Raw genomic sequence first — 56,943 nt, 5'->3', positions numbered from 1 at the left:
GAAGCCGGCGATGTCGGGGCGGTCGGCGTGCGGCACGTGAGGGATGACCAGGGAGTACGTGCCCAGACCGGTCCAGGACCCCAGTCCGGTGAAGATCAGTGCGCCCACCCCGGCCGCGAGCAGCCCGGGCACCAGGACGACCCCCATCATCACGCCGCCGATGCCGGCGGCCTCCATCAGCAGGAACGCGCCGAGCAAGGGGGAGCCCAGCAGCGTGCTCACAGCCGCGAAACTCCCTGCCGCGCCCAGTACGGCGATCGCGTTCGGCTGCACGTCTCGTTTCAGGGACCGGATCGAGAACACGGCCAGGCCACCGCCGAGCGCGATGAGCGGCGCCTCGGGTCCGAGGACCACTCCGGCGCCCAGGGACGCCACCGCGGCGAGTGCGATTCCGGGGAGTTCGGCCGCCGAAGGCGCTCCCTTGGCCACAAGACCCTCGGCCGGCTTGTGTCCCCCCTCCCCCGGCAGGTAGCGGATGCTCAGCGCCACCAGCAGTCCCGCCAGGGCGAGCAGCGGGATCGGCCACCACGAGGGCGTTGTGTCGAAACCCAGGCCGCGAGGCAGGTCGGTGTAGGTGAGGGACTGAAGCTCGGAGACGAGTGCGAGGAACCCGAAGGCGACCGCCGAGATCGGGATGCCGAGAAGGGCCGCGAAGACGAGCAGGACCGCGTACTTGCGGCTGCGGACGAGGGCGAACGGATCCGGTGGTGTCGCTGCGGACGGCCCGACGGGGGTGGCCGACATACTCATGGTCTCCTCAGCGTCGGAAGCCGCCCGCGCACGTCGATCGACAGGCCTCAGCCCGTCCTACCACCGCACCACGGCGTGCCGGCCGCACCGGGTCCGTGACTGTCCGGCGATTCACCGAATGTCGTTCCGACAGCCCAGCCCGTCGGAGCGGATCAGCGCTTCTCCAGAGCAGGGGCAGGCCTCCTCGACCCCGCCGAGGGTGCCGGTCACCGGCCTCAGTAGCCGGTGCCGCGCTTGACCTGGTCCCGCTCCACCGCCGTGGTCGCACCCTTGTGGTCCAACGTGGCGCACGCGTCGGCGATGTCCTGGGTCAGACGGTCGATCTGTTCGCGGCTCAGAGTCTCCTTGGCCAGGGCCCGCAGGATCTTCACGCGCTCCGCGTTGGGCGGGAGCGTGTACGCCGGCACCATCCACCCACGCTCGGCCGAGAGCTGCCAGGCGATGTCGGACTCGTCGTAGGCATGCTCGCCGGCGAGGCGGAACGCGACCAGCGGCAGCTGTTCGAGGTCGCTGCCGATCACTTCGAAACGGCCACTGCTCAGCAGGTTGGCCGCCAACGCGCGGGCGTTCTTCTGCATCGTCTCCATGACGTAGGTGTAGCCCTGGCGCCCCAGCCGCACGAAGTTGTAGTACTGCGCGAGCACCATCGCCGAGCCGGTCGAGAAGTTCAGCGTGAACGTCGCGTCGGTCTTGCCCAGGTAGTTCTCGTAGAACACGAGGTCCTGGGCCAGGTCGGTCTCCTCGCGGAAGATCAGCCAGCCGACGCCCGGGTAGACCAGCCCGTACTTGTGTCCCGACACGTTGATCGAGCGGACCTGTTCGAGCCGGAAGTCCCATTTCGAGTCCGGATACAGGAAGGGCCACACGAAGCCACCGCTGGCACCGTCGACGTGGATGGGGATGTCGAGGTCCCGCTCCTTGCGAATGTCCCGCAGGAGCTTGTCGATCCCGACCACGTCGTCCTTGTGACCGGTGAACGTGGTGCCGAGGACGGCGACGACACCGATCGTGTTCTCGTCGACGTGGGGCTCCACGTCCTCCGGACCGATCGTGTACTTGTCCTCGGCGAGGGGCACGATCCGCGGCTCGACGTCGAAGTAGCGGCAGAACTTCTCCCACACCACGTGGACGTCGCCGCCGAAGACCAGGTTGGGCCGGTCGATCGACAGGCCCGCCGCCTGGCGGCGCTCCCGCCACTTCCACTTCAGCGACAGCGCGCCGAGCATGATCGCCTCGGACGAGCCCTGGGTCCGGCAGCCGGTGGTCTTGCCCGGTGCGTGGAAGAGGTCGGCGAGCATGCGCACGCAACGCTGCTCGATCTCGGCGGAGATGGGGTACTCCGCGTGGTCGATGAAGTTGCGGTGGAGGTTCTCGGCGATGATCCGTTGCGCCTCCGGCTCCATCCAGGTGGTGACGAACGTGGCGAGGTTGCGCTGCGGGTCGCCCTCCAGGGCGAGATCCTCGCCCAGCAGTCTCATGGCGTCCGTCGCGGTCATACCCTCCTCGGGGAACGTCTTCGAGGGAGCGGGCTCGGTCAGGAAACGGTTTCCGAACAGGGTCCCAACGTCTCTTTTCGTCATGCGACGATCCCATCTCTTCGCGATCGGGAGCCGTGCGCAGGACCTCGGGTCGGTCCGGGGATGCGCAGGAACGGCATACCTTGAGGACGTCTGAAGGCGGCCACTCTCCTGTCCACGTCCGAGAGTTGCGAGCCGCTGTACAGCGTGGACGGCAGTCCGCAGCCCTTGTGCGCCAGGCCCTGTGCGGGCTCGTCCACCGTCCCGGCTCACCGGCCGGGCCGGTGCCGTGCGTCTGCTACGCCTTCGCTTCGTCGGACCGTGCTGTCGACCACTTGAGTTCGATCTCCAGCTCGATCTGGTCGTCTCCCACCTCCACCTCGACCTCGCTCAGCAGCTCGTCGGGAATGTGCACGCTCAGCTTGCCGGGGCCGAGCTGGAGTTCGGCGCGGCCGCCATGGCGCAAGGCGTCCGCGAGTGCCGCGAGCTGGTCGGCGGCTTCGAGGCGTGTCAATGACCGCTTCTGCTCGAATTCGAGGTCCTTCACGGATGTCTCCCGATCCGGTAGGTAAGCCACATACCAGACCATTGTGAGGCCGTGTGCCGCGGACGGCACACTCACGTCGCGCAAGCCTTCCACCCGGCCCGGGAAGCGCGGACCGGCCGTGACGGCGCAGCCACCGCAGGGTCGGCCGGGCGACAGGGCCCTTCACGGCCTGTGCGTGCCCGCGCGGCGGAGGGCGACCCGCCGCCAGACCGCACGCTGGCAGCGGAGCGTGGCCGTCCCGACGACGATCAGCACGACGATGTTGACCATCAACTGCACGAACGAGCCCCAGGCCTCGCTCCCACTGCTGAAGGCGACGGAGACCGCGATGTCGGCGGCCGCCGGAATGGTCGTGACGGAGATGAACACGCCGAGCAGCGCGCTCGTCTTCGCCTCGGTGAGCGAGATGACACCGACGATTCCGGCGAGGCCCGCGACGGCGAACGAGAAGAAGTTGGGCGTGTTGATCAGCTGGGAGACGGGTCGCACCCCCAGCCTGAAGGCTTTTGACTCGAAGTCACACGCGCGGATCAGCAGGGCGAAGAGGAAGGTCGTGACGATGGCCAGCAGGAATCCCAGGAACAGGGCGCGAAGTCCCTGACGGATGCGCGCTCCGTTGTGCCGGTCGATGCCCAGCGCGACGCTGACGATCGCCCCGTACTCGGGACCGACGACCATGGCCGCGACGATCAGGATCTGCGAGTTGGTGACGATCCCCACCGCGCCGATGAGCCCTGCGATGACCAGGTAGAGGTAGAAGCTCGGCGCGTACGTCCCCTCGGATCGGATCCGTGCCTCGACCTGATCCCAGACGGGCGCGTGCGTACGAGTCCCGAGTTCGCGTGCCGCCTTGGCGCTCCCGCCGACGAAGGCCATGTCGACCGGCTCGATGACGATGGAGCCCCGGTCGTCCAGGTGCAGGGCGCGCAAGGCGCGCAGGACCTCGTTGGCGGCGCCGGTCAGGACGTCGCAGACGATGCCGTCGCCGTCCGGGTTGCGCGCCGCACCGCGCTGCACGATCAGGTTCAGGACCGAGGGGTGGCCCGAAAGGAATTCGACGACCGGGCCGGTGAGGTCCGACGGGCTCACCGCACGGACATGGATCAGGTCCAATCCGAAACCTCCACCCGACTCAGTGCACCGGCGCGCTGCCGACCCTGGGCAGGATCCCTCACGGGGAACCACCCTCCACGGCAACGCCGCGCGGTGTTGCGCCAGTCTGAGAGTTTCGAGGAGAACCAGGCTGTTGGTGCTCTGTCGGCACAACAGGCACATCCGGTGGTCCAGGCGGATAGTGAATCCTAAGATCACTCTGAACTGGGGATACACATGGATCGCTACCCGCCCATCGCAGAGCACGGTCTCATAGGTGACCTGCAGACCTCCGCGCTGGTGACCTCGCGCGGTGTGGTCGACTGGTTCGCCGCTCCCCGCTTCGACTCCCCCAGCATCTTCGCCGCGCTGCTCGACCACGACCGCGGCGGCTACTTCCAGATCACCTCGGCGGATCCCGACGCCAGTTGCAAGCAGTTGTACTACCCGGACACGGCCCTCCTCGTCACCCGCTTCATGTCCCCCGACGGCGTGGGCGAGGTGATCGACTGGATGCCGCCGGACACCGGCCGCGTCCCGACCGACCGGCACACCCTGATCCGCGTCGTGCGCACGGTGCGCGGGACCGTGCGCTTCGACATGGAGTGCCGTCCACGGTTCGACTACGGCAGGGCCACCCACGATCTGGACCTGCGTCCGGAGGCCGCTGTCTTTCGGGCGCCCGGTATCTGCGCGTACGTCCAGGGCACCTTCCCCCTGGAGCGGGACGGCGACGATCTGCGGGGTTCCGTGACGCTGGACGTCGGCGAGACGGCAGCCGTCGTACTGACCGTCTGTGACGCCGACGGCGAGGCGCCTCCGCCTCCCACCGTCGACGGGATCACCCAAGAGCTGTGGGACGCCGCCGACTTCTGGCAGAAATGGGTGCACGGCTCCAACTACCGTGGGCGGTGGCCGGACATGGTCAACCGGTCCGCGATCACTCTCAAACTGCTCACCTACCGGCCGACGGGCGCACCCGTCGCCGCCGCCACCATGGGTCTGCCCGAGCAGGTCGGCGGCGAGCGCAACTGGGACTACCGCTACACCTGGGTCCGCGACGGCTCGCTTTCCGTGCGCGCCCTGCTCGACCTCGGCTTCGTCGAGGAGGCCACCGACTTCACCCACTGGCTGGGAGACCGGCTCCGTGAGTCGGCGGGCAAGGACGGCGAGCCCCTGCAGATCATGTACCGGGTCGACGGGCAACCCCTCGTGAGTGAGGAGATCCTCAGCCACCTGGAGGGCTACCGCGGCTCCGCGCCCGTCCGGCTCGGGAACGCCGCGTCCGACCAACTGCAGCTCGACATCTACGGCGAAGCCCTCTATGCCCTGTCCGAGGGACACGAGGTCGCGAGCCAAGCCGGCTATCAGGGCTGGAAGGTGCTCAGCAGGACGCTGGACTGGCTGGCCGACACCTGGGACCGGCCCGACGAGGGCATCTGGGAGACCCGCGGCGGTCGCCAGGACTTCACCTACAGTCGCGTCATGTGCTGGGCCGCTTTCGACCGCGGCCTGCGTCTGGCCGCCGACTTCAGGCGGCCGGCCGACACCGGGCGCTGGACAAAGGCACGCGACGCCATCCTGCTGCAGGTCATGGAACACGGCTGGAACGACGAGGCCAAGGCGTACGTCCAACACTACGGCGGAGACGCGGTCCTGGACGCCTCGCTGCTGCTGATGCCCCGCGTCGGGTTCGTCGCCCCGCGCGATCCGTCCTGGCTGTCCACCCTGGACGCGATGGACCGCACTCTCGTGTCGGACAGCCTCGTCTACCGGTACGACCCGGCCGCCTCACCGGACGGTCTGCGCGGCTCCGAGGGCACCTTCAGCCTCTGCACCTTCCTCTACGTCGACGCACTCGCCCGGGCCGGTCGGCTGCGGCCCGCCCGGTACACGTTCGAGAAGATGCAGACCTACGCCAACCACGTCGGCCTGTTCGCCGAGGAGGTCGGCCCCAGCGGTGAGCAACTCGGCAACTTCCCGCAGGCGTTCACCCACCTGTCGCTGATCATGGCGGCGAGCACATTGGACGAGGCCCTCGACCGGCAGCGCGACTGACAGTCCCGTGCGACGCCCATGGCTCGCCGGGCGTCGTCACGCCGGAGCGCGTTGTCGTGGCGATCCGGTGCACCCCGCGAGCAGGGACGCCGATGCTCGGTCCTCCGTGCCATCGCGCCCTTGGGCCTTCCACAGGCCACCAGGTATCCGGTGAACCCGATCGCGTTCCTCCGACGCGGTGGTACGCGACGTTCCACCACTCCGACGACACCAAGGTGGCCGACATGGCCGACGACCAGCAGTACGACGTCATCATCATCGGCACCGGAGCCGGCGGCGGCACGCTCGCCCACCGCCTCGCCCCCACCGGAAAGCGCGTCCTGATCCTCGAACGCGGCGGCTATCTCCCCCGCGAACGCGACAACTGGGAATCGACGGCCGTCTTCGTCAAGGGCAAGTACCGCGCCCCGGAGTTCTGGTACGACAAGCACGGCGAGCAGTTCCCGCCCGAGGTCAACTACTACGTCGGCGGCAACACCAAGTTCTACGGCGCCGCCCTCTTCCGGCTGCGCCCCGAGGACTTCGGCGAGATCCGCCACCACGGCGGCATCTCCCCGGCCTGGCCGATCGGCTACGACGACCTGGAGCCGTACTACACCCAGGCCGAACACCTCTACCTCGTGCACGGCCACCACGGCGAGGACCCGGGAGAGGGACCGGCCAGCGCGCAGTACGCGCATCCGCCGGTGCGGCACGAACCGCGGATCCAGCAGCTCAGCGACGACCTGGAGAAGCACGGCCTGCACCCCTTCCACCTGCCGATCGGCGTCAACCTCACCCAGGACGCCGAGGGCGGTGCGGCCAACGGGAGCGTGTGCATCCGCTGCAACCGGGTCGACGGATTCCCCTGCCTCGTGCGCGGCAAGGCCGACGCCGAGGTGATCTGTGTGGAGCCGGCGCTGGAGCACGACAACGTGAGCATGGTCACGGGCGCCAACGTCCGGAGGCTGGAGACCGACAGCACCGGGCGGACCGTCACGGGCGTGGTCGCGGAGATGGACGACGGCTCGGAGGCACACTTCCGCGGTGACATCGTGGTGGTCGCCTGCGGGGCTGTGAACTCCGCGGCGCTGCTGCTGCGTTCCGCGAACGAACACCACCCGGGCGGTCTCGCCAACCGTTCCGACACGGTCGGCCGCCACTACATGCGGCACAACAACCTCGCGCTGATGGCGGTTTCGAAGGAGCCGAACGACACCCAGTTCCAGAAGACCCTCGCCCTCAACGACTGGTACCTGGGCGCGGACGACTGGGATTACCCGCTCGGCGGGATCCAGATGCTCGGCAAGTCGGACTCCGACCAGATCAAGGGCGAGGCACCGCGATGGGCCGGACTCGCGTCACCCGACATGCCGTTCGAGGTGCTGGCCCACCACGCGGTCGACTTCTGGCTGTGCGGGGAGGACCTCCCGCAGCCCGAGAACCGCGTGACGCTGGACGACGACGGTGACATCCACCTCGCGCTGGACGAGAAGAACAACATCGAGGGTCTCAAGCGGCTGCAGCACAAGCTGCACGGCATGCTGAGCAAACTCGGCATGCATCCGCACCACCTCCTCCCCCACAGCCTCTACCTGCACAAGGGAATGCCGATCGGTGCCACCGCGCACCAGGCCGGCACGGTCCGGTTCGGCACCGACCCGGCGGCCTCCGCGCTCGACGTCAACTGCAAGGCCCACGACCTCGACAACCTCTACGTCGTGGACACCAGCTTCTTCCCGAGCATCGGAGCGGTGAATCCGTCCCTGACCGCCATCGCCAACGCCCTTCGGGTGGGCGACCACATCACGGAGCGGCTCGGCTGAAAGGGAACGCGGCCCCGGCGGCTCCTACCGTGACGGCTCGCCGGGGGGTGTCAGCAGGATGGCGATGTCGCCGTCGTCCGGCGACAGCGTGGTGGTTTCGGTGGCCGCGGTGAGCCGACCGTCCGGCTTCACCAGGAAGAGCACTTCGTGCCCGGCCGGGACGGCCTCCTCCACCCGGTGGGTGACGATGCGGCCGCCCTCCTCGTACCGTTGAGCGAGTTCGGGGCGGTTGAGGCCCTCGCCGAACAACGACTCGCTGCCGGTGTACGGGGCGACGACACCGTGGCTGCGGGTCGGAGGTGCCAGCCGGTGAACGGGCCCCTCCACGGTCTCCTTGAGGGTCATGTACGCGAGGGCGTTGAAGTCGTCCTCGTCGGTCAGCAGGAGGACGTCGGTGATGCCCTCCAACTCGGCGCCGGCGCCCGTGGCGGCCGCGAGCAGTTCGCCGGGCGCCAGATCGAGTCCGGCGTCCTTGATGCTGCGACGCTCACGGTCGAGCCCTGCCCACATCAGCACGTCCAGGCCTGCCGAGCGCAGCGCCCGTCCCAGTTCGATCACCCAGGGGTCACCGCCGACCAGGAGCGGACGTGAACGCGCCGAACGTCGCACATCGAGCCACCGGGCCACCGGGAGCGCCGTCAGGCCGTACACCATCACGGTGGCGACGATCACCACGAAAGTGGCGGGGAGGATCTTCTGCGCGCCACCGATACCGGCCTGGACGAGGGAGACGGAGAAGGTGGAGGCGGTGGCCGCGGCGACGATGCCGCGCGGAGCCATCCAGCCGATGAACCACCGCTCGCGGAACGGGACATCGGTGTGGGCGGCCGAGAGCAACGCCACGAGGGGTCTGACCACCAGGACGAGCGCGGCGACCAGGCCGAGCGTCGGCAATGCCACATGGCGCAGCGACTGCGGGGTGACGGTGGCCGAGATCGAGATGAACAGCACACCGATGATGAGCGAGACCATCGTCTCGAAGAAGGGCCGCCGAGCGGGAATGTCGAGTCCCGGGAGGTTGGCGAGCGCCATCCCCATGACGACGGCGGCGATGAGTCCGGTGTCGTCCCGGAAGGCGTCGCAGAGCGCTGCCACCAGTACCACCGCGGCGAGTTGCACGGTCGTGGCGAGCACCTCGTCGAGGGTGAGACGGCGCAGCAGCAGCCACAGGAGACCCGCGCCGACGGCGCCGCCGGCCAGCCCGACCGCGATGCTTCCGCTGAACTTGCCGAGCTGACTGCCCAAGCCGTGCTGTGCGCCGGCCAGCACGCCGTGGAAGACGAACGCCCCGAGGATGCCGCCGATCGGGTCGATCAGCGAGCCCTCCCAGACGAGGACCCGTTGCAGCCTTTCGGTCGGTCGCACGTAGTTGAGCAGGGGCCCGACGACGGTCGGACCGCTCACGACGAGAATGGCGCCCAGCATGACGGCCGCGCCCCTGGACATGCCGACGATGGGGATCGCGAGGAGCGCGGCGGCCACCCAGGTGACGAGCGCGCCGAGCCAGATCAGCCGGACCACGATCCGGCGGGTGTGGCCGGTGAGGCGGCGCAGGTTCAGACCGAGGCCGGCGTCGTAGAGGATCACCGCGACGGCCAGCGAGACGAGGGGTGAGAAGGTGGCGCCCAGGAGCTTCTCGGGGTTGACGTCGTCGGTCAGCGCGCCCGCGACGAACCCGGCCGGCAGCAGGAGAAGGATCGCCGGGAGCCGCAGCAGGCTCGCCACCAGCTGGCAGCCGACCGCGAGGCCCACGATCAGCCCGATGCCGAGCAGGATCTCGCTCGATGTCACTGCGTCCCCTTCTGGTGTGCCGTCCTGACCGACCGGGTCACGGTGACCGTCGGCCGTCGTCACCGCTCATTCGGCACCGTCCTCTTCGGGAACGGGTTGCAACACGCCCTTCGTGTCGAGCCGGTAGAGCACCACCAGGGCGGGGGCGATGAACACGAGGGCGACGGCGGCGACGATGAGCATCCACTGGAGCGGTGCGCTCGCGCCCGCGGCCTGCTGGACGGTCAGCGAAGTGGGCACCAGGTAGGGCCGCTGGGCGAAACCCCAGGCGGCGATCAGGAGCGCCACGACGGCCACGGAGCTGTACCGTGCCCAGCCCGCGGCCGGGCCGGAGACGAGCCACGCCGTCACCGCCAGGGCCACCGCGGCGACGATGACGAGGGCGAGTCCGGTGCCGTGGGTGAGCCCGTGGTGGACGTAGCTGGCGTGCGGATCGGTCACGGTCAGGCCGATCACGACGAGGACCAGCAGCACGGCGGCGGCGATCCAGGCGCGAAGCCGGAAGTAGCCGACGAGGTCGTGGGCCTCGAAGCGGCGCGCGTCGGCGACGAGGAACGCAGCGCCGAGGAAGGCGGTCGCGGCGACGGTGACCAGACCGGCCATGATCGAGGTGGTGTGGGCCCATACATCGGCCGAGGCGGTGGTGCCGGGGGCGACCCGCCCCGATGCCACCGCGCCGATCGCCGCGCCCAGGAAGAACGGCGTGAGCAGCGAGGAGATCGCGAACACGGCTCCGTAGACGCGGCGTTCGGCGAGGCGACGAGTGGGCTTTCGCAGCGCGAAGCCGGCGCCGCGCAGGACCATACCGACGGCCGCCAGCGCGAGCGGGAGCCACAGGGCGGTGAACACCGTCTGGAAGAAGACCGGGAAGCCGGTCCACATGAGGACCAGGATGAAGATCAGCCAGACGTTGTTCACCTCCCAGACGGGTGCCATGGCGTGGTCGATGAGCCAGCGGGGGCGTTTGCCCCGATCGGCGCCACCGGCCAGCAGGTCCCAGAAGCCGGCGCCGTAGTCCACGCCGCCGCTACAGGCGTAGGCAGCGACGGCGAGCAGCAGGATCCAGGCGACGACGGTGGCGGTCACAGGTCGCTCCCGGGTGCTCGGTGGTCACCGGGGGCGGCCGCGGCGACCGGCTCCGGGCGCGGGCCGTACGGTGTGTCCGACTCGGGATCCTCGGCGTGTTTGGCGGCAGAGCCCGCTGCGGCGTCGGTGAGGCGCCAGCGAGTGCGCATTTTGAGCAGCACGGTGAGGAAGGCCCCGAAGACGAACACGTAGACCGTGACCATGATGCCGAACATGGTCCACAGCGAGGCGGCCGCCGTCGGGGTGACCGCCTCGGAGACCCGCATGTTCTGGTAGACGATCCAGGGCTGACGGCCTACCTCGGCGGTGATCCAGCCGCACTCCACCGTGATCACGCTGGCGACCCCGGCGACGGCTGCGCAGCGGAAGAACCATCGGGACGTCGGCAGGTCCCGGCGCCGCCACCAGCACCAGGCATACCAGAGGGCGAGTACGATCAGCAGGCTGCCGATGGTCACCATGATGTCGAAGGCCCAGTGCGCGATCGTCGCCTGGGTCACGGTCGGGCGATCGGAGGGCGGCACCGACGTCAGCCCGGTCACCTTGGTCTTGGGACTGAACCCGGCGAGGATGGAGTCGAGTTGGGGGATCTTGACTCCGCCCTTGATGCTCCCGTCCTCTTGGAGGCGGCCGAACATGTACTCCGGTACATGGGTGTCGGTCTTCCAGACGAGTTCCGTCGCCGCGAACTTGACGGGCTGCTTGTGGAAGACCGCCCGCGCGATGGCGTCACCGAGCACGAACTGCACGGGGGTGAGGATCGCCGCGACGGTGAACGGCACGGTGAATCCCAGACGGTGGTAGCGGTCACGACGGCCGCGCAGCCATCCGACCGCGTACACGCCGGCCACCACGTAGCCCGCCGTCAGGAACATCGCCACCACGAAGTGCCAGTACTGCGGGCCGAACATCGGTGTGAAGATGGCCTGTTGGACGTTGACGTCCACGGGCTTCCCGCTCGCGTCGAGGCTGAAGCCGTGCGGGGTGTTCATCCAGGAGTTGGCGGCGATGATGCCGAAGGCGCCCATCAGCGCCGCGAACGGCAGCGGGACAGCGAGCCAGAAGTGCGTCCTGGGCTTCAACCGGCGCCAGCCGTAGAGGTAGATGGCGATCAGGATCGCCTCAAGGAAGAACGCCCACGCCTCGACGCCGAAGCCGAGACCGAAGACGTCGCCCCAGCGGCCCATCATGCCGGGCCACAGCAGGCCGAACTCCAGTGACAGGACGGTGCCGGTGACGATGCCGACGGCGAACTGGACCGCCATCACGGCCGACCAGCGCCGGGCCAGCAGCAGCGCGACCGGATCGTTCTTCCGGAGGCCCCGGTGGTGCATGACCAGGGTGATGAAGGGCAGTGCGACACCGAACGGCACGAGCATGATGTGACAGCCCAGGGTGAAGGCCATGAGTTCTCGTGCGGGCAGCAGCTGCGCGGGGGTGTTCGCCAGGAAGTGTGCGGCGGTGTTCATGCGGGCCTCGGTGGTTCGTGCCGGTCGACGGGGTCGGCCGCTGGGCCGGACGGGGAGGTGACAGGCACGGCGGCGTGGGGAACCGCCGCCGTGTAGGCGCGTTCGCGGCGTGCTCCGGAGGCGAAGACCACCGCCCAGCTGAGCAGCGCGCCGATCCTGCTGCGGAATCCGGTGAGGAAGGCGATGTGGATGAACAGCCAGATCAGCCAGCCGATCAGTCCCGAGGCGTGGAAGCGGCCCATCTTCACGACGGCCCGGCCTCGTGAGATGTACGCCGCGCTGCCGAGGTCCAGGTAGCGGAACGGACGTGGCTTCCTGGTCCGGCCCTCCATGGAGTGACGGATCCGTCGGCCGGCGTAGGCGCCGCTCTGCATGGCGACCTCGGCGAGTCCGGGCAGCTTGTCCAGGCTCATCAGGTCGCCGACCACCCGGATCTCCGGGTGACCGGCGATGGTCAGGTCGGGCTCGACCTTGATGCGTCCGGCACGGTCCTGCTCGGCGCCCGTCGCCCGGGCCAGCGCCGTCGCCAGCGGTGGCGCCTCGACCCCGGCCGTCCACAGCACGGTTCGGGCTTCGACTCGCTCCGTGTCACCGTCTTTGCGGCGCACCGTCAGGCCGCTGTCGTCGACGTGGGTGACGATCGACCGCAGGTGCGTCTCGACACCGAGAGTGTCCAGGGTTCGGGCGGCCTTGCGGGACAGCACCGGGCCGAAGGCGCCCAGAACGCCGTCGGAGCCGTCGAAGAGCAGGACCCGTGCCTGGCCCGGGTCGATGGTGGAGAACTCCCGGTCGAGGGTGTGGCCGGCGATCTCCCGGATCTGCCCCGCGAGTTCGACTCCGGTGGGGCCACCTCCCACGAGGGCGAAGGTGAGCCACCGGGAACGTTCCTGCGGGTCCTCGCTCGCCTCGGCCCGCTCGAAGGCCCGGTAGATCTTGGTCCGTACGGCCAGGGCGTCGGCCAGCGTCTTCATGCCGGGCGCGTACGGTGCGAACTCGTCGTGTCCGAAGTAGGACTGCCGTACGCCGATCCCCACGATCAGGTCGTCGTAGGGAAGTTCCAGCGCGTCCCCGTCCGTCGGCTGTGCGTGGACGACCTGCCTGGCCACGTCCACGTCGGTGGCCGTGGCCTGCAGGCACCGCACTTGCGGGTGGCGGCGCAGGACGGCCCTCAGGGGCTGGGCGATCTGGCCCTCGGAGAGGATGCCGGAGGCGCACTGGTACAGCAGCGGCTGGAACAGGTGGTGGGCGCAGCGGTCGACCAGCGTCACCGCGACCGGGGCGCTGCGCAGGGCCCGCACGGCGAAGAGGCCGGCGAAGCCACCGCCGAGGATCACGACTCGGCGAGGGGTCACGTGGTCTTCCACGGTGTGATCAGCCTCCGGTGGCGAAGCCGGGGAAGAGCGTCATCCCGCCGTCGACGAACAAGGTGGTGCCGACGACGTAGTCCATGAGATCGGAGGCGAGTACGGTCACGGCGGTCGCGATGTCCTCGGGCTCGCCGACCCGCCGGTAGGGGATCAGCCGCAGGAGGTCCCGCTCCGCCTCCGGGGTCTCCCAGGCACTGCGGTTGATCGGGGTCTTGATGGCGCCGGGCGCGACGGCGTTCACCCGGATGCCCTTGGGGCCCAGTTCCTGCGCCAGCGTCTGCATGAGCATCAGGACACCGCCCTTGGACGCGGCGTAGTTCGCGTGGCCTGACCAGGGGATGATCTGGTGGACCGAGCTCATGCAGACGATCTTTCCCGCGGAGCGGGACACCTCCGACACGACGCCCCTGCGGACGAACTCCTTCGCCGCCTCCCTGGCGCACAGGAACTGGCCGGTGAGGTTCACGTCCAGCACCTTCTGCCACTGTGCCATGCTCATCTCGGCGATGGGGGCGTCCCGCTGCAGCCCGGCGTTGGCCACCATGATGTCGATCGTGCCGAATTCCGCGACCATACGGTCGACCATCGCGACGACCTGGTCCTCTTGCGAGACGTCGGCCTCGTGCGCGTAGGCCTGAACGCCGTGGGACTTGATCTCGGCGACGACCTCTTCGGCCGCCTCGGGACCGAAGACGTAGTTCACGACCACGTCGGCACCGGCCCGGGCCAGTCCGATCGCCGTCGCCTTGCCGATGCCGGAGTTGGCTCCGGTCACCAGGGCCTTCTGTCCGCGGAGAATCTGCGGCACCGGCCGCTGCCCCGCGCCCACAGCTGAGCTCACTGCTGTCTCCCGTCGTTCGCCTCGACTCTGCGTCGATGGTCAACACTCGTCGGCGGCAGCCCGGGCGGACGGCTGGCGCGCCGCGCTCATCAAGGGGACACGGCTGTGCCCCCCTGAACGGCGCAGTGGGCCGGTGACCGACTGCCACGGACGCCGAGGCGGGTGACCGTGTCGGCCGTCCCCCGGCCTACCCGGACGGCTCAGCCGACCCGGGCTCTGCCCAGCCGTGACGGACGGCGTGTCCGCCGAGCTGCATCCGGGTCTGAACTCCCGCTACGTCCATGAGGCGGCGTAGGCGTCGGTGCAGCGTCCGTGGGGACAGGCCGAGCTGTGTCGCGACCGTCAGGTCCGTCACTCCGGCCAGCAGGAGCGCGATGATCCTTCGGTCGAGGTCGGTCGGTCCCTCCGGGCCCAGTTCGACGATGGATCGGGCTTCGTCGCCGGTGGCCGGCAGTTCCAGCGGATGGGCGGTGCGCCATACGGTCTCGAACAGGGTGTCCATCGCGTCCAGGAGGCCGCTGCGGTGCAGCAGTACCGCCCCGGGTTCTCCGGTCGGCGTGGTCGCGAGCGGGACGAGGCCGAGTTCGGCGTCGGCCAGCATGAGTTTCATGGGGAGTTGGTCGGCGACGCGCAACCGCACACCGTTGCGCAGGGAGTCGATCGCGTCGTGGATGATGCCGGGCTCGGCCAGCACGGCTCTGTCCAGCACAGCGCGGAACCGCACGCCGCGACCGAGGGCCATGGGTTCGGCCGTGTTCTCCTCGGGCGGCAGGGCGACGAACGGTGCGGTGATGAAGGTGCGGACCTGGGTGCGGGCCGCCTGCTGTACCTGGAGGTAGCGATGGCGGATGGCGTCGGCGCCCGTGACGACCTCGATCAGGTCGTCGATGCTGCCGGCGGTCGTGGCTGCCCGGTGTTCCTCCGCGAAGGTCACCAGCGCGTGCTCGGCCGCGCGCAGCCCGTCCCGGCGTTGGCTGATGAGGGCGCCGAGCGCCATGGCGGGCGGCGCGGCGGTGAACCGCTCGTCCGCCGACCTGATCACCAGTCCCCAAGCGACCAGGCGAGACAGGGACTTGTCGGCCTGAGCCTGCGTCAGGGCGAGCAGGTCCGCCAGCAACGTGGCGGTGGAGTCGGGCCGTCCAAGGAGGGCCCGGTAGACCTGCTCGTCATCCGGTTCGAGGCCCAGAACATCCAGCATCGGCGACCGACTCTCTTCCGCTTGTCGCAGCGGGGAGAGTATGCGCCATGGCGGCAGACCTTGAATAGCCCCTGGTGGGAGCAGGTGGGACGGGTGGTGCCCCGGGGAGTCGCCTCCCCGGGGCGAGGTGGTGCGGTTCATCGCAGGCCGTACGCCCGGACGATCTCGTTCTTGACACCGAAGCCGCTGCTCGTCCCGGCGCTCGCGCGGATCGAGAGGAAGCCACCCGGCTTCTTGGCCGTCCTGAACGATCCCTTCCAGTAGCCGCCCGCGCCCTTTGTCAGGCTCACCTTCTGCCAGGTCGCACCGTCGTCGTAGGAGACGTCGAGCTTCACCGTGGTGACCTTGCCGGGCACCGTGCCGCCGTCCATCGACACCGGCTTGAGGCCTATCTCCTGGGCCGTGTTGGCCTTGACGTCGCCGTGCAGGTCCGAGTCCAGTTTGTAGTTCAGGTTCAGTACCGAGAAGGGTTCGAAGAAGTCCGAGTCGACGGTGTCGGACAGGAACGTCCACTCCGTGTGGGTGCGTGTCGACAGCCGGAAGACGTCACCGGGCCGCTCCGCGTCGAGGACGGCGCGGTAGGGCAGCCTGCCCGCCGGGACCTCCTCCCACTGCATGTCGCCGCTGTTGGGGTTGTCGTAGATCCGTGTGTCGCCCTGGAAGATCTGCAGGTGCGACGGTGTCTCGCCCCACGGCAGATAGCCGCCCAGCCGCATGGTGTCGCTGGCGGAAGCCCAGGCCTGGACATTCCAGGTCATGTAGTTCTGCCAACGGGAGTTGTACACACCGAAGGACTCGCTCTGCCCGGGCCGCGTCGCCGGAGCGAACCAGTCCAGACGCGTGGTGGTGCCCTTGGAGTAGGTGTTGTCTCCGGACACCATCGACCACGGCAGGGATCCGTCGACGCCCTGTGTGTGGAACTCCCTCCAGACCTGTCCCGGAGTCACCCACTCGGTGCGGGTGCCCGGGTGCCACTCGCTCTCGGGAAGGTTGAACGACGGGCTGAGGGTGAAGTCGGAACGGTAGCCCTCCGCCGACTTGCCGTCCGTGGCCGAGTAGTAGCGGGCGTCGATCCGGGCCAGATCGCCCTTGGTGGGCTTGTAGACCAGGGCGCGGTTCGGCACCTGACCCGGGTAGTCGCGGGTCAGGTCGTAGACGAACGGCGTGTACTGGGTCTGCTTCACCGTCAGCTTCAGAATGCCGGACCTGGCCATCGCGATGAGCGTCCGGCCGGCGTCGCGGTGCACGGTGGCGACCGGGATGGCCGCCTCGCCGACGTACTCCGTGAGAGCGCCGGCATCGTCGTTGACGACGATCAACGCCTTTGCGCCGGCCGCGACCGCGGCCTCGGCGCGCTCCTGCGGCGAGACCTCGTCGCTGCGCCTGACGACGGCGAGCTTGCCCTTCGCCTTGATCTTCTCGTAGGCCGCAGCCGCTCCGTTGCCCGCGTAGACCACGTCGCGCCGGTCGGTGGCAGTGCCCAGTGCGCTGCCCGGCTGCACCAGTGCGTCGAACCGGAGGCGGCCGCCGAGCGCGCTCAGAGCGAGTGGCGGCTCGCCCTTGCGCCAACGGGTGGTCAGCACGAACTCGCCGTGCTTCATCGGCATCGTCGGCGCGACGTAGACGTCGTCGTACGTCGGTGGCAGCACGTACGCGCTGCGGTAGTCCGTGTACGGGTCCTGGCCCTCGTAGTGGACGTTGAAGTCGACCTTGCGCTGGCGGTCCTCGGTGCGCTGGGGCGCCTCGGTCTGCAGCAGACGGGCCTTGCTCGCGTCCAGCACGACATCCGCGGGGCCGTCCTTGAGCGTGGTCTCCGGGTCGACCAGCACGGCCAGACCCGAGCGGTCCGCCTTCTCACCGGCCACGTCGAGGTATCCCGCGACCGTGTAGAGGCCGGGAGCCATGCGCATGGTGGTGTTGCCGTCGACGTAGACCGACCACGGCAGGGTGTCGCCGGCCAGGTTGATGTTGACCCAGCCGGAGGTGGGCTCGCCGTCCCGGCCGACCAGCTCGATGTTCAGGTCGTAGCGCTCCTCCTCCTTGAGCAGCGCCACGGACGTGCGGGTCACCGGCTTTCCGGTGGCGGCGTCGGTCGCTGTCACGTAGCCGACATGCCGTCCTACGGAGGCGGCTTGGGGATCCCCGGTCACCGGGACGGCGGCGGTGCCGCCCGCCGGTACGGTCACCTTGGCCGCGCCCAGGGTGAACGTGCCGTCCTCGTTGGTCAGGTCCAGGTTCAGCGTGACGTCGGAGGATCCGGTGTTGGTGAAGGTCAGGTCCTTGGTGACGGCCTTGTCGCTCGCCTCGTGCGGCCACGTGTGGTTACCGAAGAACAGCGAGCCGGTGGCGCGGACTTCGGTGCGCACGGCGGCGGCCACGTCGACGCGGCCGGTGCCGACCTCATACGGCGAATACCCTTCGCCCAGGCCCTTCGCCGTGCTCATCAGGTGTTCCTTGAGCTGCGCGCCGGTCCAGTCCGGGTGCCGCTGGGCCAGGATCGCCGCCGCGCCGACCACGTGAGGGGTGGCCATCGACGTGCCGCTGAGGGTGCGGTACATGCCCTCGCCGCCGTCGGTCATCTCCTGCGAGCGGGCCGCGGTGATGTCCACGCCGGGTGCCGAGATGTCCGGCTTCATGGCGCCCGAGGTGGCCAGCGGGCCGGTGCTGGAGAAGGACGCGAGCTGGTCCTGCTTGTCCGTGGCGGCCACGGTCAGTGCCGAGGCGGCCGCGCCGGGGGCGGAGATGCTCTCCGGGCCCGCGTTGCCGGCGGCGATGACGAACAACGTGCCGTACTTCGCGGACAGTGCGTCGACCGCCTGCGACATCGGGTCGCTGCCGTCCGTCGGGTAGGAGTCGCCGAGGCTCATGTTGACGACGTCGGCGCCGGATTCGGCGGCCCACTGCATGCCGGCCATGACCCAGGAGTCCTGGCCGTACCCCTCGGCGCCGCTGAGCACCTTGCCGACGTACAGGTCGGCGCCAGGAGCGACGCCCTTGTAGTCGCCTCCGGACGCGGCACCGGAACCCACGATCGTGCTGGCCACATGGGTGCCGTGCCCGTTGAGGTCGGTGATGGCCTCACCCGGCACGAAACTCTCCGTGCCGTCGATCACGCCGGCGAAGTCGGGGTGGTTGACGTCGATGCCGGTGTCGAGGACCGCGACCTTGACGCCCTTGCCGGTGTAGCCGGCCTTCCATGCCTCGGGCGCGCCGATCAGCGGCACGCTCTCCTTCAGGTTGACCTTCACGCGGCCGTCGAGCCACAGCTTCGCCACACCCGCGCCCATCGCCTTGCTGTCCCGCGGCGCGACGGTGTTCCAGAAGGTACGGGCCTGGGTCTTCCGGGTGCTGAGCACGGCACCGCGAATGCTCTTGAGCTTGCGGGTCAGCTTGCTGCCGCGAGGGGCCGTCGGCTCGACGGGCGCACCGGACTTGGACGTGCCGTAGGTCGCGATGAGCGGCACGGCGGCCGTCTTCGCGTCGTCGTAGCCCATCGCCACGAGGTCGGTGACGTTGAACAGCCGCCGGTCCAGCCTGCCCGCGCCCAACAGCGGGACAGCCTCGTCGGGAATGACGAACAGATCGCCGTCGACCGTCTGCATCTTCACGCCACCGACGGCGCTGTCGGGTCGGTCGACGTCGGCGATCTGCTTGCCGTCGGCCATCGTGGTGACCGTGACGACGTCGCCGGTGACCAGCGTGACTTCATGGGTCGCCGTGGGTTTCGCGGGAACGGGGGGCTTGCTCGGAGCGGCCAGTGCGGGCTCTTGCAGAACCGCGAGCCCCGACGCCAGCAACGGCGCCACGGTGGCGGCGGAGATCAGCCGCCAGCGTCTGCGTCGAGCAGCGGAGGACTGGGAGGGAGAGGACATGCCCTGGGTCTATCGGGCGGTTGAGGCCCCCGGGAAGGCAGGCCGCCGACAAGTCCTCGCCATGGCAGGGACTTGCCAGCCGCAAAGGGCGCCTATCCAGGCGCGACCGCACTTTTCGGACCGGCGGTGGCGCGACGCGGACCCGGGCAGGCAGGCGTCGACGCTTCTGTCTGCTCAGCCGTGCAGGGGCCAGGACGTGAGCAGGGTTCGGGCTGTGCCGTTGTCGCCGAGTTGGTAGACGGCGAGGGCGGCCGGGTGGACATCGAAGGCGTCGAAGGGTTCAGACTGAGGGATCTTGAGGTGCTCGACGGTGTCGCTCATCGCTGCTCCGGCTTCCCGTAGAGGGTGCTCCAGTCGTCCTTCATGCTCACGACGGTCCAGCCGAGCTCTTCGGCCTTCGCCAGGGACGCCTCCGCGGACGCGGTGTACGCGAACTCGCGCTCGGCGTCGTCGTGGTTGACCAGCAGGGCGAACCGCGCCGAACCGAGCATCTCGATGTCCACGTCGGCGTTGCCACCGGCGAAGACAGGCAGGCGGCCGGTCTGGGCGAAGATGTGCTCGGGCTTGCCGGGGCCCAGGTCGAGGGTGCCGAGGATCTTCTCGCCGCGCACGATCGTGCCGTCGGCGTACGTGTACTCGGCGGCCGAACCGATGACGTTCTCCTTGTGGATCCCCCAGGTCTCCTCGGCGAACACCCGCATGAAGTCCCGGCCCCCGCCGGAACACACGAAGATCCGGAACCCGTGATCCCTCAGCAGGTCGAACAGTTCGAGCATCGGCTGATACACGAGGTCCTTGTAGAGGGCTCCGAGCTTCGGCTGTTCGGCCGTCGCGAGCCAGGCGCGGACCTGCGCGTCGAACTCGGTCGGGGTGGTACCGGCCCAGGATCGTGAGAACGCCTTCAGCAGCGACTCGATCACCGGCGGATCCTGCGTCGCCACTCCCCGCAGGAACGAGGCGTCCTTTTCGATCAGCGCCTTGTACGGCTGGAGTTCGGCGAGCGAGGGGTCGGCCTCGACCTCTTCGGCCCAGTGCCGGAAGACGAAGTCGAACTGGGGCGGCAACGGCTGCTCCACCCACAGCGTGCCGTCGTTGTCGAACGCCGCGATCCGATCGGCCACCGGGACGAAGTCCGGCCCTTCGCTCGTCGCGCGACGCACGAAGTCCACGATCGCGTCCTTGGTCCCGCCGTCACGCCAACTCGCCAGCACCATGACCGTCACTTCGTCAGCAGTGGAAGGGCCGCGGCTGCGGCTCAGGCCGTCACCGACGGCTTCTCCTGTCGAAATATACGCCGCTGACCTATATGTCGCGTATCGGGTCCCATCCGCTAGCGACGCACCCGGGGCATCCCCAGTCCGATCCAGGCGATGATCTCCCGCTGGATCTCGTTGTTCCCGCCACCGAAGGTGAAGATCACCGCGGACCGGTAGCCGCGTTCGAGTTCGCCGTGCAGGACGGCTCCGGCCGAGCCCTCCTTGAGGACGCCCGGTGCGGCGACGATCTCCATGAGCGCGGCGTACGCGTCCCGGCGCGCCTCCGAGCCGTAGACCTTGACGGCGGAGGCGTCCTGCGGGGTGAGGGTGCCCTGCTGGACGGCGTTCACCATCTGCCAGTTCATGAGTTTCATGGCGTCGAGGCGGGTGTGCGTGCGGGCGAGACCGCGGCGGACCCAGGGGAGGTCGACGACGCGGCGGCCGTCGCCGAGTTTGGTCTCCATGGCCCAGCGCTGGACGTCGTGCAGGGCGCGGATGGCCATGGTGCCGTGCGCGGCGAGGGTGACGCGCTCGTGGTTGAGCTGGTTGGTGATCAGCCGCCAGCCCTTGTTCTCCCGGCCGACCCGGCGCGTGGCGGGGACGCGGATGTTCTCGTAGTAACTCGCGGTGGTGTCGTGCGAGGCGAGCGTGTTGATGAGGGTGCAGGAGTAGCCGGGGTCGGAGGTCGGGACGAGGAGCATGGTGATGCCCTTGTGGGGCGGGGCGTCGGGGTCGGTGCGGACGGCGAGCCACACCCAGTCGGCGGTGTCGCCGTTGGTGGTCCAGATCTTCTGTCCGTCGACGGTGTAGTGGCCGGTCTCCTCGTCGCCCTCCCGTACCGCCTTGGTCCTGAGCGCGGCGAGGTCGGTCCCGGCGTCGGGCTCGCTGTAGCCGATCGCGAAGTCGAGTTCGCCGGAGAGGATCCGCGGCAGGAAGTAGGCCTTCTGCTCGTCGGTGCCGAACTGCATGATCGTGGGTCCGACGGTGTTGAGGGCCATCAGCGGCAGCGGTACGCCGGCCTGGGCGGCCTCGTCGAAGAAGATGAACTGCTCCATCGGGCCCAGGCCGCGCCCGCCGTACTCCTCGGGCCAGCCGACACCCAGCCAGCCGTCCGTGCCGAGCCGTCGGACGGTCTCGCGGTAGAAGCGCTTCTGGGCCGCCGGATCGCCGTAGCGCGCGTAGGCGTTGTCCGGCACCAGCTCGGCGAAGTAGTCCCGCAGTTCGGTCCGCAACCGCTGCTGCTCCGGCGTGTATTCGAGATGCACGGTGCCTCCTTGCCTTCCCGGGCCGACCTGACGGCGCACACGGTAGAACGTGTTTCACAAATGGGGAATGGTGATGACGCGGGCACGTGGTGGTCCGGGGCGTACGGGGTGCGGCACGGTGGGCCTTAGGGTGGCGCGACCGGGTGCGGCAGGCCGTCGGCCGGCCGACGGGGCAATTCCCGTACGGGACAGGGTTCTTGCGTCCGCAGGGGTCCGAGGACGCGTGAGAGTGATGGCATGACGAGCCGAGTGACGCTGATCTCAGCGGCGATCAGTGAGGCGCTGCGCGAGGCCCGCTTCGACGACGGGAGTCCGGTGGACGTCTCGGGTCTGCGGGCCGCGCGAGCGGTGGCCGCCGCGGGTGCCGTGCCGACCGGGGAGCGGCTGTGGGTCTCCCCCGGCGTGCGCTGCCGGCAGACCGCGGGGGCGCTCGGTCTCGACGCCGCCGTCGACGTGCCGGAGCTGGCCGGCCTGGAGGTGGGCCGCTGGCGCGGGGCGACTCTGGGCGAGGTGAGCGCGGCGGAGCCGGAGGCGGTCGCGCTCTGGCTCGCGGACCCCGCGTCGGCGCCGCACGGCGGGGAGTCGGTGCGGGCGTTCTGCGACCGGGTGGCGGGGTGCCTGGAGCGGGCCGCCGAGCAGGACGGCAGGATCGTCGCGGTGGTGGAGCCCGAGGTTGTACGAGCCCTGTTGGTACGGGCGTTGGGCGCGCCGGAGTCGGCGTTCTGGCGGGTGGACGTGGCGCCGCTCACCGCCACGGAGTTCAGCGGGCGCGCGGGGCGGTGGAACGTCCGCGCGGGACGCCCGCTGGACGGACGGGCCTGAGCCGGCGCGTCCGCGCGGTCAGCTCAGGGTGGCGAGGAAGTCCGCGCAGGCCTGCGCGCACTCGCGGCAGGTCTTGGCCGAGCCCTCCGCGCCGGGGAAGCCGTCGAAGACCTCCGCGCACTCCAGGCAGACGTCACGGCACCACTCCAACTGGGCCCGGACGTCGCGCTCGTCCTGCCCGACCTGCCGGGAGAGCAGGTGGCAGGTCGCCTCGCAGACCTCCGCGCACAGCACGCCCTTGCGCCGTACGAGAGCCTGGTCCTCGGGCCCGTCGGGATTCATGAGGCTCGCGCGCAGCGCGCAGGCCCGGGCGCATTGGCTGCAGGCCTGGGCGCAGACGAAGCGGTCCTCCAGGAAGCGGAAGAGCTCCTGCTGGGATGTCGTGGAAGTCACAACAACCGTGTAGCCGCAGGGAGTCGGTTCAAACGGCGCGGGAGGGATGCCTCACGCGCCGGCCGCCTCCCGGGAGATCTGCTCGAACTCCGCGCCCATCGCGGCGGACAGCGCCTGAGCCGCCGACAACGGGCGCACCATCACCGTGAGTTCGTCGATCCGGCCGTCCTCGTCGAAGTGCAGGAAGTCGCAGCCGTTGATCTCCTTGTCGCCCACCTTGGCGGTGAAGACGAGCGCGTGGTCCCGGCCGTCGGCCCCGGCGATCTCCCGCACGTAGCGGAAGTCGCTGAAGACGCGCCAGACGCCCCGCAGGATGGCCGCGGTGATCGGCTTGCCCGGGTAGGGCTTGAAGGCGACGGGGCTGGTGAACACGACGTCGTCGGCCAGCAGCTCCTCGACAGCGGCGAGGTCCCCGGCCTCCACGGCCTTGCGGAACGCGTTCATCACGCCCACCTCTCATAGTCAACTAATTGATTAGGTGCGGATAAGATTAGTCGTGCCCGTGTATGCCGTCTAGCCTTGGCGGATGGCATTGCGACACGCGGTACTGGCCGCGCTCCTGGAGGGCGAGGCGTCGGGGTACGACCTGGCCAAGGGGTTCGACGCCTCGGTGGCCAACTTCTGGATGGCGACTCCGCAGCAGCTGTACCGCGAGCTGGACCGCATGGAGTCCGAGGGGCTCATCGAGGCCCGGCTGGTACGCCAGGAGCGCCGGCCCAACAAACGGGTGTTCTCCCTGACCGCGACGGGCCTGGACACGCTGGCCTCCTTCACCGCGGCGCCGGCGCGGCCCACCGCCCTGCGCGACGAGCTGATGGTCAAGGTGTACGCCCTCGACGAGGGGGACGCCGACGCCGTACGGGCGGCGATCGCCGAGCGGCTGGAAACGGCGCGCGCCAAGCTGGCGCACTACGACCGGATCGGCACCCGCCTGCTCGACGGTCGGACCGAGGAGGTGTACCTGGCCACCGCCGAGCGTGTCGGCCCCTACCTCACCCTCCTGGGGGGACGCGCCTTCGAGCAGGCGAACATCGCGTGGGCGGAACAGGCGCTGCTCGTCCTGGAACGCCGCGCGTCCGTGCCGCGGTAGGGCGTCCGTGGCGCGGGTGGTCGTCCGGGATCGCCCGGCGCACCCCGGTTGGTCTCCCACGGCCTCCCCGCCTACGGTCGAGGAGGCAACCGCCCCCGACGATCCGTGTGCGGAACACCTGGACGGGTAGCCGGAACCACGGCCCAGCAGGGTCCGCACACCCGGAAGGACGCACCATGTCGAAGATCCTCTTTGTGATGACCGGCGCCGATCACTGGACGCTCGCCGACGGCACCCGGCACCCCACCGGCTTCTGGGCCGAGGAGGCCGCGGCCCCGTACGAGGCTTTCAGGGCCGCCGGTCACGACGTGGTCGTCGCCACGCCGGGCGGGGTGGAGCCGACGATGGACCAGGGCAGCCTGGCGCCCGAGCTCAACGGCGGCCAGGAGGGCTCCGACCGGGTCGCGCGCACCGTCGCGTCCATGAGCGAGCTGAAGCACCCGGTCAAGCTGTCGGAGGTGGACCTCGACGACTACGACGCCGTGTTCTACCCGGGCGGCCACGGTCCGATGGAGGACCTGTCGGTCGACACCGACTCGGGCGGGCTGCTCACCGCGGCGCTGGAGTCGGGCAAGCCGCTCGGCGTCGTCTGCCACGGTCCGGCGGCCCTGCTGGCGGCGACCCGGGACGACGGCTCCAACGCGTTCGCGGGCTACCGGGTGACGGCGTTCACCAACGCCGAGGAGACGCAGGCCGGTTTCGCGGACAAGGCCGCGTGGCTGCTCCAGGACCGGCTCGTCGACGCCGGCGTCGACTTCCAGGAGGGCGAGGCGTGGGCCCCGAAGGTCGTCGTCGACCGCAACCTCGTGACCGGTCAGAACCCCGCTTCCGCCGCCCCGCTCGCCACGGAGCTGCTGAAGAGGCTGGCCTGAGCGCATGACGGCCGACCGGTCGTGGAAGACCCTCGGCGACCGCTGACACACCCTGCGCCGCCCAGCCGTGCGACGCGGGTGCCGGACCGGTCCGAGGAAGGGGCAGTCGTGATGCGTACGCTCGGCGTCGCCGTCGTGGGGTTCGGCTGGATGGGCCGGGTGCACACCCGGGCCTACGCGCGCGTGCCGCACCATTTCCCGGGGCTCGCCCTGCGGCCCGCGCTGGTTGCTGTCGCCGACGAGGTGCCCGGCCGGGCCGAGGAGGCGGCGGAGCGCCACGGCTTCGCCATCGCCGCCCGCGACTGGCGCGAGATCCTCGCCGACCCCCGGGTCGAGGCCGTGAGCGTCACCGCGCCGAACTTCCTGCACCGTGAGATCGGCACGGCCGTGGCGGAGGCCGGCAGACACCTCTGGATCGAGAAGCCGGTGGGACGGGACGCCGACGACGCCCGGGCGGTCGCGGAGGCGGTGGCCGCGGCAGGGGTCCGGGGCACGGTCGGCTTCAACTACCGTTGCGCGCCCGCCGTCGTGGCCGCCCGTGAACTGATCGCCTCCGGCGAGCTCGGCGACGTCACGCACGCGCGCGTGCGGCTCTTCAGCGACTACGCGGCACACCCGGAGTCGGCGCTCACCTGGCGCTTCGAACGGGAGCGGGGCGGCAGCGGAGTCCTCGGCGACCTGGCGTCGCACGGCGTCGACCTGGCCCGCTTCCTGCTCGGCGAGATCGAGGCGCTGGCGGCGGACACCGCGGTGTTCGTGCCCCGGCGGCCCCGTCCCGCCGGGGCCACGGCGGGCCACGCCCGCGCGACCGGCGGTGACCTCGGGCCGGTGGAGAACGAGGACTACGTCAACTGCCTGCTGCGCTTCGCCTCCGGGGCCCGCGGTGTCCTGGAGGCGTGCCGGGTCTCGGTGGGCGAGCAGAACAACTACGGCTTCGAGGTCCACGGTACGAAGGGCGCGGTGTTCTGGGACTTCCGCCGCATGGGCGAACTGGGGGTCAGCCGCGGCACCGGCTACCAGGACCAGCCGGTCAGCACCGTGTACGTCGGTCCGGGCGCCGGGGAGTACGGCGCGTTCCAGCCGGGCGCGGCGAACAGCATGGGCTACGACGACCTCAAGGTCATCGAGGCGTACACCTTCCTGAGGTCCATCGCGGACGGCGTGTCCTACGGCGCCACGCCGGACGACGCCGTCCGCAGCGCGACGGCGCTCGACGCGATGGCACGCTCCGCGGCGTCGGGCGGCTGGGTCGCCGTCGGCGGGTGAAGGCTCACTCCGGGCGGGCGGGCGGGCGGTGCGTGCGCGAGGCGCTCCGTACGCACCGGGGTCAGAGGTGGTGGCGGCGGGCCGCCACCTCACGGTCGTAGCGTTCGCGGGCGGCCGACGCGGCCTCGCGCGAGGCGACCTCGGCGACGGGCACGTCCCACCAGGCCGCCGCGGGCGGTGCGGTGGGCGCCGGGTCGGTCTCGACGTGGACGCAGGTCGGCCGGTCCGAGGCACGGGCCGCGGCGAGCGCCTCGCGCAGTTCCCCCACGGTCTTGGCCCGGATGACGTCCATGCCGAGGCTGGCGGCGTTGGCGGCGAGGTCGACGGGCAGCGGGTCACCGGTGAAGGTGCCGTCGGCCGCGCGGTAACGGTAGGCCGTGCCGAAGCGCTCGCCGCCGGTCTCCTCGGACAGGCCGCCGATGGAGGCGTACCCGTGGTTCTGGACGAGGACCAGGTTGACGGGCAGTCGTTCCTGCACGGCGGTGACGATCTCGGTCGGCATCATCAGGTACGTGCCGTCGCCGACGAGGGACCAGACGGCGGTGTCCGGGGCGGCGAGCTGGACACCGATGGCCGCCGGGATCTCGTAGCCCATGCAGGAGTATCCGTACTCCAGGTGGTACTGGCGCGGGCTGCGGGTCCGCCACAGTTTGTGCAGGTCGCCGGGGAGTGATCCGGCCGCGTTGATGACCACGTCGTCGTCGCCGACGACCGCGTCGAGCGCGCCGAGGACCTGGGTCTGGGTGGGCACCGCGGAGTCCTCGGCCGCGTAGGCCGCGTCCACCACGGCGTCCCAACGCGCCCGTCCCGCGCGGTACTCGGCCTCGTAGGAGGCCTCGACGCGGTGGCCGGACAGTGCCTGGGCGAGGGCCGTGAGGCCGGTCCGGGCGTCCGCGACGAGGGGGCGGGCGGCCAGCTTGTGGGCGTCGAGGGCGGTGATGTTCAGGTTGACGAACCGGGCGGCAGGATGCTGGAAGAGGGTGCCCGAGGCGGTGGTGAAGTCGCTGTATCGGGTGCCGACGCCGATGACCAGATCGGCGGTCCGGGCGAAGTCGTCGCTGACGGCGGTGCCGGTGTGACCGATGCCGCCGAGGTCGGCGGGGTGGTCGTGCCGCAGGGATCCCTTGCCCGCCTGGGTGGAGGCGACGGGGATGCCGGTGGCGTCGACCAGCGCCTGGAGCGCCGCCTCGGCCTCGCTGTGGTGCACTCCCCCGCCGGCCACGATCAGCGGGCGCCGGGCCCTGCGGATCGCCCCGACGGCCGCGGCGAGTTCGACCGGGTCGGGCGCGGGACGGCGGACCCGCCAGACGCGTTCGGCGAAGAACTCCTCGGGCCAGTCGTGGGCCTGCGCCTGCACGTCCTGCGGCAGGGCGAGGGTGACGGCGCCCGTCTCTGCCGGGTCGGTGAGGACGCGCATCGCGTTCAGCGCGGACGGGATCAGCGTCTCGGGGCGTGTGACGCGGTCGAAGTACCGCGACACGGGACGCAGGGTGTCGTTGACGGACAGGTCGGCCTCGACGGGGTGCTCCAGTTGTTGGAGCAGCGGGTCGGCGGGGCGCGTCGCGAAGTAGTCGCCGGGCAGCAGCAGGACGGGGAGACGGTTGATCGTCGCGAGGGCCGCGCCGGTGACGAGGTTCGTGGCTCCGGGTCCGATCGACGTGGTGACGGCCTGGGCGGAGAGGCGGTTGAGGTGGCGGGCGTGACCGACGGCCGCGTGCACCATGGCCTGTTCGTTGCGGCCCTGGTGGAACGGCATCACGTCCTCGCCGGCCTCCAGGAGCGCCTGGCCGATGCCCGCCACGTTGCCGTGGCCGAAGATTCCCCAGGTGCCGGTGATGAGCCGACGGCGCACCCCGTCGCGCTCGCTGAACTGCGCGGCCAGGAAGCGGACGAGTGCCTGGCCGTCGTCAGCCGGCGGGTGGTCGTGCTCATCATGACCTCTCGGGGGCGGTGTAGAGGGGCAGTCGGGGGTCGACGGACTGGTCGGGCCAGGTGGCGCGGATCCAGGCGTGGTCGGGGTGGTCGCGGATCAGCCAGGCGCGGTCGGGATCGGGGCCCGCCATGACGTTGAGGTAGTACATGTGGTGGCCCGGTACGGCCATCGAGGGGCCGTGCCAGCCGTCCGGGATGAGCACGACGTCACCGTCGCGCACCTCGGCGAGGACGTCGGTTCCGGTGCCGTGACCGGAGGGCGAGACCCGCTGGTAGCCGAGGCCGGGGATGCCCTCGTGCGCGGCGAACTCGAAGTAGTAGATCTCCTCCAGCTCGGACTCCTCGCCGGGCCGGTGCTCGTCGTGCTTGTGCGGCGGGAAGGAGGACCAGTTGCCGCCCGGTGTGATCACCTCGACGGCGATGAGCCGGTCGCAGTCGAGGACCCCCGCCGCGCCGAAGTTGTTGACCTGCCGCGAGCAGGTGCCGGTGCCGCGCAGCTCGACCGGCACCGAGGACGCGGGAACGTGACGGGCCGGCAGCCGGCGGTCGCAGCGGGCACCGGTCAACGCGAACCGGCCGCCGTCACGGGAGGTGATCGCGACCTGGGCGTCGCGCGGGACGTACGCGAAGTCGGTCACGCCCTCGAACACACCGGTCCGCCCGGCCAGCGGGAAGGTGTCGTCGTCGACCACGACGGCGCAGCCGCCCGCGAGCGGGAGGACGATCCACTCGCTGTCGCCGGTGGCGAACGTGTGGCGGCCACCGGGCGGCAGTTCCAGTACCCGCAGGGACGAGTGGGCCCAGCCGGCCGAGGCGGGCGAGACCTCGACGGCGTAGACGTCGGTGCCGGTCTTTCCGGCGGGCAGATGGTGTGCGGTGGTCATCGGGTGGCTCCTGTACGGGGTGCGCGTGGTGTCGCGGTACGAGTGGCTGCGGCTCGGTGGGGCTTCGGTGGCGGGTGACTTCCTTCCGGGGCAGGTGCGTTCGCGAGGGTCCGCGGGTCGGGCCGGAGCGGTGCGGGTCCGCGACCTGCCCGGGATACCCGTACCCGCTTTGGCGCACAGGGCGTACGGACTTTCAGAGCAGGGCGACCGCGGTGTCGACCGCCGTCTCCACATCGCCCTCGGCGGGGTAGAGCAGCGAGCGGCCGACGACCATGCCCTGCACGGTGGGGAGTCGCAGCGCCTTGCGCCATCGCTCGTAGGCGGCCTCCTGGTCCCTGCCGACCTCGCCGCCGAGCAAGACGGCGGGCAGGGTCGAGGTCTCGAGGACCTGGGCCATGTCGTCGGGGTCGCTGGTGACCGGCAGTTTGAGCCAGGTGTACGCGGAGGTGCCGCCGAGTCCCGAGGCGATGGCGATGGAGCGGGTCACGGCCTCGGCACCGAGGTCGTTGCGGACCTCGCCCGCCGCCCGGCGGGTGATGAACGGCTCGACGAACAGCGGCAGTCGGCGTGACGCCATGGCGTCGACGGCGCCGGCGGCGGTGGCCAGGGTCCGCAACGAGCCGGGGTCCTCGTGGTCGATACGCAGCAGGAGCTTGCCGGCGTCGAAGCGGTGCCGCTCGATGTCCTCGGGACGGTGGCCGGTGAAGCGGTCGTCCAACTCGAAGGAGGCACCGGCGAGTCCGCCCCGGTTCAGGGAACCCATCACGACCCTGTCCTCCAGGACGCCGAGCAGCAGCAGGTCCTCCAGGATGTCGGCGGTCGCGAGCACGCCGTCGACGCCGGGCCGGGACAGCGCGACGCAGAGCCGTTCGAGGAGGTCGGCGCGGTTGGCCATGGCGAACCGGCGGTCTCCGACGCCGAGGGCACCGCGCGCCGGGTGGTCGGCGGCCACGATCATCAGGCGTCCGGTGGGACCGACGAGGGGGCGCCGGGTCCGGCGGGCGGCCGCTTCGGCGATGGCCTCGGGGTGGCGGGCGCGCACCGTGACGAGGTCGGGGATGGTGATGCTCACGTCGGGCTCCGTTCGGGGGTGGCGTCGGTCAGCCCGTTCACACGCGCCTCGGTGGCGGGCCGGGGGTGGCCGGCCCGGGCCGGCGTGACGCTCCCGATGGGGAGGACGGGGCGACGGGACGCCCGGTGGATCCAGGTCTAGGACCCGTGGCTCTCCACTGTCAAGACTTTGTACGGACATTCGGACCTGCTTCTGAAATGATGTCTTAACAAAGTCTTGACAGCCGGGTGCTCCAGGGGCTTGTATCCCGTCCCAACGAACCGCCGCTCCACCGGCTCACGCCCGGACCTCGCCGTCCGGGTCCCGTACGGGCCCCGCTCCCGGCGCCGCCCCGTTCCCTTTCCCCGGCCGCACAGTGAGGTGCTGGAAAGATGGATCGCACGCCCCACCCCCGTTCACGGAGAATCGCTCCCCTCGTGGCCCTGGCCGCCGCCTCCGCCCTGCTCGCCGCCGGCTGCTCCAGCGGCTCGGGTGGCAAGAAGGCCGAGGAGAGCGCGGACGGCGCCGCAGCCGGCAAGGCCGACACCCCAGGCATGACAGTGGCCCTGATCACCCATCAGGCTCCAGGGGACACGTTCTGGGACATCGTCCGCAAGGGGGCGGATGCCGCCGCCGCCAAGGACAACATCAAGCTCGTCTACTCCGCCGACCCGAACGCCGGCAGTCAGGCCAACCTCGTGCAGAACGCGATCGACCAGAAGGTCGACGGCATCGCGATCACCCTCGCCAAGCCCGGCGCCATGAAGGCCGTGGTGGGCAAGGCGACGTCGGCCGGCATACCGGTCGTGGGCCTCAACTCCGGTGTCAGCGACTGGAAGCAGCTCGGGCTGATGGAGTTCTTCGGCCAGGACGAGACCGTCGCGGGCGAGGCCCTCGGCAAGCGGCTGAACGCCGAGGGCGCCAAGAAGGCCGTCTGCGTGGTCCACGAGCAGGGCAACGTCGGGCTCACCCAGCGCTGCGACGGCGTGAAGAAGACGTTCGGCGGGAAGACCGAGACGCTCTACGTCAACGGCACCGACATGCCGTCCGTGAAATCGACGATCACCGCGAAACTCAAGCAGGACACGGCGATCGACTACGTCGTCACGCTCGGCGCCCCCTACGCCCTGACCGCCGTGCAGTCGGTCGGTGACGCCGGCAGCAAGGCGAAGATCGCCACCTTCGACCTCAACAAGGAACTCACGGGCGCCATCAGCAAAGGCACCATCGAGTTCGCCGTCGACCAGCAGCCCTATCTGCAGGGCTACTTGGCGGTGGACTCGCTGTGGCTCTACAAGAACAACGGCAACTACAGCGGTGGCGGCGAGCAGCCGACCCTGACCGGTCCGGCCTTCGTCGACAAGAACAACGCCGACTCCGTGGCCAGGTTCGCCACGAAGGGCACCAGGTGATGGGCGCCCGACAGGCCGAACCGGCGGTGAGCGCGCCGCCGGATCCCGGCCCCCCGCAGACCGAGGGGCACAGCGCGCGACGCCCCCTCACCCTGCGACTGCTCGCCCGCCCGGAGGTCGGGGTCTTCCTCGGCGCGGCCGCCGTGTTCGTCTTCTTCCTGATCGCTGCGCCGCCGGTGCGCTCGGGCGCCTCGATGGCGACCGTGCTCTACCAGTCGTCGACGATCGGCATCATGGCCCTGCCCGTCGCCCTCCTGATGATCGGCGGCGAGTTCGACCTGTCGTCCGGCGTCGCGGTGATCACCTCGGCGCTGACCGCGAGCATGCTCAGCTACGAACTCACCATGAACATATGGGTGGGTGTGATCGTCGCGCTCGTCGCCTCGCTCGCGATCGGGGCGTTCAACGGCTGGATGATGGTCCGCACCGGGCTGCCCAGCTTTCTCGTCACGCTCGGCACCTTCCTCATCCTTCAGGGCGTGAACCTCGCCGTCACCAAGCTGGTCACCGGCAATGTCGCCACCGACGACATCAGCACCATGGACGGCTTCGGCCAGGCAAAGAAGATCTTCGCCTCGTCCTTCGACGTCGGCGGCGTCCAGGTGAAGATCACCGTCGTCTGGTGGCTGGTCTTCGCCGCGCTGGCCACCTGGGTGCTGCTGCGCACCAAGTACGGCAACTGGGTCTTCGCGGTCGGCGGTGACCAGGGCAGCGCCCGCGCGGTCGGCGTCCCGGTGACGTTCACCAAGATCACACTGTTCATGGCGGTCGGGTTCGGCGCCTGGTTCGTCGGCATGCACCAGCTCTTCTCCTTCAACACCGTGCAGTCGGGTGAAGGCGTCGGCCAGGAGCTGATCTACATCGCCGCCGCTGTGATCGGCGGGTGTCTGCTCACCGGCGGCTACGGCTCGGCGATCGGCCCGGTCTTCGGCGCCTTCATGTTCGGCATGGTCAACCAGGGGATCGTGTACGCCGGTTGGAACCCCGACTGGTTCAAGGCCTTCCTCGGCGTGATGCTGCTCGGCGCCACGCTCGTCAATCTGCTGGTCCGCCGCACGGCGACCCGGAGGTGAACCGACCCATGACAGCCAACGGACCCGGAGCATCGGGCGCGGTCCTCCCGGACACCCCGCCCGAGGAGAGCACCGGCGCGATCGTCGAACTGCGCGGGGCCGGCAAGTCGTACGGCAACGTCCGCGCCCTGCACGGGGTCTCCCTGACCGTCCACCCCGGGCGCGTGACCTGTGTCCTGGGCGACAACGGCGCCGGCAAGTCCACCCTCATCAAGATCATCTCCGGGCTGCACCGGCACACCGAGGGCGAGTTCCTCGTGGACGGCACGGCGGTGCGCTTCGGCACTCCGCGCGAGGCGCTCGCCAAGGGCATCGCGACCGTCTACCAGGACCTGGCGACGGTGCCGTTGATGCCGGTGTGGCGGAACTTCTTCCTCGGCTCCGAGCTGACGAAGGGCCCGTGGCCCGTGCGCCGTCTCGACATCGCGCGGATGAGGCGGACCGCGGACGAGGAACTGCGCACCATGGGGATCGCCCTCGACGACCTCGACCAGCCGATCGGCACGCTCTCCGGCGGCCAGCGCCAGTCCGTGGCGATCGCCCGCGCCGTCCACTTCGGCGCGCGTGTCCTCCTCCTCGACGAGCCGACCGCCGCGCTCGGCGTCAAGCAGTCCGGTGTCGTCCTGAAGTACATCGCGGCCGCCCGGGAGCGGGGCCTCGGCGTCATCTTCATCACCCACAACCCGCACCACGCCTACATGGTCGGCGACCACTTCAGCGTGCTGCGCCTCGGCACCCTCGAACTCAGCGCCGCCCGCAGCGAGGTGAGCCTGGAGGACCTCACCCACCACATGGCGGGTGGCACGGAACTCGCCGCGCTCAAGCACGAGTTGGCGCAGGTGCGTGGCGTCGACGTGGCGGGGCTGCCGGAGGCGGACGACCTGCGCACGCCGACCCGGGCGCCGGCCACGACGGACGGGACTTCCTGAGGCGCGGGCGCTCACCGTTCCGCCGGGGCGTGGGCGCCCGTCAGGGACGGGACTTCCTGAGGCGCGGACGCTCACCATTCCGCCGGGGCGGGGGCGCCCGTCAGGGAGAGACGGCGTGGACGATCAGGGACGCCAGCTCGGCGTACGCCTCGGCGTCACTCAGCCCCGTGCGCGCGGCCACCTCGCCGCGCTGGATCTCCTGCATGGTGGCGGCGACGACCTCGCCGACGAAGGCTGCGTGGACGTCCCGGAAGGCTCCCGCGGTGACGCCGTCCGCGATCAGCTGCCGGATCCTGGCCGCGGCGAGGCGCGTGTTGGCCTCGTACACCTCGCGGGCCGGCTCGAACCCGGCCATGTCGTCGAGGAACCGACGGGACAGCGGCCTCAGCTGCTGGGCGACCGCGCTCAGATAGACCACCACCCGCTCGGAGGGCGCGGAGGTGTCGGCGACCTGCTTCTCGACGCACTGGGCGGCCTCGCGGAAGTAGTGCTTCACCGCCTCGCGCACCAACTCCTGCTTGCTGCCGGCCAGTTGGTACAGCGTCGTCTTCGAGCAGCGCAGCCGCTCGGTCAGCTCGTCGAGCGTGAAGGCCGCGAACCCCTCCGCCACCAGCAGCGCGACGAGCCGTTCCAACAGGTCGGTCTGACGCGCGGTGCGGCGAGGGGACGGCATGATCTCAGCGTAACCGCTCCCCCTGGGAGACAACCGTCACCCCTGGGAGGGAGCGGCGGGGCACGGCGGAGCCCGCCCGGCGACCCGGCGGCGAGCGCTCAGCGGGGACCCCGGTGGTGACGGGCGGGCGCGGGGACACCGGTCCGCCCGACCCTCGACACCCCGACCCTCGACACCCTGGTCCTCGACACCCGGGCCCTCGACACCCGGGATCAGCCTCCCGGCACACGGGTGCGGTCACCCATGGCCGAGCGGTACCAAAAACGATACTCTTGTATCGCCTGGAGTATCAAAATCCCGCAGCGCGGGACCGCACCCCCGAGGACGTCCCATGCCCGCGACCCGCACGCTCCCCTCACCGGAAGCCGTCGACCTGATCGCCCTGACGCGCGAGCTCGCCGAGAAGGAGCTCGCGCCGCGTGTCGCCGAGGCCGAGGCCGAGGGACGCTTCCCCCGTGACGTCTTCCGCACGCTCGGGCAGGCCGGACTGCTGAGCCTGCCGTACCCCGAGGAGTACGGCGGCGGCGACCAGCCGTACGAGGTCTACCTCCAGGTGCTGGAGGAGATCGCGGCCGTGTGGGCGAGCGTGGCCGTCGGCATCTCGGTGCACGCGCTGTCCTGCTACGCGCTGGCGGCGTTCGGCACCGCGGAGCAGAAGAAGGAGTGGCTGCCCGACATGCTCGGCGGCGAGCTGCTCGGCGCCTATTGCCTGTCCGAGGCGCATGCCGGCTCCGACCCGGGAGCGATGCGCACCCGGGCCGTACGGGACGGCGACGACTACGTACTGAACGGCGCCAAGGCCTGGACGACCCACGGCGGCCACGCGGACTTCTACACGGTCATGGCGCGCACCTCGGACTCCGGCTCGCACGCCATCTCGTGTTTCCTCGTCCCCGCCGACACACCGGGCGTGGTGGCCGATCCCCCGGAGCAGAAGATGGGCCTGACCGGGTCCGCGACCGCCACGGTCCGCTTCGAGAACGCCCGGGTCCCCGCCGGCCGCCGGCTGGGCGAGGAGGGCGAGGGCCTGCGGATCGCCTTCGCCGGACTGGACTGCGGACGGCTCGGCATCGCCGCGGTGGCCACCGGCCTCTCCCAGGGCGCGCTGGACCACGCCCTGCGCTACTCACGGGAGCGTGAGACGTTCGGCCGGCCCATCATCGAGCACCAGGGCCTCGCCTTCGTCCTCGCCGACATGGCCGCCGCGGTCCAGGCCTCACGGGCCACCACGCTGGCCGCCGCCCGGCTGAAGGACGAGGGTCTGCCCTTCCAGTCCGAGGCCTCGATCGCCAAGCTCATCGCGACCGACAACGCCATGAAGGTCACCACCGACGCGGTCCAGGTGCTGGGCGGCGCGGGCTACACCCGCGACTTCCCGGTCGAGCGCTACATGCGCGAGGCCAAGGTGATGCAGATCTTCGAGGGCACCAACCAGATCCAGCGCCTGATCATCGGCCGCGGACTGAAGGAGAGCGAACGCGGCACCCTCCAGGTGCGCAACGCGACGAAGTAGGGCTCGGCCCGTCCGGCGTGCCCGGGCCCGCCGGACGCGAGGACGGCGTACCGGAAGCGTGCCGGACCGGTGCCGGTGTACGTCGCGTGCACCGAAGGACGTCCGCGCACGTGACCATCGCCGTCCCAGCGCCGATACTTCCGAGGGTGAGCTCCTCGCACCGCCGATCCGCTCGCCGGCCGGGACGGCCGGCCGGTCGGGCGCGTTCGCGGCGGGCGGGGCCGGTCCCCTCCGGCCCGCGTCGGCCCGAGCGGGGCCGCGCCGCGGCCCCCGACCGACGGACCTGCCCCAAACGTGGGCATTATGGGAGAAGGAGCCCAGCGACTCTTCTCACCAGGAGGTTCCCATGAAGATGCTCATCAACGTGCCGGAGACGGTGGTCGCGGACGCGCTGCGGGGCATGGCGGCGGCTCATCCCGAGCTGACGGTGGACGTCGAGAACCGCGTGATCGTCCGCCGGGACGCCCCGGTCGCGGGAAAGGTGGGCCTCGTCTCCGGCGGTGGTTCCGGGCACGAGCCGCTGCACGGGGGATTCGTGGGACCCGGCATGCTGTCAGCGGCCTGTCCCGGCGAGGTCTTCACCTCGCCGGTGCCGGACCAGATGCTGCGGGCGGCGGCGGCCGTGAACAGCGGCGCCGGCGTGCTCTTCATCGTGAAGAACTACACCGGCGACGTCCTGAACTTCGACATGGCGGCCGAGCTGGCCGAGGACGAGGGCATCCAGATCGCCAAGGTGCTCGTCAACGACGACGTGGCCGTCACGGACAGCCTGTACACGGCCGGCCGTCGCGGCACGGGCGCGACCCTCTTCGTCGAGAAGATCGCGGGCGCCGCCGCCGAGGAAGGCGCGCCCCTCGACCGTGTCCAGGCGCTGGCCACGCAGGTCAACGAGAACTCGCGCAGTTTCGGCGTCGCCCTCAGCGCCTGCACGACTCCGGCCAAGGGCAGTCCGACCTTCGACCTGCCGGCCGGGGAGCTGGAGCTCGGCGTCGGCATCCACGGCGAGCCGGGACGGGAACGGCGCGCGATGATGACGTCGCGGGAGATCGCCGACTTCTCCGTGCAGGCGATCCTGGAGGACCTCACGCCGCGCAACCCGGTGCTGGTCCTGGTGAACGGCATGGGCGCCACTCCCCTGCTGGAGCTGTACGGCTTCAACGCCGAGGTGCAGCGTGTCCTGACCGAGCGCGGCGTCGCGGTGGCCCGCACGCTGGTCGGCAACTACGTCACCTCGCTGGACATGGCCGGCGCCTCGGTGACGCTGTGCCAGGTCGACGAGGAGCTGCTGCGCCTGTGGGACGCGCCGGTGAAGACGCCGGGCCTGCGCTGGGGCGTGTGAACGCGGTCGGCACGATGAGGACAGGCCGCCAGACAACCGGGCAGCCCGACAACCCGGTCACCGCCCCGGTGGCCGTGAACCCGGTCAACAGGAAGTCGGCCGCCACCGGGGGTCAAGCGGCCGACTTCACGTCACCTTCCGCACCACGCAAGGAGATTCCGTGCTCGACGCCGACTTCTTCCGCCGTTGGATGACGGCGACCGCCGCGTCCGTGGACCGCGAGGCACAGCGGCTCACCGACCTGGACTCGCCGATCGGCGACGCCGACCACGGCAGCAATCTGCAGCGCGGATTCGTCGCCGTGGTGGCCACGCTGGAGAAGGAGGCCCCGGACACCCCCGGCGGCGTGCTCACGCTGGCCGGCAGGACGCTGATCTCGACGGTCGGTGGCGCGTCCGGGCCGCTGTACGGAACGCTGCTGCGCCGGACCGGCAAGGCGCTCGGGGACACCGGCGAGGTCAGCGAGGAACAGCTCGCGGACGCGCTGCGCGCGGGCGTCGACGCGGTCATGGCGCTGGGCGGAGCAGCGCCGGGCGACAAGACCATGATCGACGCGCTGGTTCCCGCCGTCGACGCGCTGAGCGAGTCGTTCGTGGCCGCGAAGGCGGCGGCCGAGGAGGGCGCGGCGGCGACGACTCCGCTCCAGGCGCGCAAGGGCCGGGCGAGCTACCTGGGCGAACGCAGCATCGGCCATCAGGACCCCGGCGCGACATCCGCGTCGCTGCTGATCGGAGCACTCGTGGAGGCGGCCGGTGAGTGACACCACGAACACCAGTCAGACCACCGCAAAACTCGTGGGCGTCGTGCTGGTCTCCCACAGTGCCGCCGTCGCGTCGTCCGTCGCCGAGCTGGCGACGGGCCTGGCCGGAGGCGGCACGACCGCTCCCGTCGCCGCGGCGGGCGGCACGACGGACGGCGGTCTCGGCACCAGTTCGGAACTCATCGCCGCGGCGGCCGCCTCCGTCGACGGAGGCGCCGGCGTGGCCGTGCTCATGGACCTGGGCAGCGCCGTGCTGACGGTCAAGGCGCTGCTCGCCGAAGGCGACGAACTCCCCGACAACACCCGCCTGGTGGACGCCCCGTTCGTCGAGGGTGCGGTGGCCGCGGTGGTCACGGCGTCGGCCGGCGGCGACCTCGCCGCGGTGGAGGCGGCGGCAGCGGAGGCGTACAGCTACCGCAAGGAGTGAGGACGACAGACCCTGGAGAGTCCGAGGCGTCTCAGCGGCCGCGACGGAGTCCGCGTCGCGGCCGTCGCCGTACCGGCGGGTCGGCGGGTCGGTGCTTCGGTGCTTCGGTGCTTCGGGTCAGGAGATACCTCGCGCCGCCACGCCGAGGGCCGAACGGACGGTCGCGGTCACCTCGGAGTGCGCGGTCTCCGGGCCGGGCTCGTCCGCGTCGGTGCGCCAGGCGTAGTGCTCGACCGCCGCGCGCAGTGCCGCGTTGAGCATGGCCGCCTGGATCTCCGAGCGCAGGTCGACGGAGTCGAGCCCGGCCCGGTCGGCGAGGGCGCGGGCGAATGCCGGCTCGGCGTCGTCGTGGGCCTGGAGCCAGACGGCCCGCAGTCCGGGTTCGGTGCGGGTGAGCCGCAGCAGCGCGCGGACCCGCGGGAGCTGCGGGAGCGGTGTCAGGCCCTCGCCGCTCGTGGCGCGCTCCAACGCGTCCTCCAGCGGACCTCCCTCGGGCCAGGCCCGCAGGGCCGCGGCGATCGCGTCGATCCCGGCCGCGAACAGCGGGCTGACGCAGCTCTCCTTGCTCGGGAAGTAGCGCCACAGGGTCCGCGACGAGACGCCGACGACCTGGGCGATCTGCTCCCCGGTGGTGGCGGTGACGCCCTGGTCGACGAAGAGTTCCACCGCCGCGCGGGCGATCTCCTGGCGGAACGCGGCCCTTCGCTCGTCGGTGAGCGGTGGCCGGCCGGTGCGGCCGCGAACCCGTCCCGCGTGATCGCCGTTCGAACCGTCCGACACCGCTGACTCCTCGGATCCGCCCGCGTCCGCCGCCCGGGGCCGGGGGCGGGGCCCGAGTGTAGCGATCTCCCCGCGACCTCCGAGACTTTCTGTCCTTCAGTGACATCAAGTCCCACCGTTACCGCGCGACACCTTCGCCACGCCCTCGTGCGCACCTCCGGGAGCACGCATGTAGGGATCACGGAGCGCATGTCGGCGGTGGCCGAGGTGAGCGACACGGAGTGGGAGCGGGTCGGCGGTACTGCCGCACATGCCGGCCGCGGGCCGGACTGCCATCGTCACCACCGCCTCCGAGGCGGGCCCGCGCGGCAGCGCCGCCCAGCACGGTGTACCGCACCACCGCACCGGCGAACGCCCGTCACCACGCGGGTGGTTGGGGCGCGGCGGTGGGCTCAGCCTCCGGTCACGAACGTCCGGGCCAGTCGCTCCCCCGCCGTCACCGCGGCGGCGTGGTCCTCGATGGGTGAGACCCGGGAGTTCTTGAAGACGATGTAGGTGACCCCCGACGGGGTGCCGCCGCCGCGCGGGTCGGGGCGGATCCCGAGGGCCTTGGCCGTCGCGTACGAGGCCTCACCGATGATGTCGCTCGGGCCGGTGTCGCCGACGACGGCGTACTGGACACGGTCGCGGTAGATCACGGCGGCCACCGAGCCGGCCCCGATGCCGTGGTCCCGGTGGTTCCAGATGCCGCTCGCGGCCGGGACGACGACGTAGGGCAGGGTCTCGGCGCTCAGGTATCGGCCGTCGGACTGCTGGAAGGCCGTGGCGTCGGAGAAGAGCGGGTCGGTGCGGCTGTTGCACAGGCTGCCCGGTCTCCCGTCGCAGTCGATGTCCATGTCGGCCTTCCAGAAGACGGCGCTCCCGGTGCCGCAGACCGCGATGTCGGCGGGGGTGCCGTCGTCGGTGCGGTAGCGCCCCTTGGAGACCGGAGCGCAGTCGCGCGTCTTCGCCAGCAGGTCGGCGGCTCCGACGGTGCCCTCCCGGGCCGCCGGGGCGCGGCTGCCCGGGTGGCCGACCGTGGGGGCCGAGGGCAGCGCCGCCGGGGCGGAGGCGAGCAGGGCGGCGGCGGCCGCGGCCAGCGTCAGCGACTGGACACGCACGATGGGAGACCCTCTCCTGGGGGACACGGAGTCACCTGCCCCAATGTGGTGGGCCTCTGACGGTGCGTCCACCGGAGGGGGGCCGGACGATGCACGCGGACCTCGGGGCCGAGGCGGTGGATCCGGGGCGTGCCGGCAGGCTCTCGGCGGGCGCCGCACGGTCGAGGGCCCGAGCCACAGTCGACTCCGGCCACTCGACCGCACGCGCCGGCGCGGGATCAGCGACGACAGCGGGTCCGCGCCGTGGGCAGGAACTCCCCTGAGAGCAGGGCGAGTTCAGGCCGCGTCAGGATCAGCATACGTACCTCCCGAATACTCCGGCCATCGACCCGTCACCCCTCTTGATGTGGCCGCGTCAGCCGTGTCTTATAGGTACAGACCAATCCCGTCGAGGGAAGGCGGCCCCGTGCGAGGCGTTTCCCCCACCGTCCTGCGCGTGCTGGTGTGCGGCGCGCTGTTCGTCCTCCCCTCCTGCGGATGGGGTGCGCCGTCAGCGGAGCAGGGCGAGCGACTGCCCGCGGCGCCGCTCGGTGTGACCGCCGCGGCGGGCAGCGCGACCAGCGTCCACGTCATGTGGAACCTGGCGGCCGAGGACCCGCCCGTCACCCACTACGCCGTGTACCGCGGGAACACCAAGGTCGAGGAGGTCCCCGGCTCCGAGCACATGGTGGACGTCACCCGGCTCGAACCGTCCACCGCCTACGTCTTCACGGTCCGGGCGCGGAACTCCGCCGGGGCCTCGGGACCGGCGAGCAAACGGGTGCGGGCCACCACCCCCGCCGCGGTCGCGGCGGACAGCACGCCGCCCACCCGCCCCGGCGGCCCGCACGGCAAGGCGGTCGGCAGCCGGGCGGTCCAGCTCTCGTGGACCCGGTCGACGGACAAGGGCGGCGTGGCCTCGTACGACGTCTACCAGGGCACGTCGAAGATCCACAGCGTCGGTGGCGCGCAGACGGCGACGGTGGTCACGGGGCTGCGGCCCGGCACGGCCTACGCCTTCACCGTGCGCGCCCGCGACGCGGCGGACAACACCTCACCGGCGAGTGCGACCGTCCGGCTCACCACCGCGCCGGGTTCCGACGACGGCCGGGGCACGGCACCGACCGCCTTCCGCGCGACGACCCACCGGGCGGACGGGGCGTACTACATCGACCTGTCCTGGATCGCGCCCGCAGTGGACGGCGTGATCAGCGAATACCAGATCCATCTCGACGGACACGCCGCGACCTCGCTCGTCTGGGGCGGCAACCCGCCCCACGGCACCGCCACCTACAGCTTCTACGTCGGCCGCCAGGCCGGCGTGGCACACCGGGTCCGTCTCAGGGCGAAACTGCCCGACGGCACCTGGGGCGGGTTCTCGGCGGAACGCTCGGTGAAGACCGGGAGCTGACGCCCGCGCGACGGTCCCGGCGGGGTGCGGTCTTCGCCGGGCGGCCGGGCCGGAAACACCCTCCACGGTCCGCCGGACGATGGAATCCGTCACCTGCCCGGTCCCCGTCCGCGTGCGGGCCGGGCCCGGGGCGCTTTTGCTCTCCCTGAGGCAGCACGGGCCTTCCGATCCTCGGCGGCGCATGGGAAGTACCGCCAACCGTGCCGCTGGAGGGCAGTTCCTATGCGTACCACTCAGACACTTCTCCGCTCGGGCCTGACCGTGGCCGCCGCCGCTGCGCTTCCGCTCACCCTGGCCGCTCCTGCGGCCGTCGCATGGGGTTCCGGGATCTCGGTGAGCACCAGCGGTACCTCGGTCTCGGTCACCACCAGCGCCTGCCCCAGCAACGGGAGCAGCTTCGGCAACGCCTCGCTGCTCTCCAGCGGACAGGCGAACTTCGCGCAGGGGCGACAGATGTCGCTCACGGGCACCAGCAGCAGTCAGTCCGCGTCCTGGACGGGCGTGGGCGCCGGCACCTACACGGTCATCGTCGTGTGCGGGGACGGGTCGACGGCGGGCACCCAGTCCATCATCGTCTCGGCCCCCTCGACCCCCACGATCTCGGCGACCGCCTCGGCCTCGCCGTCACGCGGCGTCATGGGCGGCCTCGGCGGCGCCGTGAAGGACTACGGCACGGCCACCGTCGCCGGAGGCGCGGCCCTGGTCGTGACCGGCACGGTGGCGGCGGCCTGGTTCCTGCGCCGCCGTTCCAAGCCTCACCGCCTCTGATCGGGCACCCGAGGCCCGCGACACCGGGCGACCGCTCCGCCGACTCGTGTCGCGGACGGTCGTCCGGGCCTGTCGTCGCCCGAACGACGGACAGCCCCTAGTCGCGCGCGTCCAGCTCGGCGAACTCCTCGATCGCGTGGGTCAGCCACTGGGTCCAGAAGGTCTCCAGGTCGATGCCGGCCCGCAGGACGAGATGGCGCAGCCGGTCCTCGGGGGTGTCCTTACCCGGCGGGAAGTCCCGCTCCTGGATCTCCTCGTACTCGGCCAACTGGGTCCGGTGCAGGGCGAGATGGCGGCGCAGGTCGGCCTCGAGGCCCTCGGTGCCGACGACGGCCGCGGCGCGCAGCCGCAGCAGCATCGTGTCCCGCAGCGGTTTGGGGTCCTGGGAGACGGCCGTCCAGCGGGCGAGTTCGGCGCGGCCCGCGGGCAGGACCTCGTAGCTCTTCTTCTGGCCCCGGGCCGGCTGCTCCGAGGGCAGCTCCCTGATGTAGCCCTCGGCCTCCAGCTTTCCCAGCTCGCGATAGATCTGCTGGTGCGTCGCCGACCAGAAGTAGCCGATCGACCTGTCGAACCGCCGGGTCAGTCCGAGGCCCGACGAGGGCTTCTCGAGCAGGGCGGTGAGGATCGCGTGCGGGAGTGACATGGGGTCATCCTAGGGAGCGCGCGGGACTCCCCCCGATGGCCGGCCGCCCGCCGCCGGGCACCGCGGAAGGCAACGCGCCCCGGCGGGACTCGGTGAGTCCGCCGGGGCGGGTCGGGTCAGGCGTCACCGCGCGGCCGTCGGGCTGAGCGCGGTGGCCGAGCGGTGCCGTGGGTCAGCGCGTGAAGGTGACGCGCTGCTCCTTGAAGGCACCGCAGTTGGAGCCGGACACCTGGGTGTACACGTTCTTGATCTGGCCGCCCCAGTCGATGCAGTGGCCCTTGCCGTACACGTACGTCGGTCCCGCGTACGACGTGTACCGCCCGTAGTCGTCGTCACTCAGGCCGGTGTCGGAGACGTAGACCCATGCGGCCATGTCCACGGCGGTGCCCGGGCTGTTGCGGATGGTCGTGACGCAGTTCTTGCCGTTGGAGGCGTTGTACGTCAGGTAGACGGTGCCCTGGGTGCCGATGGGCGCCGAGTTCACCGTCTTGTACGCACTGCCGCAGACCTTCTGCGGCGTGGTGTTGGGCGCGGCCGAGGCGGGCGCCGCCAGTGCGGTCGTGGCCCCCACCATCAGTGCGGCGAACGTACCGGCCATCAGGGCGGAACGGTTGAATCGCATATTTCCCCCTTGCGATCATTGGAGACGTTTGCTCCTGCCTCATGTGACCCGCGACCCTCCGAAACGGTTGTGCGTCTCCGCGAAAGATGTTCAACCGGAACGGCGCCCTGTGGACGTGCCGGGGCCGGGCGGGCCGTCCACCGTCACCGTCGACCAGGTGAAGGACGCTCCCCCGAGCCCCCCGGCGCGGGAACCTAGAGCGCCGCCGCCAGTTCCGTGCCCTGCTTGATGGCGCGCTTCGCGTCCAGCTCGGCTGCCACGTCGGCGCCGCCGATGAGGTGGACTCCGCGGCCCGTGGCGCGCAGTTCCTCGTAGAGGTCGCGGCGCGGGTCCTGCCCGGTGCAGAGCACGATGGTGTCGACCTCCAGGACCTGGCTGTGTCCGTCGACGGTGACGTGCAGTCCGGCGTCGTCGATCCGGTCGTACCGGACGCCCGGGACCATGGTGACGCCCCGGTGCTTCAGCTCGGTGCGGTGGATCCAGCCGGTGGTCTTGCCGAGTCCCGCTCCGACCTTGGTGGCCTTGCGTTGCAGGAGGTGGACGGTGCGCGGCGGGGCCGGCCGCTCTGGGGCGGTGAGACCGCCGGCGGCCCGGTAGTCCATGTCGACGCCCCAGTTGCGGAAGTACGTCGCCGGGTCCTCGCTCGCCTTGTCGCCGCTGTCGGTGAGGTACTCGGCGACGTCGAAGCCGATGCCGCCGGCGCCGAGGATGGCGACGCGGTCGCCGACGGGGACGCTGTCGCGCAGCACGTCGAGGTAGCCGACGACGCTCGGGTGGTCGACGCCGGGGATCTCGGGTGTGCGCGGGCTGACGCCGGTGGCGACGACGACCTCGTCGTAGGGCTCCAGGGTGTCGGCGGTGGCCCGGGTGTTCAACCGGACGTCCACGCCGTGCAGTTCGAGCTGGGTGCGGAAGTAGCGGATCGTCTCGTCGAACTCCTGCTTGCCGGGGACCTTGCGGGCCACGTTGAGCTGGCCGCCGATCTCGGCCGCCGCGTCGAACAGGGTGACGTCGTGGCCGCGTTCGGCCGCGCTGACGGCGCAGGCGAGTCCGGCCGGTCCGGCGCCGACGACGGCGACGCGCTTGCGCAGCCGGGTCGGCGCGAGGACGAGTTCCGTCTCGTGGCAGGCACGCGGGTTGACCAGGCAGGAGGTGATCCTGCCGCTGAAGGTGTGGTCGAGGCATGCCTGGTTGCACCCGATGCAGGTGTTGATGGCGTCCGGGCGCCCCGCCTCGGCCTTGGCGACGAAGTCGGGGTCCGCGAGCATCGGACGGGCCAGCGAGACCATGTCGGCGTGCCCGTCGGCGAGCAACTGCTCGGCGATCTCGGGGGTGTTGATGCGGTTGGTGGTGACGAGGGGGATCGAGACGGAGCCCATGACCTTCTTGGTCACCCAGGCGTACGCGCCGCGCGGCACCGAGGTCGCGATGGTGGGGATGCGGGCCTCGTGCCAGCCGACGCCGGTGTTGATGATCGTCGCCCCGGCCGCCTCGACGGCCCGGGCGAGGGTGATGACCTCGTCGAGCGTGGAACCGCCGGGCACCAGGTCGAGCATCGACAGACGGTAGATGATGATGAAGTCGTCGCCGACGGCCTCGCGCACGCGGCGGACGATCTCGACCGGGAAGCGCATCCGGTTCTCGTACGAGCCGCCCCAGCGGTCCTCGCGCCGGTTGGTCTGCAGGGCGATGAACTCGTTGATGAGGTAGCCCTCGGAGCCCATGATCTCGACGCCGTCGTACCCCGCGCGCCGGGCCAGACGGGCGGCGCGCGCGTAGTCGTCGATGGTCCGCTCGATGTCCGCGTCACTGAGTTCGTTCGGCGGGAACGGGCTGATCGGGGCCTGGAGGGCGCTCGGGGCGACCAGGTCCGGGTGGTAGGCGTACCGCCCGAAGTGCAGGATCTGCATCGCGATCCTCCCGCCCTCGCGGTGCACCGCGGCGGTGATCCCGGCGTGCTGGTCGGCCTCGGCCTCGGTGGTCAGCTTGGCGCCGCCCTCGTACGGCCGTCCCGCGTCGTTCGGGGCGATGCCGCCGGTGACGATCAGGCCGACACCGCCGCGCGCGCGGGCGGCGTAGAACTCCGCCATGCGCTCGAAGCCGCGCTCGGCCTCCTCCAGGCCCACGTGCATGGAGCCCATGAGCACGCGGTTGGGCAGGGTGGTGAAGCCCAGGTCGAGCGGGTTCAGCAGGTGCGGGTAACGGCTCATCGGCCCCTCCGTGGGCGGTGTCGTACGTCTGTTGTAGACGACGCGCCACTCATTGTGCAACTAGTTGCACAATGAGGAGGGTCACTCGGCCGATGGCCGCTCGTGCCCGGATCGGGAGCCTTTCGGACGGGTCGCTCAGCGCAGGGCGACCCGGGCCACGAGTTCCGCGACCACCGCGGGCTGGTCGATCATGACCAGGTGCCCGGCGTCCGGGACGTCGACGAGCGTCACCTCGGGACTGGCTTCGAGCCCTGCCCGCTCCTGCGGTGCGAGGTCCACGTCGTCGTGGTCGCCGCGCACGACCCACGCGGGCACGCCGGAGTCACGGAGCCGGTCGACGAGGGATCCGTGCCGGTCGAGATACGCGAAGTAGTGCCGGACCGCCTTGCGGCAGAAGGCCGGATCGTTCTTCTCGAACTCGGCGGTGAGCGCCTCTCGGCGCTCCTCGGGCAGCTGGCCGGCCATCGCGCGGGGTGTCAGTTTCAGCAGCCCGGACCAGGTCAGCGCACCGACGCCGGGTACCCGCCCGAGAGTGTCGGCGATCGTCAGCGCCTTGTCCTCGTCGGACGCCGAGAAGGCCGGGGAGAGCAGCACCACGGGGCCGGCGAAGTGGCCTCCGGCCGCCATCTCCAGGGCGATGTTGGCGCCGAGGCTGTGGCCGACGACGACGTCGCAGCCGCGCTCGGCGGCCAGGGTGCCCGCCAGCGCCGCGTAGTTCTCCATGGAGAGGTCCTCGGGCGGGACGGTGCCGGCGTGGCCGGGGAGGGTCGCGGCCACCAGCCGCACCGGCGCGGAGGCGAGCGGCGGCGCGGCCGTGAGGTCGTCGTAGAACGCGGCGCTGCACAGCGCGCCGGCCAGCAACAGCACACGGGTGGTCGCGTCGGCGGGCCCTGACTCCTCGATCTCCCATGCGTCGAACTGCTCGGGGGCACTGCTCATGTCCGGGCCTCCCTCTGGCCTCAGTGGTCAGAGGGAGTGTGGCGCGCGCGGCGGCACAAACGGCCGATCGGGGTCCGAACGCGGCATGTCGCACGCCACGCCCCTCCCGTCACGTCCCGTCAGGGCTTCACGCCGACCACGACGTGGGCCCAGCCCTCCTCCGGGACGGCGAGCCGGGCGATCAGGCCGGCGCGGGCGAAGGCCTCGACGGCGGTCGCGGCCTGGTGCTCGCTCGTCTCGACGAGAAGGCACCCGCCGCGGGCGAGCCAGCGCGGCGCGCCCTCGGCGACCCGGCGCACCAGGTCGAGTCCGTCCGCTCCGCCGTCGAGCGCGACCAGGGGTTCGTGGTCCCGGGCCTCCGCCGGGAGCAGTCCGACCTCGTCGGTGGGCACGTACGGCACGTTGGCGGCCAGGACGTCGACGCGCCCGCGCAGGGTGTCGGGCAGGGCCGAGAAGAGGTCGCCCTCGTGGACCCGGCCGGCGAACGGCGCGACGTTGCGGCGGGCGCAGCGGACGGCGGCCGGGTCGATGTCGGAGGCGTGCAGCTCGGGGCCGCCGAGGGACGCGGCCAGCGCGACGCCGACCGCGCCCGACCCGCAGCACAGGTCCACGACGACCGACGCGTGGGGCGCGAGCGCCACCGCCTGGTCGACGAGGAACTCGGTGCGACGCCGGGGCACGAAGACGCCGGGTTCGAGGGTGACGCGCAGACCGTGGAACTCCGCCCAGCCGAGGACGTGTTCGAGGGGGAGCCCGGCGACGCGCCGGTCCACCATCGCGGCGACCTCGTCGGGCGTACGGGCGGCGGTGAGGATCAGTTCCGCCTCGTCCTCGGCGAAGACACAGCCGGCGGAGCGGAGAGCGGCGACCACGGAGTCCGTGGCGCCGGAGGAGGACGCGGAACCGGAACCATCAGGAGACAGAGGCATGAAGCCGAGGGCCTTTCGACGAACCGAAGGGCGCTCCCGCGGTCACCTGCAGACGGCGACCTGGTCGCTCATGGAGGAGAGCACCCGACCTGACACAGCGGTAATGGGTCTCACCTCCTCGGCAACTCGTCCGGCGGCGACGGTCCGCGGCCGGGACGGCCACCTTACAGGAGCGATCGGCGCGCGAACGATCAGACGCCGACCGACTCCTCCAGCTCCTCCGACTCCTCCTCGGCGCTCTCCGTCGCGCGGGGCGTCGACGGCTCCGGCCTCTCCGGCTGCTCCGGTACGACGGGGCCCGGTGCGGCGTGCCGGCCACGCGACCGTTCGACGACACCGGCGACCGCGGTCACCGCCAGGCCGGCCAACAGCCAGCCCACGAGCGTCCCCACGTTGCCGGAGAGCCCGTCACTGTCGAAGTAGAGGAGGCTGCGCACGCCCTCGACGAAGCCGGCGCCGTTCCAGAAGGAGTGCAGGGTGCCGAAGAAGCCGTTCTGGAGCTCCGGCCGGAACAGGCCACCGGAACTGGTGAAGTTGAGCATCACGAACAGCACCATCATCGCGAGCGTGGTCCACCGCTTGAGGAAGGTGTGGAGTCCGACGCCGACGAAGAGGATGCCGGCGGAGTAGAGCCAGCTCATCGCCCAGACGGTGGCGAGGTCGTGGTGCGCGAGGTGGAAGACTGGACCGGCGAGCGCCGCGCCGATGCCGCTCACCACTGCGGAGACCCCGACGGCGAGCAACGCCCTTACGCGCAGGGCCAGTCCGGTGCCCGCGGCGCCGAGAGCGGCGACGGAGGCGTAGGAGCCGATGCTGAGCGCGATGAGCAGGAAGAACAGGCCCTGCCCGGTGGGGTCGTCGTCGACGGGTGCGGCGACGTCGGTGACCTTCAGGGGCAGCCCCTGCTGCGCGGCGACCGGCGTGAAGACCTGCTCGACGGCGGTGGCTCCCATGTCGGAGGCGGCCGTGGCGACGACCAGTTCGGGCGCCTTGGCGCTCGGTACGTAGGCGCCCGTGATGTCACGGGACGTGAGGAGGTCCACGGCCTCGGCGCGGTCGGTGACGGTACGGACGTCGAGCTTGTCCCCGGCCCGGTCCTTGACCGTCTGGGCGAAGGCCTTGGTCTCGGGGCCGCTGCCGACGACGGCGACGGGAAGGTGGTGGGGTTCCGGCGTCACGAACGCACCCATGTAGGCCAGCCCCATGCCGAGACACATCAGCAACGGGGTGACCAGGTGCGTGAGCACATGGCGCAGGGCCGGTGAGCGCAGTCCGGTGAGCACGCGCACTCCTTTGGTTGGCATATACAACTCTCTATCAAGTTGTACTATACAACCAGGACTGGGAAGGGAGGTCCCGCGATGGCATCCGAAGCCTCCGATGAGAGCGTTGTCACCACCGGGACGCCGTCCGCGACGGACGGCGGAGCACGCGACGGCTCGGCGCCGGGCGGCATGACCGCCGACGCCGCGGTCGAGACCATCCAGCGCGAGATGACCGTCTTCGCCCGGCGGGCCCGCGCCTCGGCGGGCCGCATGCACCCCGAGCTGTCCCTGGTCTCGTACACCCTGCTCGGGCATCTGGAGGAGGTCGGCGGCTGCCGGGCCACCGACCTCGCCGCGCACTACGCGCTCGACAAGTCGACGGTGAGCCGGCAGGTGGCCGCGCTGGAGCGGGCCGGGCTCATCGAGCGGCGCACGGACCCCGAGGACCAGCGTGTCCAGGTGCTGCATCTGACCGGCACGGGTACCGAGATCCTCGCCCAGGTGACCCGCAGCCGCCGGGTGGCGTTCCGGGAGCGGCTGACGGGCTGGCCCGAGGAGGACCTCGCCCGTTTCGCCTCGTATCTGCTGCGCTACAACGCCACGGGCACGGACCTCGGCGCGCCGGGTGGGGGTGCACCCGGCCGCTGAGCCGACGTCCCCCGCGACCGGCCCGGGTTCAGCGGTGGAGGGTCACCCCACACCCACGGTCCGCCCGTCGTCCAGGTGCTCGGGCACACGCGCGGCCAGGAACCGGGTCGGACGGCGCAGCCGGAACCCCAGGGACTCGTAGAGCCGGATGGCGTTGGTGTTGCCCGCACCGGTGTGCAGGAAGGGCGTCTCCCCGCGCTCGCGGATGCCGTGCGCGACGGCCAGGATCAGCCGGCCCGCCAGCCCCTTGCCCCGGTGGGCGGAGTCGGTGCAGACCGCGCTGATCTCGGTCCAGCCCGGCGGATGCAGCCGCTCCCCCGCCATGGCGATCAGGGCGCCCTCGTGGCGGATCCCGAGGTAGGTGCCGAGTTCGACGGTGCGGGGCAGGAACGGGCCGGGCCGGGTGCGCTCCACCAGGTCGAGCATCTCGGGGACGTCGGCGGGCCCGAGGAGCACCGCCTCGGGGTCCGGCGCTGCCGCGAGCCCGTCGTCGACGAGCTGTACGCCCTCGATGCTGAACGTCACCTCCCAGCCCTCCGGCGTCGCTCCGACGTAACCCGCGAGCGGTGCCTCCCCTCCGGGCCCCACCAGGGCCGCCAGATCCGCCCAGTCGTCGGCGTCCGGCTCGTCCGGGAGGGCCAGCCACGGCGACACGTCCACCGGGTAGCGCAGGACGCGCCCACGCCGTTCGGCGAAGTGGGCGTGCGGGCCGGTGAGGGACCCGAGGGCCGGGTTGTCGAGGGGGTGCGTGCTCACGCGGCCACCTCGATCACGATCTTGCCGCGGACGTGCCCGTCCTCGACGGCGCGCAGTGCCTCGCCGGCGCGGTCGAGCGGGAACGTCCGGGTCACGAAGGGCCGCAGCCTGCCGTCGGCTGCGAGCCGTCCGACCTCGTCGAGCACGGCCGCCGTACGCGCCCGCTCGACTCCGCTGCCGCCCAGCTTGGCGACCGTCTCGCGGTCGGCGCCGGTGATCAGTTTCGTGACGTCGTCCAGCACGGTCGCCGCGTCCTCCAGCGCCTCTCCCCCGACGAGGTCGAACACCCCGTCCACGCCGTCCGGCTCCGCCGTGCGCAGCCGCTCCGCCAGGCCGGCTCCCGACGGGACGTGCACGGCACCGAGCGACTCGACGAAGTCCTTCTTGCTCTCGCTCGCGACCCCGACCACGCGCAGCCCCGCGTCCCGCGCGATCTGCACGGCGGCCACACCGACTCCACCGCCGGCGCCGGTGATCAGCAGGGTGGCGCCCGCGGGGAGGCCGAGCTGGCGGATGCCGTCGTACGCGGTCGCCGCCGCGACCGGCAGGGCCGCGGCGTCCGTGAACGACAGGCCGGCGGGCTTGCGTGCGGTGACGGCTACGGGCAGCAGGGCGTACTCGGCATATCCACCGTCCACCGGGTTGCCGAACACCTCGTCCCCGACGGCGAACCCGGTCACGCCTGCGCCGGTCTCCACGACGACTCCCGCGACCTCGTTGCCGAAGACGGCGGGCAGCGGGCGCGGCTCGCCGCCCGGGCGACGGTGACCGGTGCGCTGCTTCCAGTCGACGGGGTTCACGCCGGCGGCGCGCACCGCGACGAGGACCTCGCCGGGGCCGGGGCTCGGCCGGTCCCGCTCCACCAGGGCCTCGGCCTCCGGGCCCCCGTAGCGTGTGAAGACGTACGCCTTGGGCATCTGCTCCCTCACTCTCCCTCGCTGTCGTCACCGGTCGCCGCGGACCGCTCACCCGGTGTGGGTGTACGGGCCACCGGAGTCGGCTTCAGCAGCAAGGATGATCGCGGCGCGGCTATTCCCGGCCGCCGGGAGTGTTCATACGGCCGCAATGATCAGCGGGGCGCCCGGCCCCTGCACGGGGTGCGGCGCCCAGCTCGTACAGGTCCCGAGCGGGCGCCGGCGAGGCACAGGTCAGGGCGTCAGGCGTGGGGAACGACCACGACCGGGCAGGTCACCTGGTGGATCAGGGTCTGCACGGCGCGGCCCAGACGTTCGCCCGCGCGGCGGCCGACCACCAGCAGCCCGGCACCGGTGCAGGCGCTGAGGAGGTGGTGTCCGACGCGTCCGTGCACGACCTGCTCCGCGACCGGAGTGCCCGGGAACCGGCGGCACCACGGCCCCAGCGCGCCGGTCAGGGCATGCCGTCGGGCGTCCTCCTCGTCGGCCGCGTCACCCGGCGGGACGGCGCTCGGGTCACCGTCCCGAGCGAGCAGCGTCCAGGCGTGCACCACGTGGAGCGGAGCCCCGCGAACGGCCGCGGTGTCGAAGGCATGGCCGATCAACTCGTCGGCGGGGCGCGTCAGGTCGAGACCGAGGACCACGGGACGGTAGGCCGCGGCGCTCGGCGAGGCGCCCGCGGGAACGGGGACCCGTTCGTCCTCGGGGAGTTCGCCCGCGGGGACGAGGACCACCGGGCGTTCTGCGCCCGCGGCGACGGCCAGGGCGACGGAGCCGGCCGGGAAGCCGGCGACGCCCGTGTGGTCGGTGTGGCCGCGGGAGCCGAGCACGAGCGTCTGCGACGCGGCGGCCGCCTCGATGAGCGCGGGCACGGCCGCCCTCTCGGCACCCCGCGCGTCGATGTCCAACGCCGGGTGGGCGTAGGAGAGTTGGATGGCCGCTCGGTCGAGCGGGGACCTCGTCCGGCCGGCCGGCACTTCGACGTCCGGGACGCGCACGGGCACGTGCGGCCGGGGACTCGCGTGCAGCAGGCGCAGCGGGAGCCGGCGGCGTCCGGCTTCGCGGGCCGCCCAGTCGGCCGCGTCCAGACTGGCTCGCGATCCGTCGATCCCCACGGTGATGGTGCGGGTGCCGGGGTTCATTCTGCTGCCTCTCGTCCGTCGAAGTTCGAGGGTGGTCGGTCGGTGGCCGGGGCCGGTCCTCGGTGACCGGTCTCCGGTGACCGGTCGCCGTTCGCGTGCCGCCGGCCGGTTCCGGCGGTCCGCCGCCCGAGGTGTCCGGGACGAGGTACCGGCCCGCGTGGCAACGGAGTTGCCCGCATGACCCGGACCGCTGACGGGCAGGTGTAACCGGCCGACGGCGGGGCAGCCGGGTTGCACCGGGTGTCACGGCGGAGACGGCCGGGGTCACGTCATCGGGGCTCCTGTTCGCCGGCGCAGTGGTACGCGGGTTCCACGACGGACGCGGATCAGTCGTACGGCGTCGGAATCGGCGCGGTGATGGACTTCCGGCACCGGGTGCGGTACCCCGGGAGAGGCGTTCCGGTGCTGTGCGGGGTCTGTTCGGCCGGGCGTCCGCGGCGGCGCACGGCAGTGAGGAGGGGACATGCGAACCCGGGTGCTCGGCTGGCGCTGGCGGCGCAACTCCCTGCGGCGCCGATGCGACGTCGTCGAGGCGTGGTGCGTGCTGGTGGTCGGCGTTCTGCTGCTGGTCGGCGCGCCGCTGGCCGGGGCGGCCGCGGGATGGTGGACGTACGACCTGGCCCACGCCGAGGCGACGGCGCAGCGCGCCACGCTGCACCAGGTCCGTGCCGTCCTCGTGGACGACACTCCGGCGGCGGTACCCGCGACCCCGGGGGGCATCCAGCGCTCCTTCCCCGCCCTGGTCCGCTGGACCGGGACGGACGGGCAGGCGCGGACGGACCTCGTGCGGGTGCCCTCGGGTGTGCGGGGCGGTGCGCACATCGACGTCTGGACGGACGCCCGGGACCGGATCGTGCGCGCGCCGTCGAGCACGTCGGTGATCTGGCAACGCGCTCTGGCCATGGGCCTGTTCACCGCGATGGGTGCCGTCCTCGCCGTCCTCGTCACCCGGCTCTGCGTACGCCGGTCCGTCGAACGCCGACGGCTCGACCGGTGGGCGCGTGACTGGGCGCTGACCGAACCCGGCTGGACCCGGCGCACGGCCTGACCCACGGCTCCCGGAGGCCGGCACCGGGCCGTACCGGCCGGGGTGCCGCCCTCCCGGGAGAAGGCGTGGCGGGCCCCCGAGGCCGCACGTACGGTGTGATCACCCGCACCCCGTACGCCGAAAGGTGGTCCTCGATGGCCTTGTTCGACCTCCCCCTCGACGAACTCCGCAGCTACCGCAGCGCGTCCGCGGAGCCCGAGGACTTCGACGCCTTCTGGGCCAAGACGCTCAAGGAGGCGAGGGAGCACGAACTCGCCGCGCGTTTCGAGCCGGTGGAGACCCCGCTCAAGACCGTGCGGACCTTCGACGTCACGTTCGCCGGATTCGGCGGGCATCCGGTCAAGGGCTGGCTGACCGTGCCGTCCTGGGCGAACGCACCGCTGCCGACGGTCGTCGAGTTCGTCGGGTACGGCGGCGGGCGCGGACTCGCGCACACCCACCTGCTGTGGGCCTCGGCCGGCTACGCGCACTTCGTGATGGACACGCGGGGTCAGGCCAGCGCCTGGGGCGGCGGCGGGACACCGGACCCGGTGGGCAGCGCGCCCGCCTTCCCGGGCTTCATGACGCGCGGGGTCGAGGACCCCGAGACGTACTACTACCGCCGCCTGTTCACGGACGCGGTGCGGGCCGTGGAGGCGGCCCGTTCGCATCCGCTGGTCGACGGGGCGCGCGTCGCGGCGCTGGGCGGGAGCCAGGGCGGCGGCATCGCGATCGCGGCCGGGGGGCTCGTGCCGGACCTCGCCGCGGTCCTGCCCGACGTGCCGTTCCTGTGCGACTTCCCGCGTGCCACGGTGGTCACGGACCGCTCGCCGTACCGGGAGATCGGCAACTACCTGAAGACCCATCGCGGGCGCACCGGGCAGGTGTTGCGCACCCTGTCGTACTTCGACGGGGTGCACTTCGCCGCGCGCGGCCGGGCTCCCGCGCTCTTCTCGGTGGCGCTGGAGGACCAGACCTGTCCGCCGTCGACGGTCTTCGCCGCGTACAACGCCTGGGCGGCCGGGGAGAAGCGGATCGAGGTGTACGACTTCAACGACCACGAGGGCGGCGGCCCCTACCAGCAGGCGGCCCAGCTGGACTGGCTTCCCGCCCACATCTGAGCCGGGCGCGGGAACGGACGCGACGCCCGGGGCAGCGTCCGTGCGTCGCGCGTCTTCCCTCCGGTCCGACCAGTCGGTACGTTCAACGGACCCTGATCCCTTCCGTGTTCGCCCGCGGACGCCTCTCGGAGAACTCATGCCCCAGCCGGTCCCCCCGATAGACGGCCACTGCGATCCCCGCTTCACGGCGGTGCGGACCGCGTTCGAGGAGAACTTCCGCGAACGCGACGAGCTGGGCGCCGCCGCGTCCGTCACGCTCGACGGGGAGACCGTGGTGGACCTGTGGGGCGGCTGGGCCGACGCGGCCCGCACCCGCGCGTGGGAGCGGGACACCCTGGTCAACGTCTGGTCGACCTCGAAGGGGCCGACCGCGCTGTGCGCGCACATCCTCGCCGACCGGGGGCTCCTGGACCTCGACGCCCCGGTGGCCGCGTACTGGCCGGAGTTCGCGGCGGCGGGCAAGCAGGGCGTCCTCGTGCGGCATCTGCTGTCGCACCGGGCGGGGCTGTCGGGGCTGCGTGAGCCGCACTCGTTCACGCAGCTCTGCGACTGGGAGCTGACCGTCGGGCGGCTCGCCGCGCAGGAACCGTGGTGGGAGCCGGGGACCCGGTCCGGCTATCACGCGCTGACGTTCGGCTTCCTGGTCGGCGAGGTGGTTCGGCGGGTGTCGGGGCTGCTGCCCGGCGCGTTCCTGGAGCGGGAGGTGACGGGGCCGCTCGGGATCGACTTCACGATCGGGCTGCCCGAGAAGGAGGCCGGGCGGGCGGCCGAACTGGTGCATCCGCCGGCCGCTTCCAGCAGCGAACAGGCGGCGGTCCTCTCCCAGTTGGCGCCCGCGGCGCTGGCGGCCCTCACCAACCCGGCGGTCGGCGCCGCCGAGGCGAACACAGCGAGGTGGCGGGCGGCGGAGATACCGGCCGCCAACGGCCACGGCACGGCCCGGGCGGTCGCCGCGCTGTACGGGATCCTCGCGTCGAAGGGCACCTACGGCTCCCGGCAGGTGCTGACCCCGGCGGCGGCCGAGCGGCTGCGCGAGGGGCAGGGCGGCTGCGTCGACCTGGTGCTGGGCGCCGGGTTCGCGCACGAGACGGAGGTGGGGCTCGGGCTGTGGCTGAGCGGGGCCAACGGCTCGTACGGTCCGAACCCGAGGGCTTTCGGACACGACGGGTTCGGCGGCTCCTGCGGGCTCGCCGACCCGGAGGCGGGGGTCTCGCTGGGGTACGTGATGAACCGTATGGGCCCGCACATCGCAGACGACCCAAGGAAGTCCGCCCTTGTCGACGCGCTGTACAACGCGCTCGGAGGGGCTCCCGCGCGGTCAGGCGAGGCGGGCTGAAACCGGCCGAAGTCTCCGGCCGCTCTTTCCAAGTGGTTTAGACCAATGCTAGATGTGGTGGCGCAATGAGCCCGCACGGCTACGTCGAGTCACCACACAGGAGGCGCGGACATGGCCCGCACCACCCACACGTCCGAGCACGAACCGCTCTACGCACGCATCGCCACGCAGCTGCTCGGCGAGCTGCGCGACGGATCCGTTCCGCCGGGTGAACGCCTGCCGGGAGAGAGGGAGTTGGCCACCCGCTTCGGCGTCAGCCGGGAGACCGTACGCCAGGCACTGCAGTTGCTGCGGCGCAGCGGCCAGGTCTCCACCGACCGGCGCGGCAGCCACGCGACCCTGTCCGGCGCCCCCGCCGAACCCGTACCGTCCCTCGACTTCCCCGTCGGAGCGCACACCGGTCAGCCCTGCGCGCGCCGCCGGACCACGGTGACCTGGGAGGCTCCCCCGCCCGAGCACGCGAAGGCCCTCGGACTCGCCCCGCGGCGCGCCACGTTGGTCCACCGCTACGAGTCGGCCGCCGCGGACGGCAGCGGACTGCGGACGGCCGTCACGTCCTTCTCCGCGATCGCCGTGTCCGAGGTCGAGGAACTGGCCCGCTACCGCGACCGCGCGGACGGCCACGCCTCGGCCCAGCTGTCGCGCGCCTACGACTGGATGCGCAAGGCGGGCCTGACCCTGCACCACCGGGACGCCATCACCCGCCTGCCCCAGTCCGTACGGGTCACCCGGCGCGTGCACGACCAGTACGACCGCCCGCTGGAGATCACCGACCTCACCGTGGACGCCCAACAGGACGCCCTGGTCTACGAGTTCACGCTCCCGGCCGCCTGACCAAGGGACGGGTTCCCCCGGGGCTCGCCTCCCGCGCACCCGTCGTGCCACCGGGACGGGCGGCACGACGGGTGTGGCCGAGGACCTCCGTCCGATCCGCCGTGTCGTGGAGAGTTGCTCCAGGGGGACACTGAACTGGCTCTGTCCCGAAGGTCGTATCAGGTACATC

Annotated in this window: 51 protein-coding genes and 1 pseudogene (1 of these 52 only partly in view); 21 read left to right on the top strand and 31 right to left on the bottom strand. The window is 71.4% G+C overall.

Annotation, left to right across the window (positions count from 1 at the left end):
• From AB0C62_RS30765 to AB0C62_RS30750, 4 genes are all read right to left on the bottom strand, one after another.
• A protein-coding gene (locus AB0C62_RS30765) for a chloride channel protein (protein ID WP_362978695.1) crosses the window boundary here: on the bottom strand, positions 1-744 show its 5' portion. Its footprint begins 600 nt before the window's first position; only the first 744 of its 1,344 coding nucleotides appear in the window; its start codon is at positions 742-744; its stop codon lies off the left edge, out of view.
• Between the two features lie 221 nt (positions 745-965).
• Positions 966-2,330 (bottom strand): glutamate decarboxylase, encoded by a 1,365-nt coding sequence (locus AB0C62_RS30760; RefSeq protein WP_362978693.1) that lies wholly within the window; start codon positions 2,328-2,330, stop codon positions 966-968.
• A gap of 235 nt (positions 2,331-2,565) precedes the next feature.
• On the bottom strand, positions 2,566-2,814 hold the full coding sequence (locus AB0C62_RS30755) for an amphi-Trp domain-containing protein (RefSeq protein ID WP_362978691.1): 249 nt from the start codon (positions 2,812-2,814) through the stop codon (positions 2,566-2,568).
• A gap of 162 nt (positions 2,815-2,976) precedes the next feature.
• Positions 2,977-3,927 (bottom strand): DUF389 domain-containing protein, encoded by a 951-nt coding sequence (locus AB0C62_RS30750; protein WP_362978689.1) that lies wholly within the window; start codon positions 3,925-3,927, stop codon positions 2,977-2,979.
• Positions 3,928-4,143: 216 nt separating this feature from the next.
• On the opposite strand from AB0C62_RS30750, the gene AB0C62_RS30745 reads away from it, so the two are divergent.
• Together AB0C62_RS30745 and AB0C62_RS30740 are read left to right on the top strand one after the other, a co-directional pair.
• Positions 4,144-5,964, top strand: a complete 1,821-nt coding sequence (locus AB0C62_RS30745; RefSeq protein WP_362978687.1) for a glycoside hydrolase family 15 protein — start codon at positions 4,144-4,146, stop codon at positions 5,962-5,964.
• A gap of 224 nt (positions 5,965-6,188) precedes the next feature.
• Positions 6,189-7,769 (top strand): GMC family oxidoreductase, encoded by a 1,581-nt coding sequence (locus tag AB0C62_RS30740; protein WP_362978685.1) that lies wholly within the window; start codon positions 6,189-6,191, stop codon positions 7,767-7,769.
• Positions 7,770-7,793: 24 nt separating this feature from the next.
• Here the strand turns inward: AB0C62_RS30740 and AB0C62_RS30735 are convergent, their stop codons facing one another.
• The 10 genes from AB0C62_RS30735 to AB0C62_RS30690 form a co-directional block, all read right to left on the bottom strand.
• A complete protein-coding gene (locus AB0C62_RS30735) occupies positions 7,794-9,560 on the bottom strand; it encodes a cation:proton antiporter (RefSeq protein WP_362978684.1) in 1,767 nt (588 codons plus the stop codon).
• Positions 9,561-9,626: 66 nt separating this feature from the next.
• Positions 9,627-10,646, bottom strand: coding sequence for a cytochrome d ubiquinol oxidase subunit II (locus AB0C62_RS30730; RefSeq protein ID WP_362978683.1), 1,020 nt, complete (start codon positions 10,644-10,646; stop codon positions 9,627-9,629).
• A complete protein-coding gene (locus AB0C62_RS30725; RefSeq protein ID WP_362978681.1) occupies positions 10,643-12,115 on the bottom strand; it encodes a cytochrome ubiquinol oxidase subunit I in 1,473 nt (490 codons plus the stop codon). The genes AB0C62_RS30730 and AB0C62_RS30725 overlap by 4 nt, the downstream gene beginning before the upstream one ends.
• On the bottom strand, positions 12,112-13,467 hold the full coding sequence (locus AB0C62_RS30720; RefSeq protein WP_362978679.1) for an NAD(P)/FAD-dependent oxidoreductase: 1,356 nt from the start codon (positions 13,465-13,467) through the stop codon (positions 12,112-12,114). Before AB0C62_RS30720 ends, AB0C62_RS30725 begins: the two co-directional genes overlap by 4 nt.
• Positions 13,468-13,486: 19 nt before the next feature.
• Positions 13,487-14,323 carry an SDR family oxidoreductase gene (locus AB0C62_RS30715; protein ID WP_362978677.1) on the bottom strand — a complete coding sequence of 279 codons (837 nt, stop codon included), beginning with the start codon at positions 14,321-14,323 and terminating at the stop codon, positions 13,487-13,489.
• A 187-nt stretch (positions 14,324-14,510) separates the two neighbouring features.
• Entirely contained in the window at positions 14,511-15,521 is a 1,011-nt protein-coding gene (locus AB0C62_RS30710; RefSeq protein ID WP_362978675.1) for a helix-turn-helix domain-containing protein, read from the bottom strand.
• A 137-nt stretch (positions 15,522-15,658) separates the two neighbouring features.
• The gene (locus AB0C62_RS30705) at positions 15,659-19,393 is read right to left on the bottom strand and encodes a S8 family serine peptidase (protein ID WP_362978673.1); all 3,735 of its coding nucleotides are present in this window, start codon (positions 19,391-19,393) and stop codon (positions 15,659-15,661) included.
• 174 nt (positions 19,394-19,567) lie between these two features.
• Complete coding sequence (locus AB0C62_RS30700) at positions 19,568-19,714, bottom strand: hypothetical protein (RefSeq protein WP_362978671.1); 147 nt, start codon at positions 19,712-19,714, stop codon at positions 19,568-19,570.
• Entirely contained in the window at positions 19,711-20,607 is an 897-nt protein-coding gene (locus tag AB0C62_RS30695; RefSeq protein ID WP_362978669.1) for an HAD family hydrolase, read from the bottom strand. Before AB0C62_RS30695 ends, AB0C62_RS30700 begins: the two co-directional genes overlap by 4 nt.
• Positions 20,608-20,723: 116 nt before the next feature.
• Positions 20,724-21,914, bottom strand: a complete 1,191-nt coding sequence (locus AB0C62_RS30690) for an acyl-CoA dehydrogenase family protein (protein WP_362978668.1) — start codon at positions 21,912-21,914, stop codon at positions 20,724-20,726.
• A 237-nt stretch (positions 21,915-22,151) separates the two neighbouring features.
• Between AB0C62_RS30690 and AB0C62_RS30685 the strand changes: the two genes are divergently transcribed.
• Positions 22,152-22,736, top strand: a complete 585-nt coding sequence (locus tag AB0C62_RS30685; RefSeq protein WP_362978666.1) for a histidine phosphatase family protein — start codon at positions 22,152-22,154, stop codon at positions 22,734-22,736.
• An 18-nt stretch (positions 22,737-22,754) separates the two neighbouring features.
• Here the strand turns inward: AB0C62_RS30685 and AB0C62_RS30680 are convergent, their stop codons facing one another.
• Positions 22,755-23,129: a four-helix bundle copper-binding protein gene (locus AB0C62_RS30680; RefSeq protein ID WP_362978664.1), complete on the bottom strand. Its 375-nt coding sequence runs from the start codon at positions 23,127-23,129 to the stop codon at positions 22,755-22,757.
• A gap of 51 nt (positions 23,130-23,180) precedes the next feature.
• Complete coding sequence (locus tag AB0C62_RS30675; protein WP_362978662.1) at positions 23,181-23,573, bottom strand: nuclear transport factor 2 family protein; 393 nt, start codon at positions 23,571-23,573, stop codon at positions 23,181-23,183.
• 82 nt (positions 23,574-23,655) lie between these two features.
• Here AB0C62_RS30675 and AB0C62_RS30670 point away from each other — a divergent pair, with 82 nt between their 5' ends.
• The 3 genes from AB0C62_RS30670 to AB0C62_RS30660 all read left to right on the top strand — a co-directional run bounded on the left by AB0C62_RS30670 (position 23,656) and on the right by AB0C62_RS30660 (position 26,357).
• Entirely contained in the window at positions 23,656-24,219 is a 564-nt protein-coding gene (locus AB0C62_RS30670) for a PadR family transcriptional regulator (RefSeq protein WP_362978660.1), read from the top strand.
• A 176-nt stretch (positions 24,220-24,395) separates the two neighbouring features.
• Complete coding sequence (locus AB0C62_RS30665; protein WP_362978658.1) at positions 24,396-25,091, top strand: type 1 glutamine amidotransferase domain-containing protein; 696 nt, start codon at positions 24,396-24,398, stop codon at positions 25,089-25,091.
• Between the two features lie 108 nt (positions 25,092-25,199).
• Positions 25,200-26,357, top strand: coding sequence for a Gfo/Idh/MocA family oxidoreductase (locus AB0C62_RS30660; protein ID WP_362978656.1), 1,158 nt, complete (start codon positions 25,200-25,202; stop codon positions 26,355-26,357).
• 61 nt (positions 26,358-26,418) lie between these two features.
• Here AB0C62_RS30660 and iolD read toward each other — a convergent pair whose 3' ends face one another.
• The 3 genes from iolD to AB0C62_RS30645 form a co-directional block, all read right to left on the bottom strand.
• A complete protein-coding gene (gene iolD, locus AB0C62_RS30655; RefSeq protein WP_362978654.1) occupies positions 26,419-28,209 on the bottom strand; it encodes a 3D-(3,5/4)-trihydroxycyclohexane-1,2-dione acylhydrolase (decyclizing) in 1,791 nt (596 codons plus the stop codon).
• Between the two features lie 79 nt (positions 28,210-28,288).
• Positions 28,289-29,173, bottom strand: a complete 885-nt coding sequence (gene iolB, locus AB0C62_RS30650; RefSeq protein ID WP_362978652.1) for a 5-deoxy-glucuronate isomerase — start codon at positions 29,171-29,173, stop codon at positions 28,289-28,291.
• Between the two features lie 193 nt (positions 29,174-29,366).
• Complete coding sequence (locus AB0C62_RS30645) at positions 29,367-30,245, bottom strand: deoxyribose-phosphate aldolase (RefSeq protein WP_362978650.1); 879 nt, start codon at positions 30,243-30,245, stop codon at positions 29,367-29,369.
• Positions 30,246-30,616: 371 nt separating this feature from the next.
• Here AB0C62_RS30645 and AB0C62_RS30640 point away from each other — a divergent pair, with 371 nt between their 5' ends.
• Genes AB0C62_RS30640 through AB0C62_RS30630 form a run of 3 tightly spaced genes read left to right on the top strand, consistent with a single transcriptional unit; the run spans position 30,617 to position 33,638 of the window.
• Positions 30,617-31,636, top strand: coding sequence for a sugar ABC transporter substrate-binding protein (locus tag AB0C62_RS30640; RefSeq protein ID WP_362978648.1), 1,020 nt, complete (start codon positions 30,617-30,619; stop codon positions 31,634-31,636).
• Complete coding sequence (locus AB0C62_RS30635) at positions 31,633-32,709, top strand: ABC transporter permease (RefSeq protein ID WP_362978646.1); 1,077 nt, start codon at positions 31,633-31,635, stop codon at positions 32,707-32,709. Before AB0C62_RS30640 ends, AB0C62_RS30635 begins: the two co-directional genes overlap by 4 nt.
• Positions 32,710-32,717: 8 nt before the next feature.
• A complete protein-coding gene (locus tag AB0C62_RS30630) occupies positions 32,718-33,638 on the top strand; it encodes an ATP-binding cassette domain-containing protein (protein WP_362978644.1) in 921 nt (306 codons plus the stop codon).
• Between the two features lie 100 nt (positions 33,639-33,738).
• Here AB0C62_RS30630 and AB0C62_RS30625 read toward each other — a convergent pair whose 3' ends face one another.
• A complete protein-coding gene (locus AB0C62_RS30625; RefSeq protein ID WP_362978642.1) occupies positions 33,739-34,311 on the bottom strand; it encodes a TetR/AcrR family transcriptional regulator in 573 nt (190 codons plus the stop codon).
• Positions 34,312-34,642: 331 nt separating this feature from the next.
• Here AB0C62_RS30625 and AB0C62_RS30620 point away from each other — a divergent pair, with 331 nt between their 5' ends.
• The 4 genes from AB0C62_RS30620 (at position 34,643) to AB0C62_RS30605 (ending at position 38,350) form a co-directional block, all read left to right on the top strand.
• Positions 34,643-35,824, top strand: a complete 1,182-nt coding sequence (locus AB0C62_RS30620) for an acyl-CoA dehydrogenase family protein (protein ID WP_362978640.1) — start codon at positions 34,643-34,645, stop codon at positions 35,822-35,824.
• A 346-nt stretch (positions 35,825-36,170) separates the two neighbouring features.
• Positions 36,171-37,163: a dihydroxyacetone kinase subunit DhaK gene (gene dhaK, locus AB0C62_RS30615; RefSeq protein ID WP_362978638.1), complete on the top strand. Its 993-nt coding sequence runs from the start codon at positions 36,171-36,173 to the stop codon at positions 37,161-37,163.
• A 160-nt stretch (positions 37,164-37,323) separates the two neighbouring features.
• Positions 37,324-37,923, top strand: coding sequence for a dihydroxyacetone kinase subunit DhaL (gene dhaL, locus AB0C62_RS30610; RefSeq protein ID WP_362978636.1), 600 nt, complete (start codon positions 37,324-37,326; stop codon positions 37,921-37,923).
• The gene (locus AB0C62_RS30605) at positions 37,916-38,350 is read left to right on the top strand and encodes a PTS fructose transporter subunit IIA (protein WP_362978634.1); all 435 of its coding nucleotides are present in this window, start codon (positions 37,916-37,918) and stop codon (positions 38,348-38,350) included. Before dhaL ends, AB0C62_RS30605 begins: the two co-directional genes overlap by 8 nt.
• 117 nt (positions 38,351-38,467) lie before the next feature.
• On the opposite strand, the gene AB0C62_RS30600 is transcribed toward AB0C62_RS30605, so the two are convergent.
• Complete coding sequence (locus AB0C62_RS30600; protein WP_362978632.1) at positions 38,468-39,130, bottom strand: TetR/AcrR family transcriptional regulator; 663 nt, start codon at positions 39,128-39,130, stop codon at positions 38,468-38,470.
• Between the two features lie 168 nt (positions 39,131-39,298).
• On the opposite strand from AB0C62_RS30600, the pseudogene AB0C62_RS30595 reads away from it, so the two are divergent.
• Positions 39,299-39,449 (top strand): annotated as a pseudogene (locus AB0C62_RS30595) (3-ketoacyl-ACP reductase); the annotation flags it as partial.
• Between the two features lie 73 nt (positions 39,450-39,522).
• Here AB0C62_RS30595 and AB0C62_RS30590 read toward each other — a convergent pair.
• Positions 39,523-40,230, bottom strand: a complete 708-nt coding sequence (locus AB0C62_RS30590) for a glycoside hydrolase family 75 protein (RefSeq protein ID WP_362978630.1) — start codon at positions 40,228-40,230, stop codon at positions 39,523-39,525.
• Between the two features lie 406 nt (positions 40,231-40,636).
• Here AB0C62_RS30590 and AB0C62_RS30585 point away from each other — a divergent pair, with 406 nt between their 5' ends.
• Together AB0C62_RS30585 and AB0C62_RS30580 are read left to right on the top strand one after the other, a co-directional pair.
• Positions 40,637-41,620 (top strand): fibronectin type III domain-containing protein, encoded by a 984-nt coding sequence (locus AB0C62_RS30585; protein ID WP_362978628.1) that lies wholly within the window; start codon positions 40,637-40,639, stop codon positions 41,618-41,620.
• 222 nt (positions 41,621-41,842) lie between these two features.
• Positions 41,843-42,388: a hypothetical protein gene (locus tag AB0C62_RS30580; RefSeq protein WP_362978626.1), complete on the top strand. Its 546-nt coding sequence runs from the start codon at positions 41,843-41,845 to the stop codon at positions 42,386-42,388.
• A gap of 97 nt (positions 42,389-42,485) precedes the next feature.
• Here the strand turns inward: AB0C62_RS30580 and AB0C62_RS30575 are convergent, their stop codons facing one another.
• The 6 genes from AB0C62_RS30575 to AB0C62_RS30550 all read right to left on the bottom strand — a co-directional run bounded on the left by AB0C62_RS30575 (position 42,486) and on the right by AB0C62_RS30550 (position 49,035).
• On the bottom strand, positions 42,486-43,031 hold the full coding sequence (locus AB0C62_RS30575; RefSeq protein ID WP_362978624.1) for a PadR family transcriptional regulator: 546 nt from the start codon (positions 43,029-43,031) through the stop codon (positions 42,486-42,488).
• Between the two features lie 172 nt (positions 43,032-43,203).
• Positions 43,204-43,653 (bottom strand): spore-associated protein, encoded by a 450-nt coding sequence (locus AB0C62_RS30570; protein ID WP_362978622.1) that lies wholly within the window; start codon positions 43,651-43,653, stop codon positions 43,204-43,206.
• A gap of 194 nt (positions 43,654-43,847) precedes the next feature.
• Positions 43,848-45,863 (bottom strand): NADPH-dependent 2,4-dienoyl-CoA reductase, encoded by a 2,016-nt coding sequence (locus AB0C62_RS30565; RefSeq protein WP_362978620.1) that lies wholly within the window; start codon positions 45,861-45,863, stop codon positions 43,848-43,850.
• Between the two features lie 135 nt (positions 45,864-45,998).
• Positions 45,999-46,802 carry an alpha/beta hydrolase gene (locus tag AB0C62_RS30560; RefSeq protein ID WP_362978618.1) on the bottom strand — a complete coding sequence of 268 codons (804 nt, stop codon included), beginning with the start codon at positions 46,800-46,802 and terminating at the stop codon, positions 45,999-46,001.
• 119 nt (positions 46,803-46,921) lie between these two features.
• Positions 46,922-47,731 (bottom strand): putative protein N(5)-glutamine methyltransferase, encoded by an 810-nt coding sequence (locus tag AB0C62_RS30555; RefSeq protein ID WP_362978616.1) that lies wholly within the window; start codon positions 47,729-47,731, stop codon positions 46,922-46,924.
• A 191-nt stretch (positions 47,732-47,922) separates the two neighbouring features.
• Positions 47,923-49,035 (bottom strand): hypothetical protein, encoded by a 1,113-nt coding sequence (locus tag AB0C62_RS30550; protein ID WP_362978614.1) that lies wholly within the window; start codon positions 49,033-49,035, stop codon positions 47,923-47,925.
• A 150-nt stretch (positions 49,036-49,185) separates the two neighbouring features.
• On the opposite strand from AB0C62_RS30550, the gene AB0C62_RS30545 reads away from it, so the two are divergent.
• A complete protein-coding gene (locus AB0C62_RS30545; protein WP_362978723.1) occupies positions 49,186-49,644 on the top strand; it encodes a MarR family winged helix-turn-helix transcriptional regulator in 459 nt (152 codons plus the stop codon).
• A gap of 42 nt (positions 49,645-49,686) precedes the next feature.
• Here the strand turns inward: AB0C62_RS30545 and AB0C62_RS30540 are convergent, their stop codons facing one another.
• The 3 genes from AB0C62_RS30540 to AB0C62_RS30530 all read right to left on the bottom strand — a co-directional run bounded on the left by AB0C62_RS30540 (position 49,687) and on the right by AB0C62_RS30530 (position 52,456).
• Positions 49,687-50,400, bottom strand: a complete 714-nt coding sequence (locus AB0C62_RS30540; protein ID WP_362978612.1) for a GNAT family N-acetyltransferase — start codon at positions 50,398-50,400, stop codon at positions 49,687-49,689.
• The gene (locus AB0C62_RS30535) at positions 50,397-51,317 is read right to left on the bottom strand and encodes an NADP-dependent oxidoreductase (RefSeq protein ID WP_362978610.1); all 921 of its coding nucleotides are present in this window, start codon (positions 51,315-51,317) and stop codon (positions 50,397-50,399) included. The genes AB0C62_RS30540 and AB0C62_RS30535 overlap by 4 nt, the downstream gene beginning before the upstream one ends.
• Before the next feature lie 239 nt (positions 51,318-51,556).
• Complete coding sequence (locus tag AB0C62_RS30530) at positions 51,557-52,456, bottom strand: universal stress protein (RefSeq protein WP_362978608.1); 900 nt, start codon at positions 52,454-52,456, stop codon at positions 51,557-51,559.
• 463 nt (positions 52,457-52,919) lie between these two features.
• Between AB0C62_RS30530 and AB0C62_RS30525 the strand changes: the two genes are divergently transcribed.
• The 4 genes from AB0C62_RS30525 (at position 52,920) to AB0C62_RS30510 (ending at position 56,774) form a co-directional block, all read left to right on the top strand.
• Entirely contained in the window at positions 52,920-53,504 is a 585-nt protein-coding gene (locus AB0C62_RS30525) for a hypothetical protein (RefSeq protein ID WP_362978606.1), read from the top strand.
• Between the two features lie 134 nt (positions 53,505-53,638).
• The gene (locus AB0C62_RS30520; protein WP_362978604.1) at positions 53,639-54,604 is read left to right on the top strand and encodes an acetylxylan esterase; all 966 of its coding nucleotides are present in this window, start codon (positions 53,639-53,641) and stop codon (positions 54,602-54,604) included.
• A 136-nt stretch (positions 54,605-54,740) separates the two neighbouring features.
• On the top strand, positions 54,741-55,940 hold the full coding sequence (locus tag AB0C62_RS30515) for a serine hydrolase domain-containing protein (RefSeq protein WP_362978602.1): 1,200 nt from the start codon (positions 54,741-54,743) through the stop codon (positions 55,938-55,940).
• 111 nt (positions 55,941-56,051) lie between these two features.
• A complete protein-coding gene (locus AB0C62_RS30510) occupies positions 56,052-56,774 on the top strand; it encodes a GntR family transcriptional regulator (protein ID WP_362978600.1) in 723 nt (240 codons plus the stop codon).
• The last annotated feature ends 169 nt before the right edge of the window (positions 56,775-56,943 follow it).

It is taken from the genome of Streptomyces sp. NPDC048643, assembly GCF_040650615.1.
In the GTDB taxonomy this organism is placed as follows: domain Bacteria; phylum Actinomycetota; class Actinomycetes; order Streptomycetales; family Streptomycetaceae; genus Streptomyces.
Note: the sequence above shows the minus strand (reverse complement) of the source record. Positions and strands in the feature narration are given on the sequence as shown.

Excerpts from the sequence above, each read along its gene's own strand:
- AB0C62_RS30575 (WP_362978624.1), bottom strand. The coding sequence starts at position 43,031 with ATGTCACTCCCGCACGCGATCCTCACCGCCCTGCTCGAGAAGCCCTCG.
- AB0C62_RS30570 (WP_362978622.1), bottom strand. The coding sequence starts at position 43,653 with ATGCGATTCAACCGTTCCGCCCTGATGGCCGGTACGTTCGCCGCACTG.
- AB0C62_RS30555 (WP_362978616.1), bottom strand. The coding sequence starts at position 47,731 with ATGCCTCTGTCTCCTGATGGTTCCGGTTCCGCGTCCTCCTCCGGCGCC.
- AB0C62_RS30675 (WP_362978662.1), bottom strand. The coding sequence starts at position 23,573 with ATGAACGCGTTCCGCAAGGCCGTGGAGGCCGGGGACCTCGCCGCTGTC.
- AB0C62_RS30550 (WP_362978614.1), bottom strand. The coding sequence starts at position 49,035 with ATGCCAACCAAAGGAGTGCGCGTGCTCACCGGACTGCGCTCACCGGCC.
- AB0C62_RS30630 (WP_362978644.1), top strand. The coding sequence starts at position 32,718 with ATGACAGCCAACGGACCCGGAGCATCGGGCGCGGTCCTCCCGGACACC.
- AB0C62_RS30545 (WP_362978723.1), top strand. The coding sequence starts at position 49,186 with ATGACCGCCGACGCCGCGGTCGAGACCATCCAGCGCGAGATGACCGTC.
- AB0C62_RS30705 (WP_362978673.1), bottom strand. The coding sequence starts at position 19,393 with ATGTCCTCTCCCTCCCAGTCCTCCGCTGCTCGACGCAGACGCTGGCGG.
- AB0C62_RS30510 (WP_362978600.1), top strand. The coding sequence starts at position 56,052 with ATGGCCCGCACCACCCACACGTCCGAGCACGAACCGCTCTACGCACGC.
- AB0C62_RS30535 (WP_362978610.1), bottom strand. The coding sequence starts at position 51,317 with ATGCCCAAGGCGTACGTCTTCACACGCTACGGGGGCCCGGAGGCCGAG.
- AB0C62_RS30725 (WP_362978681.1), bottom strand. The coding sequence starts at position 12,115 with ATGAACACCGCCGCACACTTCCTGGCGAACACCCCCGCGCAGCTGCTG.
- AB0C62_RS30560 (WP_362978618.1), bottom strand. The coding sequence starts at position 46,802 with ATGAGCAGTGCCCCCGAGCAGTTCGACGCATGGGAGATCGAGGAGTCA.
- AB0C62_RS30700 (WP_362978671.1), bottom strand. The coding sequence starts at position 19,714 with ATGAGCGACACCGTCGAGCACCTCAAGATCCCTCAGTCTGAACCCTTC.
- AB0C62_RS30525 (WP_362978606.1), top strand. The coding sequence starts at position 52,920 with ATGCGAACCCGGGTGCTCGGCTGGCGCTGGCGGCGCAACTCCCTGCGG.
- AB0C62_RS30640 (WP_362978648.1), top strand. The coding sequence starts at position 30,617 with ATGGATCGCACGCCCCACCCCCGTTCACGGAGAATCGCTCCCCTCGTG.
- AB0C62_RS30665 (WP_362978658.1), top strand. The coding sequence starts at position 24,396 with ATGTCGAAGATCCTCTTTGTGATGACCGGCGCCGATCACTGGACGCTC.
- AB0C62_RS30670 (WP_362978660.1), top strand. The coding sequence starts at position 23,656 with ATGGCATTGCGACACGCGGTACTGGCCGCGCTCCTGGAGGGCGAGGCG.
- AB0C62_RS30760 (WP_362978693.1), bottom strand. The coding sequence starts at position 2,330 with ATGACGAAAAGAGACGTTGGGACCCTGTTCGGAAACCGTTTCCTGACC.
- AB0C62_RS30530 (WP_362978608.1), bottom strand. The coding sequence starts at position 52,456 with ATGAACCCCGGCACCCGCACCATCACCGTGGGGATCGACGGATCGCGA.
- AB0C62_RS30625 (WP_362978642.1), bottom strand. The coding sequence starts at position 34,311 with ATGCCGTCCCCTCGCCGCACCGCGCGTCAGACCGACCTGTTGGAACGG.
- AB0C62_RS30580 (WP_362978626.1), top strand. The coding sequence starts at position 41,843 with ATGCGTACCACTCAGACACTTCTCCGCTCGGGCCTGACCGTGGCCGCC.
- AB0C62_RS30710 (WP_362978675.1), bottom strand. The coding sequence starts at position 15,521 with ATGCTGGATGTTCTGGGCCTCGAACCGGATGACGAGCAGGTCTACCGG.
- AB0C62_RS30565 (WP_362978620.1), bottom strand. The coding sequence starts at position 45,863 with ATGAGCCGTTACCCGCACCTGCTGAACCCGCTCGACCTGGGCTTCACC.
- AB0C62_RS30520 (WP_362978604.1), top strand. The coding sequence starts at position 53,639 with ATGGCCTTGTTCGACCTCCCCCTCGACGAACTCCGCAGCTACCGCAGC.
- AB0C62_RS30685 (WP_362978666.1), top strand. The coding sequence starts at position 22,152 with ATGACGAGCCGAGTGACGCTGATCTCAGCGGCGATCAGTGAGGCGCTG.
- iolB (WP_362978652.1), bottom strand. The coding sequence starts at position 29,173 with ATGACCACCGCACACCATCTGCCCGCCGGAAAGACCGGCACCGACGTC.
- AB0C62_RS30695 (WP_362978669.1), bottom strand. The coding sequence starts at position 20,607 with ATGGTGCTGGCGAGTTGGCGTGACGGCGGGACCAAGGACGCGATCGTG.
- AB0C62_RS30745 (WP_362978687.1), top strand. The coding sequence starts at position 4,144 with ATGGATCGCTACCCGCCCATCGCAGAGCACGGTCTCATAGGTGACCTG.
- AB0C62_RS30515 (WP_362978602.1), top strand. The coding sequence starts at position 54,741 with ATGCCCCAGCCGGTCCCCCCGATAGACGGCCACTGCGATCCCCGCTTC.
- AB0C62_RS30740 (WP_362978685.1), top strand. The coding sequence starts at position 6,189 with ATGGCCGACGACCAGCAGTACGACGTCATCATCATCGGCACCGGAGCC.
- AB0C62_RS30620 (WP_362978640.1), top strand. The coding sequence starts at position 34,643 with ATGCCCGCGACCCGCACGCTCCCCTCACCGGAAGCCGTCGACCTGATC.
- dhaK (WP_362978638.1), top strand. The coding sequence starts at position 36,171 with ATGAAGATGCTCATCAACGTGCCGGAGACGGTGGTCGCGGACGCGCTG.